This is a genomic window from Pseudomonas tensinigenes (genome assembly GCF_014268445.2).
Lineage (GTDB): Bacteria > Pseudomonadota > Gammaproteobacteria > Pseudomonadales > Pseudomonadaceae > Aquipseudomonas > Aquipseudomonas tensinigenes.
Map to the genome: position 1 here is coordinate 765093 of NZ_CP077089.1, position 57671 is coordinate 822763.

The 57671-nt window shown below is 60.5% G+C and carries 47 protein-coding genes and 1 riboswitch (2 of these 48 cut by a window edge); of the genes, 33 read left to right on the forward strand and 14 right to left on the reverse strand.

What is annotated here, in order from left to right; translation table 11 throughout:
• Both aceF and aceE read right to left on the reverse strand, forming a co-directional pair.
• A protein-coding gene (gene aceF / locus HU718_RS03340; protein ID WP_186612942.1) for a dihydrolipoyllysine-residue acetyltransferase crosses the window boundary here: on the reverse strand, positions 1-543 show its start. The gene continues 1434 nt to the left of window position 1, outside the view; only the first 543 of its 1977 coding nucleotides appear in the window; its start codon is at positions 541-543; its stop codon lies beyond the left edge, outside the window.
• 11 nt (positions 544-554) lie between these two features.
• Entirely contained in the window at positions 555-3200 is a 2646-nt protein-coding gene (aceE, locus tag HU718_RS03345; protein WP_007915682.1) for a pyruvate dehydrogenase (acetyl-transferring), homodimeric type, read from the reverse strand.
• Positions 3201-3584: 384 nt separating this feature from the next.
• On the opposite strand from aceE, the gene glnE reads away from it, so the two are divergent.
• The 12 genes from glnE to HU718_RS03405 all read left to right on the forward strand — a co-directional run bounded on the left by glnE (position 3585) and on the right by HU718_RS03405 (position 18732).
• Complete coding sequence (gene glnE, locus HU718_RS03350) at positions 3585-6524, forward strand: bifunctional [glutamate--ammonia ligase]-adenylyl-L-tyrosine phosphorylase/[glutamate--ammonia-ligase] adenylyltransferase (RefSeq protein WP_186612940.1); 2940 nt, start codon at positions 3585-3587, stop codon at positions 6522-6524.
• 446 nt (positions 6525-6970) lie between these two features.
• Entirely contained in the window at positions 6971-8005 is a 1035-nt protein-coding gene (gene waaF, locus HU718_RS03355; protein ID WP_186612938.1) for a lipopolysaccharide heptosyltransferase II, read from the forward strand.
• Position 8006: 1 nt separating this feature from the next.
• Positions 8007-9068, forward strand: a complete 1062-nt coding sequence (gene waaC, locus HU718_RS03360) for a lipopolysaccharide heptosyltransferase I (RefSeq protein WP_016985658.1) — start codon at positions 8007-8009, stop codon at positions 9066-9068.
• Positions 9068-10189: a glycosyltransferase family 4 protein gene (locus HU718_RS03365; protein ID WP_186612936.1), complete on the forward strand. Its 1122-nt coding sequence runs from the start codon at positions 9068-9070 to the stop codon at positions 10187-10189. The genes waaC and HU718_RS03365 overlap by 1 nt, the downstream gene beginning before the upstream one ends.
• On the forward strand, positions 10189-10995 hold the full coding sequence (rfaP, locus tag HU718_RS03370) for a lipopolysaccharide core heptose(I) kinase RfaP (protein WP_102899477.1): 807 nt from the start codon (positions 10189-10191) through the stop codon (positions 10993-10995). Before HU718_RS03365 ends, rfaP begins: the two co-directional genes overlap by 1 nt.
• A complete protein-coding gene (locus tag HU718_RS03375; RefSeq protein ID WP_102899476.1) occupies positions 10995-11729 on the forward strand; it encodes a lipopolysaccharide kinase InaA family protein in 735 nt (244 codons plus the stop codon). The genes rfaP and HU718_RS03375 overlap by 1 nt, the downstream gene beginning before the upstream one ends.
• The gene (locus HU718_RS03380) at positions 11726-12478 is read left to right on the forward strand and encodes a lipopolysaccharide kinase InaA family protein (RefSeq protein ID WP_186612934.1); all 753 of its coding nucleotides are present in this window, start codon (positions 11726-11728) and stop codon (positions 12476-12478) included. Before HU718_RS03375 ends, HU718_RS03380 begins: the two co-directional genes overlap by 4 nt.
• On the forward strand, positions 12478-13929 hold the full coding sequence (locus HU718_RS03385) for a lipopolysaccharide kinase InaA family protein (RefSeq protein ID WP_150707137.1): 1452 nt from the start codon (positions 12478-12480) through the stop codon (positions 13927-13929). The genes HU718_RS03380 and HU718_RS03385 overlap by 1 nt, the downstream gene beginning before the upstream one ends.
• A gap of 145 nt (positions 13930-14074) precedes the next feature.
• Positions 14075-14389 carry a YceK/YidQ family lipoprotein gene (locus HU718_RS03390; RefSeq protein WP_176470086.1) on the forward strand — a complete coding sequence of 105 codons (315 nt, stop codon included), beginning with the start codon at positions 14075-14077 and terminating at the stop codon, positions 14387-14389.
• 171 nt (positions 14390-14560) lie between these two features.
• The gene (locus HU718_RS03395) at positions 14561-16315 is read left to right on the forward strand and encodes a carbamoyltransferase family protein (protein ID WP_038360245.1); all 1755 of its coding nucleotides are present in this window, start codon (positions 14561-14563) and stop codon (positions 16313-16315) included.
• Complete coding sequence (locus HU718_RS03400; protein ID WP_150707139.1) at positions 16308-17216, forward strand: glycosyltransferase family 2 protein; 909 nt, start codon at positions 16308-16310, stop codon at positions 17214-17216. The genes HU718_RS03395 and HU718_RS03400 overlap by 8 nt, the downstream gene beginning before the upstream one ends.
• A 76-nt stretch (positions 17217-17292) precedes the next feature.
• Positions 17293-18732: a hypothetical protein gene (locus tag HU718_RS03405; RefSeq protein WP_225936839.1), complete on the forward strand. Its 1440-nt coding sequence runs from the start codon at positions 17293-17295 to the stop codon at positions 18730-18732.
• A gap of 3 nt (positions 18733-18735) precedes the next feature.
• Here HU718_RS03405 and HU718_RS03410 read toward each other — a convergent pair whose 3' ends face one another.
• Positions 18736-19389 (reverse strand): lipopolysaccharide kinase InaA family protein, encoded by a 654-nt coding sequence (locus HU718_RS03410; protein WP_016985667.1) that lies wholly within the window; start codon positions 19387-19389, stop codon positions 18736-18738.
• Positions 19390-19514: 125 nt separating this feature from the next.
• On the opposite strand from HU718_RS03410, the gene msbA reads away from it, so the two are divergent.
• From msbA to HU718_RS03445, 7 genes are all read left to right on the forward strand, one after another.
• On the forward strand, positions 19515-21335 hold the full coding sequence (msbA, locus tag HU718_RS03415) for a lipid A export permease/ATP-binding protein MsbA (protein WP_110719549.1): 1821 nt from the start codon (positions 19515-19517) through the stop codon (positions 21333-21335).
• Positions 21329-22225 carry a GNAT family N-acetyltransferase gene (locus tag HU718_RS03420; RefSeq protein ID WP_186612930.1) on the forward strand — a complete coding sequence of 299 codons (897 nt, stop codon included), beginning with the start codon at positions 21329-21331 and terminating at the stop codon, positions 22223-22225. Before msbA ends, HU718_RS03420 begins: the two co-directional genes overlap by 7 nt.
• Positions 22226-22229: 4 nt before the next feature.
• Positions 22230-23630 carry a PIG-L deacetylase family protein gene (locus HU718_RS03425; RefSeq protein WP_150728886.1) on the forward strand — a complete coding sequence of 467 codons (1401 nt, stop codon included), beginning with the start codon at positions 22230-22232 and terminating at the stop codon, positions 23628-23630.
• Between the two features lie 64 nt (positions 23631-23694).
• Positions 23695-25116 (forward strand): bifunctional D-glycero-beta-D-manno-heptose-7-phosphate kinase/D-glycero-beta-D-manno-heptose 1-phosphate adenylyltransferase HldE, encoded by a 1422-nt coding sequence (hldE, locus tag HU718_RS03430; RefSeq protein ID WP_093430139.1) that lies wholly within the window; start codon positions 23695-23697, stop codon positions 25114-25116.
• Positions 25117-25246: 130 nt separating this feature from the next.
• Positions 25247-26221, forward strand: a complete 975-nt coding sequence (locus HU718_RS03435; RefSeq protein WP_150707142.1) for a glycosyltransferase family protein — start codon at positions 25247-25249, stop codon at positions 26219-26221.
• Entirely contained in the window at positions 26222-26908 is a 687-nt protein-coding gene (locus HU718_RS03440) for a hypothetical protein (RefSeq protein WP_150707143.1), read from the forward strand. It begins immediately after the preceding gene.
• A gap of 58 nt (positions 26909-26966) precedes the next feature.
• A complete protein-coding gene (locus HU718_RS03445) occupies positions 26967-27767 on the forward strand; it encodes a hypothetical protein (RefSeq protein ID WP_095120660.1) in 801 nt (266 codons plus the stop codon).
• Between the two features lie 4 nt (positions 27768-27771).
• On the opposite strand, the gene HU718_RS03450 is transcribed toward HU718_RS03445, so the two are convergent.
• From HU718_RS03450 to HU718_RS03465, 4 genes are all read right to left on the reverse strand, one after another.
• Positions 27772-28734 (reverse strand): metal ABC transporter ATPase, encoded by a 963-nt coding sequence (locus tag HU718_RS03450; protein WP_102899467.1) that lies wholly within the window; start codon positions 28732-28734, stop codon positions 27772-27774.
• Between the two features lie 31 nt (positions 28735-28765).
• Positions 28766-29578 (reverse strand): aldo/keto reductase, encoded by an 813-nt coding sequence (locus tag HU718_RS03455; protein ID WP_095120658.1) that lies wholly within the window; start codon positions 29576-29578, stop codon positions 28766-28768.
• The gene (locus tag HU718_RS03460) at positions 29575-30750 is read right to left on the reverse strand and encodes an NAD(P)/FAD-dependent oxidoreductase (protein ID WP_186612928.1); all 1176 of its coding nucleotides are present in this window, start codon (positions 30748-30750) and stop codon (positions 29575-29577) included. Before HU718_RS03460 ends, HU718_RS03455 begins: the two co-directional genes overlap by 4 nt.
• A 202-nt stretch (positions 30751-30952) precedes the next feature.
• Positions 30953-31285 (reverse strand): DMT family transporter, encoded by a 333-nt coding sequence (locus HU718_RS03465; RefSeq protein WP_007915730.1) that lies wholly within the window; start codon positions 31283-31285, stop codon positions 30953-30955.
• A gap of 110 nt (positions 31286-31395) precedes the next feature.
• On the opposite strand from HU718_RS03465, the gene HU718_RS03470 reads away from it, so the two are divergent.
• Both HU718_RS03470 and waaA read left to right on the forward strand, forming a co-directional pair.
• Complete coding sequence (locus tag HU718_RS03470) at positions 31396-32292, forward strand: LysR family transcriptional regulator (RefSeq protein WP_186612926.1); 897 nt, start codon at positions 31396-31398, stop codon at positions 32290-32292.
• Positions 32293-32303: 11 nt separating this feature from the next.
• A complete protein-coding gene (gene waaA, locus HU718_RS03475) occupies positions 32304-33578 on the forward strand; it encodes a lipid IV(A) 3-deoxy-D-manno-octulosonic acid transferase (RefSeq protein WP_186612924.1) in 1275 nt (424 codons plus the stop codon).
• Between the two features lie 89 nt (positions 33579-33667).
• Here waaA and HU718_RS03480 read toward each other — a convergent pair whose 3' ends face one another.
• Complete coding sequence (locus tag HU718_RS03480) at positions 33668-35101, reverse strand: TolC family outer membrane protein (protein WP_016985680.1); 1434 nt, start codon at positions 35099-35101, stop codon at positions 33668-33670.
• A gap of 206 nt (positions 35102-35307) precedes the next feature.
• Positions 35308-35413: riboswitch (TPP riboswitch) on the forward strand.
• Positions 35414-35559: 146 nt separating this feature from the next.
• Here HU718_RS03480 and thiC point away from each other — a divergent pair.
• Both thiC and cytX read left to right on the forward strand, forming a co-directional pair.
• Entirely contained in the window at positions 35560-37449 is a 1890-nt protein-coding gene (gene thiC / locus HU718_RS03485) for a phosphomethylpyrimidine synthase ThiC (RefSeq protein ID WP_186612922.1), read from the forward strand.
• A gap of 104 nt (positions 37450-37553) precedes the next feature.
• Positions 37554-38846 (forward strand): putative hydroxymethylpyrimidine transporter CytX, encoded by a 1293-nt coding sequence (gene cytX, locus HU718_RS03490; protein ID WP_007915751.1) that lies wholly within the window; start codon positions 37554-37556, stop codon positions 38844-38846.
• Here cytX and HU718_RS03495 read toward each other — a convergent pair.
• Entirely contained in the window at positions 38815-39561 is a 747-nt protein-coding gene (locus HU718_RS03495) for an RsiV family protein (RefSeq protein ID WP_186612920.1), read from the reverse strand. The genes cytX and HU718_RS03495 overlap by 32 nt on opposite strands.
• A gap of 228 nt (positions 39562-39789) precedes the next feature.
• Here HU718_RS03495 and HU718_RS03500 point away from each other — a divergent pair, with 228 nt between their 5' ends.
• The 9 genes from HU718_RS03500 to HU718_RS03540 all read left to right on the forward strand — a co-directional run bounded on the left by HU718_RS03500 (position 39790) and on the right by HU718_RS03540 (position 49281).
• Positions 39790-40407 (forward strand): NUDIX domain-containing protein, encoded by a 618-nt coding sequence (locus tag HU718_RS03500; RefSeq protein WP_095120652.1) that lies wholly within the window; start codon positions 39790-39792, stop codon positions 40405-40407.
• Positions 40398-40850 carry a DUF1249 domain-containing protein gene (locus HU718_RS03505; protein ID WP_034151669.1) on the forward strand — a complete coding sequence of 151 codons (453 nt, stop codon included), beginning with the start codon at positions 40398-40400 and terminating at the stop codon, positions 40848-40850. Before HU718_RS03500 ends, HU718_RS03505 begins: the two co-directional genes overlap by 10 nt.
• 99 nt (positions 40851-40949) lie before the next feature.
• Complete coding sequence (cpdA, locus tag HU718_RS03510) at positions 40950-41765, forward strand: 3',5'-cyclic-AMP phosphodiesterase (RefSeq protein ID WP_186612918.1); 816 nt, start codon at positions 40950-40952, stop codon at positions 41763-41765.
• Positions 41766-42053: 288 nt separating this feature from the next.
• Positions 42054-42662, forward strand: coding sequence for a YqiA/YcfP family alpha/beta fold hydrolase (locus HU718_RS03515; protein WP_102899459.1), 609 nt, complete (start codon positions 42054-42056; stop codon positions 42660-42662).
• 41 nt (positions 42663-42703) lie between these two features.
• Positions 42704-44611 carry a DNA topoisomerase IV subunit B gene (gene parE / locus HU718_RS03520; RefSeq protein WP_103304642.1) on the forward strand — a complete coding sequence of 636 codons (1908 nt, stop codon included), beginning with the start codon at positions 42704-42706 and terminating at the stop codon, positions 44609-44611.
• Complete coding sequence (locus HU718_RS03525) at positions 44611-45600, forward strand: esterase-like activity of phytase family protein (protein ID WP_150707151.1); 990 nt, start codon at positions 44611-44613, stop codon at positions 45598-45600. Before parE ends, HU718_RS03525 begins: the two co-directional genes overlap by 1 nt.
• Complete coding sequence (locus HU718_RS03530) at positions 45597-46121, forward strand: retropepsin-like aspartic protease family protein (protein WP_053116749.1); 525 nt, start codon at positions 45597-45599, stop codon at positions 46119-46121. Before HU718_RS03525 ends, HU718_RS03530 begins: the two co-directional genes overlap by 4 nt.
• 7 nt (positions 46122-46128) lie before the next feature.
• Positions 46129-48393 carry a DNA topoisomerase IV subunit A gene (gene parC / locus HU718_RS03535; protein WP_150707152.1) on the forward strand — a complete coding sequence of 755 codons (2265 nt, stop codon included), beginning with the start codon at positions 46129-46131 and terminating at the stop codon, positions 48391-48393.
• Between the two features lie 177 nt (positions 48394-48570).
• Entirely contained in the window at positions 48571-49281 is a 711-nt protein-coding gene (locus tag HU718_RS03540) for a PqiC family protein (RefSeq protein ID WP_007915780.1), read from the forward strand.
• A gap of 536 nt (positions 49282-49817) precedes the next feature.
• Here HU718_RS03540 and HU718_RS03545 read toward each other — a convergent pair.
• Positions 49818-51323, reverse strand: coding sequence for an AhpA/YtjB family protein (locus HU718_RS03545; RefSeq protein ID WP_007915782.1), 1506 nt, complete (start codon positions 51321-51323; stop codon positions 49818-49820).
• Positions 51324-51457: 134 nt separating this feature from the next.
• Here HU718_RS03545 and serB point away from each other — a divergent pair, with 134 nt between their 5' ends.
• On the forward strand, positions 51458-52672 hold the full coding sequence (gene serB, locus HU718_RS03550; RefSeq protein WP_008079219.1) for a phosphoserine phosphatase SerB: 1215 nt from the start codon (positions 51458-51460) through the stop codon (positions 52670-52672).
• Between the two features lie 118 nt (positions 52673-52790).
• On the opposite strand, the gene HU718_RS03555 is transcribed toward serB, so the two are convergent.
• The 4 genes from HU718_RS03555 to HU718_RS03570 all read right to left on the reverse strand — a co-directional run.
• Positions 52791-54545 carry a cyclic-di-GMP receptor FimW-related protein gene (locus HU718_RS03555; RefSeq protein WP_150707153.1) on the reverse strand — a complete coding sequence of 585 codons (1755 nt, stop codon included), beginning with the start codon at positions 54543-54545 and terminating at the stop codon, positions 52791-52793.
• A gap of 67 nt (positions 54546-54612) precedes the next feature.
• On the reverse strand, positions 54613-55473 hold the full coding sequence (gene asd / locus HU718_RS03560; RefSeq protein WP_095113488.1) for an archaetidylserine decarboxylase: 861 nt from the start codon (positions 55471-55473) through the stop codon (positions 54613-54615).
• A gap of 9 nt (positions 55474-55482) precedes the next feature.
• The gene (rhdA, locus tag HU718_RS03565) at positions 55483-56307 is read right to left on the reverse strand and encodes a thiosulfate sulfurtransferase (protein ID WP_095120643.1); all 825 of its coding nucleotides are present in this window, start codon (positions 56305-56307) and stop codon (positions 55483-55485) included.
• A 42-nt stretch (positions 56308-56349) separates the two neighbouring features.
• Positions 56350-57671, reverse strand: the 3' portion of a protein-coding gene (locus HU718_RS03570) for an HDOD domain-containing protein (RefSeq protein ID WP_186612916.1). The gene runs 217 nt beyond the window's last position; only the last 1322 of its 1539 coding nucleotides appear in the window; its start codon lies beyond the right edge, outside the window; its stop codon occupies positions 56350-56352.

The window sequence follows — 57671 nt, forward strand, 5'->3', positions numbered from 1 at the left end:
GCCGACTTCGTCGTTGAGCTTGACGCTGATGGCCTTGACCACGCCAGCGGCAGGCGACGGGATTTCCATGCTCGCCTTGTCGGATTCCAGGGTGATCAGCGATTGATCAGCTTCGACTTTGTCGCCGACCTTGACTTGGATCTCGATGATCTGCGCCTTGCCCGACGAACCGATGTCCGGCACGTGCACTTGCTGAACCGAAGCGGCAGCAGGGGCAGCGGCTGGTGCAGCGGCAGCAGGCGCGGCAGCCGGTTTGGCTTCAGCTTTTGCAGCCGGCGCAGCAGCAGGAGCAGGGGCCGCTTCAGCGGCGCCCTCGACTTCCAGCTCAAGCAGTTCGTCGCCTTCTTTCAGACGGTCGCCCAGCTTTACTTTCAGGCTCTTGATGACACCGGCTTTCGGGGCCGGCACTTCCATGCTGGCCTTGTCCGATTCCAGGGTCAGGATGCTCTGGTCGGCTTCGATACGGTCGCCGACCTTCACAAACAGTTCAATTACTTCACCTTCACCGCTGCCGATGTCAGGTACGCGAATGAGTTCGCTCACAAAATGTCTCCTCAGCAGTCCAGTGGGTTGCGTTTTTCCGGGTCGATGCCGAACTTGACGATGGCTTCTGCCACCACCTTAGGTTCGATATCACCACGGTCAGCCAGTGCTTCCAGGGCTGCCAACACCACGAAATGACGGTCAACTTCGAAGAAATGACGCAGTTTCTTGCGGCTGTCGCTGCGGCCGAAACCGTCGGTGCCGAGGACTTTGAATTCCTTGGACGGTACCCACTGACGGATCTGCTCGGCGAACAGTTTCATGTAGTCGGTAGAGGCGATGACCGGACCTTTACGGCCGTTCAGGCACTCTTCGACGTAGCTCAGCTTAGGCTTCTGGCCAGGCTTCAGACGGTTGCTGCGTTCTACAGCGAGGCCGTCGCGACGCAGTTCGTTGAAGCTGGTAACGCTCCACACGTCAGCGCCAACGTTGAACTCTTCACGCAGGATCTTCGCCGCTTCACGGACTTCACGCAGGATGGTGCCGGAGCCCATCAGCTGTACGTGGTGCGCCGCATCGCGGGTGTCTTCTTCGAGCAGGTACATGCCTTTCTTGATGCCTTCTTCGGCACCGGCCGGCATGGCTGGCTGCTGGTACGACTCGTTCATCACGGTGATGTAGTAGAAGATGTCCTGTTGCTCTTCGGTCATCTTCTTCATGCCGTCCTGAATGATCACCGCCAGCTCGTAGCCGTAGGTCGGATCGTAGGTGCGGCAGTTCGGGATGGTCGCGGCCAGCAGGTGGCTGTGACCGTCTTCGTGTTGCAGACCTTCACCGTTCAGGGTAGTCCGGCCGGCGGTGCCGCCGATCAGGAAGCCACGGGTGCGGCTGTCGCCAGCGGCCCAGGCCAGGTCGCCAATACGCTGGAAACCGAACATCGAGTAGAAGATGTAGAACGGCAGCATCGGCTGGTTGTGGCTGGAGTACGAAGTACCGGCAGCGATGAACGAGCTCATGGCGCCTGCTTCGTTGATGCCTTCTTCAAGGATCTGACCTTTCTGGTCTTCCTTGTAGAACATCACCTGGTCTTTATCGACTGGCTCGTAGAGCTGGCCGACGGACGAGTAGATGCCCAACTGACGGAACATGCCTTCCATACCGAAGGTACGGGCTTCGTCCGGGATGATCGGAACGATGCGCGGGCCGATTTCCTTGTCCTTGACCAGTTGCGCGAGGATCCGCACGAAAGCCATGGTGGTGGAAATCTCACGGTCGCCGGAACCGTCAAGGATCGCCTTGAGGGTGTCCAGGTCCGGAGTCGGCACGCTGAAGCTTTGTGCGCGGCGCTGAGGCACGAAACCGCCCAGTGCAGTGCGACGCTCGCTGAGGTAGCGGGCTTCGGCGCTGTTTGGCTCTGGCTTGAAGAACGGCAGGTTCTCCAGCTCTTCGTCCTTGACCGGGATGTCGAAGCGGTCGCGGAACAACTTCAGGCTGTCGACGTCGACTTTCTTGGTGTTGTGCGCAGTGTTTTTCGCTTCGCCGGCACCGGTGCCATAACCCTTGATGGTCTTGGCCAGGATAACGGTAGGTTGTTCTTTGTGGTTGACCGCTTCGTGGTACGCCGCATAGACCTTGTACGGGTCGTGGCCGCCACGGTTGAGTTTCCAGATCTCGTCGTCGGACAGATCAGCAACCATCGCCTTGAGTTCTGGCGTGTTGAAGAAGTGTTCACGGACGAACGCGCCGTCTTTGGCTTTGTAGTTCTGGTACTCGCCGTCGATGACTTCGTCCATGCGACGTTGCAGGATGCCGTCGACGTCTTTGGCTAGCAGTGGGTCCCAGAAACGGCCCCAGATGACCTTGGTCACGTTCCACTGAGCACCGCGGAACACGCCTTCGAGTTCCTGGATGATCTTGCCGTTGCCGCGAACCGGGCCGTCGAGGCGTTGCAGGTTGCAGTTGATGACGAAGATCAGGTTGTCCAGCTTCTCGCGGCCGGCCAGGGAGATCGCGCCCAGGGATTCCGGCTCGTCGCACTCGCCGTCGCCCAGGAAGCACCAGACTTTCTGTTTGCCCGGCTGGATGAAACCGCGGTGTTCCAGGTACTTCATGAAGCGTGCCTGGTAGATCGCCTGGATCGGACCCAGACCCATGGATACGGTCGGGAACTGCCAGAAGTCAGGCATCAGCCAAGGGTGCGGGTAGGACGACAGGCCCTGACCGTCGACTTCCTGGCGGAAGTTGTTCATCTGGTCTTCGGTGATGCGGCCTTCCATGAACGCACGGGCGTAAACGCCTGGCGAGGTGTGGCCCTGGAAGTAGATCAGGTCGCCGCCGTGTTCGTCGGTCGGGGCCTGGAAGAAGTAGTTGAAGCCGATGTCATACAGGGTCGCACTGGAAGCGAAGCTGGAGATGTGACCACCCAGGTCAGAATCTTTCAGGTTCGTACGCATTACCATGGCCATCGCGTTCCAGCGTACCAGCGAGCGAATGCGGCGTTCCATGAACAGGTCGCCAGGCATGCGTGCTTCGTGGGTTACCGGGATGGTGTTGCGGTAAGGCGTGGTGATGGCGTAAGGGAGCTGCGAGCCGCTGCGGGTCGCGAGTTCGCCCATACGGGTCATCAGATAGTGAGCACGGTCTTCGCCTTCTTTGTCGAGAACCGATTCCAGGGCGTCCAGCCATTCCTGGGTTTCGACGGGATCGAGGTCTTGCATGGCTTGCTCCAGGGCGGAAAGGCTTCCAGAATCGGTTGCCTGAGTTTGCGACTGGCCTTGTGGGCAGACGATTTAAAATTCTTGGATTGCCGATAGGTTGTTCCGGCGGCGTGTAGTTTTACTACAAATCTTCCGGCATTTCAGCCTTTCGAATGTATAGACGAGTAGTAAAACTACAGAAGAATGGCTTGTGGCCTCCGGCTGCGTTGTGAGAATAATCGTTAAGGTTGGTCTTTTGCCATCCGAAAAAGGTGAAACTTTGATGTTCGCTGCCAAAGAGAAAGAAATTTCAGCTATTTCTAACTTTTGTTCGACAGTCCTCCGGGTAGCGGGTTTTCACCAATCACTACAAGCGGCCATTTACACGCCGATCAAGGATAGACCATGACCCTGCCCGTGCTTGCCGAACTGCCCGCCATTCTCCTGCCGTTGGTCACTCGATCCGAGCAGTCGTTCCGTACGGCCGTCGCCGCGCTGGAAGACGATCACGGCCTGGCGAACTGGACGCCAGAGCGCTGGGCGCAGTTCGCCCGCGTCACCGCCGCCAGCGAATTCGTCATTGAACAGAGCGTTCGTGACCCTTTGATGTTGCTCACGCTGGTGCAGTCCGGCGAACTCGACCGGGCCTTCGCGCCGGGTGAATTGTGTGCGCAGATTGCTGCGGCAGTGAACGCCGCGCAAACCGAAGATGAACTCGGCCGCGCCTTGCGCCGCCAGCGCGCTCGCCATCAAGTGCGGATCATCTGGCGCGATCTCACCCGTCAGGCCGATCTGGTGCAGACCTGCCGCGATCTCTCGGACATGGCCGACGCCACCATCGACCAGGCTTATCAATGGTTGTACAGCCGCCATTGCGAACAATTCGGTACGCCGACCGGCCGCCGCAGCGGTGAGCCGCAGCAAATGGTCATTCTCGGCATGGGCAAGCTCGGCGCCGTCGAGCTGAACCTGTCTTCAGATATTGATCTGATCTTCGCCTACCCCGAGGGCGGGGAGACAATTGGCGTAAAGCGCTCGCTGGATAATCAGGAATTCTTTATTCGTCTCGGCCAGCGTCTGATCAAGGCGCTGGACCCAATGACCGTCGACGGTTTCGTCTTCCGCGTCGACATGCGCTTGCGTCCATATGGCTCGTCCGGCGCGCTGGTGCTGAGCTTCAATGCGCTGGAGCAGTATTACCAGGATCAGGGCCGTGACTGGGAACGCTACGCGATGATCAAGGCGCGGGTGGTGGCCGGCGATCAGGTCGCGGGCGCGCAGTTGCTCGACATGCTGCGGCCGTTCGTTTACCGGCGTTACCTGGACTTCTCGGCGATCGAAGCGCTGCGCACCATGAAGCAGCTGATCCAGCAGGAAGTGCGGCGCAAGGGCATGGCCGAGAATATCAAGCTGGGCTCCGGTGGCATCCGTGAGGTTGAGTTCATCGCTCAGGCCTTTCAGTTGATCCACGGTGGCCGCGATCTGAGCCTGCAGCAGCGACCTCTATTAAAGGTGTTGAGCACGCTGGAGGGGCAGGGCTACCTGCCGCCGGCAGTGATCAGCGAGTTGCGCGAGGGCTACGAATTTCTGCGTTACACCGAACACGCGATTCAGGCGATCGCCGACCGCCAGACCCAAATGTTGCCGGATGGTGCGCAGGATCAGGCGCGTATTGCCTTTATGCTCGGTTTCGCCGACTGGGACGCCTTTCACGAGAAGCTGATGTTCTGGCGTGGCCGTGTGGCCTGGCACTTCGCCCAGGTGATTGCCGATCCCGACGAGGATGAAGGCGCCGAAAGTGAAGTGGTGGTCGGCGGTGAATGGCTGCCGCTGTGGGAAGAGGCGCAGGACGAAGAAGCGGCGTGCCGTCAGTTGCAGGAGGGCGGTTTTGCCGATGCGAGCAAAGCCCTGAAAGCGCTGGCCGGATTGCGCAGCAGCCCGCAATTGCGCGCGATGCAGCGGTTGGGGCGTGAGCGTCTCGATGCCTTTATTCCGCGTCTGCTTGCCCAGGCGGTGGAGCACAACAATCCCGATCTGGTGCTCGAGCGGGTACTGCCGCTGGTTGAAGCGGTCGCCCGGCGTTCGGCGTATCTGGTCTTGCTGACGGAAAATCCCGGCGCCCTGCGCCGCTTGCTGACGCTGTGCGCGGCGAGCCCGTGGATTGCCGAACAGATCACGCGCTTCCCGCTGCTGCTCGACGAATTGCTTAACGAAGGTCGCCTGTTCAAGCCGCCGCTGGCGCCGGAACTGGCCGCCGAATTGCGCGAGCGGCTGACGCGGATTCCCGAAGACGATCTCGAACAACAAATGGAAGCCCTGCGCCATTTCAAACTGGCGCACCGCTTGCGTGTCGCCGCCTCGGAAATTGCCGGCAGCCTGCCGCTGATGAAAGTCAGCGATTACCTGACCTGGCTGGCCGAGGCGATTCTCGAGCAAGTGCTGGCCCTGGCCTGGCGCCAGACCGTGGCCAAGTACGGCACGCCGCTGCGCACCGACGGCACCTTGTGCGATCCCGGCTTCATCATTGTCGGTTATGGCAAGGTCGGCGGCCTGGAACTGGGGCATGGTTCGGACCTGGATCTGGTGTTTATCCACGACGGCGATCCGCAGGCGGAAACCGACGGACCGAAGTCGATCGATGGCGCGCAGTTCTTCACGCGGCTCGGGCAACGGATCATTCACCTGCTGACGGCGCAGACCAACTCCGGTCAGCTCTACGAAGTGGACATGCGTCTGCGCCCATCCGGTGCTTCAGGGCTGTTGGTCAGTTCGCTCGGCGCGTTTGCCCGCTATCAGGAAAATGAAGCCTGGACGTGGGAGCATCAGGCTTTGGTGCGGGCGCGAGTGCTGGTTGGCAGTCAAGATGTCGGTCAGGCGTTCGAGAAGGTGCGCGCACAGGTCTTGGGTAAACCGCGCGATCTGGCCAAGCTGCAACAGGAAGTCAGCGAGATGCGCGCAAAGATGCGCGATAACCTCGGCACCAAGAGCACCGCAGCCGGTACAGCGGCAAATGCCTTCGACGCCACGGCGCCGTTCGACCTCAAGCAGGACGCCGGTGGTATCGTCGATATTGAATTTATGGTGCAATACGCGGCTCTGGCGTGGTCGCAAAGCCACCCGCCACTGCTGCGTTGGACCGATAACATCCGCATTCTGGAAGAGCTGGAGCACGAAGGGCTGATGCCTGCCGAAGATGCCAGTCTGCTGCGTGAGGCCTATAAAGCCTACCGCTCCGCCGCCCACCGGCAGGCGTTGCAGAAAGACGCCGGGGTGATATCGGGCGACCAGTTTGCCGAAGAGCGGCGGCAGGTTTTGCGGATATGGCGTGAGTTGGGGCTAAGCTGAAGCACGCCAATGCAGGCAATGAGATTCAAAAGGTGGGAGCGAGCCTGCTCGCGAATGCGCAGTGTCAGTCAACATCGATGTTGAAGGTACTGGCCCCTTCGCGAGCAGGCTCGCTCCCACAGTGATCTGCGGTGAATCGCAGATATGTGGACAGGTGCAAAACCTTGTGGGAGCTGGCTTGCCAGCGATAGCGGAGTAACAGTCGACAGTCATGTTGAAGGTAACAACCCCATCGCGAGCAGGCTCACTTCTACAATGGATCTGCGGTGAGTCGCAGTTATGTGAACAGATGCAAAACCATGTAGGAGCGAGCTTGCTCGCGATAGCGGAGTAACAGTCGACAGAAATGTTGAAGGTAATGACCCATCGCAAGCCGCCGGTGTTCCCACAGTGATTATCGAGGCGGGGAGGCGTAAATGCCTCCCCGGTTCGTTTATGGAAACCACATGAATATTTTGATCGTTGGGCCCAGTTGGGTCGGTGACATGGTGATGGCGCAGACACTGTTTCAGTGTCTCAAGCAGCGCCACCCACAGTGCGAAATCGACGTGCTGGCCCCCGAGTGGAGCCGGCCGATCCTTGAGCGCATGCCTGAAGTGCGCAAGGCCTTGAGCTTCCCGCTCGGCCACGGCGCGTTGGAACTGGCGACGCGTCGGCGCATCGGCAAATCCCTGCGCGGTCAGTACGACCAGGCGATCCTGCTGCCCAACTCGCTGAAGTCGGCGCTGGTGCCGTTTTTCGCTGGCATCCCGAAACGCACCGGCTGGCGTGGCGAGTTCCGCTATGGTCTGCTCAACGACGTGCGTACCCTCGATAAAGAACGCTATCCGCTGATGATCGAGCGCTTCATGGCCCTGGCCTATGAAGCCAAGGCCGAGCTGCCGAAGCCGTATCCGCGCCCGAGCCTGCAAATCGATCCGGTCACCCGCGAAGCGGCGCTGGCCAAGTTCGGCCTGAGCCTTGATCGCCCGGTGTTGGCTCTATGCCCCGGCGCCGAATTCGGCGAGTCCAAACGCTGGCCGTCCGAGCATTACGCCAAAGTCGCCGAAGCACGTATTCGCGAAGGCTGGCAGGTGTGGCTGTTCGGTTCGAAAAACGATCACTCGGTCGGCGAAGACATCCGCGCGCGGTTGATCCCGGGCCTGCGTGAAGAATCGGTCAACCTCAGCGGCGGCACTTCGCTGGCCGAGGCCATCGACTTGATGTCCTGCGCTGACGCGGTGGTCTCCAACGATTCCGGTCTGATGCACGTTGCCGCCGCGCTGAACCGCCCACTGGTCGCCGTCTACGGCTCGACCTCGCCGGGTTTCACTCCGCCGCTGGCCGAGCACGTTGAAGTGGTCCGTCTGGGCCTCGATTGCAGCCCGTGCTTCGACCGTACCTGCCGTTTCGGCCATTACAACTGCCTGCGCCAGCTGATGCCGGACGCCGTCAACGATGCCTTGCAGAAATTGCAGGGCTCTGTGGTCGAGGTTCATTAAGTTGCGGGTATTGCTGATCAAGACTTCATCGCTGGGCGACGTGATTCATGCGTTGCCGGCGCTGACCGACGCCGCCCGTGCCATTCCCGGGATCAAATTCGACTGGGTCGTGGAAGAAGGCTTCGCCGAGATCCCGACCTGGCACCCGGCCGTTGGCAAGGTGATTCCGGTGGCGATCCGCCGCTGGCGCAAAAACATCTGGAAAACCATCACCAGTGGCGAATGGAAACGCTTCAAGCAAAGCGTGCGCGCGAACAAATACGATTTGGTCATCGACGCTCAGGGGCTGCTGAAAAGTGCCTGGCTGACCCGTTATGTCAAAGCGCCGGTGGCCGGACTCGACAAAGGTTCGGCCCGCGAGCCGATGGCTTCGCGTTTCTATGATCGCAAACTGGCTGTGGCCCGTGGTCAGCACGCCGTCGAGCGGGTGCGGCAGTTGTTCGCCATCGCCCTCGGTTACGACTTGCCCAAAGGCCTGGGCGATTACGGTCTGAACGTCGAGCGTCTGGTCGAGTTGCCGCGCAAAAACGCCTTTGTGGTGTTCCTCCACGGCACCACCTGGGACACCAAACACTGGCCGGAAAGTTACTGGCGTGAGCTGACCGAACGCGTCGGTTATCTCGGCGTCGGCGTCAAGCTGCCGTGGGGCAACCCGCAGGAAAAGGCCCGTGCCGAGCGTATCGCTGCCGGCTTCAAACATGCCGAAGTGCTGCCAAAGCTCAATCTGGCCGGCGTCGGCAAAGTCCTCGCCGGTGCGCAAGCCTGCGTCGCGGTGGACACCGGTCTCGGCCACTTGGCCGCGGCGCTGGATGTGCCGACCATTTCGCTGTTCGGCCCGACCAACCCGGGCCTGACCGGCGCTTACGGCAAGTTGCAGATTCACCTGGCCAGCGATTTCCCGTGCGCGCCGTGCCTGCAAAAGAAATGTACCTATCAACCGACCGCGCAGGATGCCCGTCAGTTTGACCTGAAGCGTGAACAGCCTCTGTGCTTCACGCGTCTGAACCCCGAGCGTGTCGCCAGCCGACTGAGCACGTTGTTAATGGCTGAGGAGCTGCGCTGATGCAATTGGCATTCGTCCTGTACAAATATTTCCCGTTTGGTGGTTTGCAGCGCGACTTCATGCGCATCGCCCTCGAATGCCAGAAACGCGGGCACCAGATTCGCGTCTACACACTGATCTGGGAAGGCGACGTGCCGCCCGGTTTCGAAGTGCTGGTGGCGCCGGTCAAGGCGTTCTTCAATCATCGCCGCAACGAAAAGCTCAGCGCCTGGATGGAAGCGGATCTGGCCAAGCGCCCGGTTGATCGCCTGATCGGCTTCAACAAGATGCCGGGTCTGGACGTTTACTACGCTGCCGACGGTTGCTTCGAAGACAAGGCGCAGAACCTGCGCAATTCGCTGTACCGCCGCTGGGGCCGCTATCGCCACTTCGCCGAGTACGAGCGCGCGGTGTTCGCCAAAGACGCGAAGACCGAAGTGTTGATGATTTCGGAAGTGCAGCAGCCGCTGTTCATCAAGCATTACGACACGCCGCTGGAGCGTTTCCACCTGCTGCCACCGGGCATTGCCCAGGATCGTCGGCGTCCCGCGGATGCTGATGAAATCCGCGCCGGTTTCCGCGCTGAATTCAATCTCAAGGATGACGAACTGCTGCTGGTGCAGATCGGCTCCGGCTTCAAGACCAAAGGCGTTGATCGCAGCCTGAAAGCGCTGGCGGCATTGCCCGCTGAGCTGAAGAAACGCACTCGATTGTTTGTAATCGGCCAGGATGACCCCAAATTATTCCAGATGCAGAGCGCCACTTTGGGTCTGGGCGATAACGTCACGTTCCTGAAAGGGCGCAGCGATATCCCGCGTTTCCTGCTCGGCGCCGACCTGTTGATCCATCCGGCGTATAACGAAAACACCGGTACGGTGTTGCTCGAAGCGCTGGTTGCCGGTTTGCCGGTGCTGGTCAGCGCGGTCTGCGGTTATGCCCATTACATTGCCGAGGCCGATGCCGGGCGAGTGCTGGACGAGCCGTTCGATCAGGCGCAGCTGACGCAATACCTGACTGAAATGTTGAATGATGACGCTGCACGCGCGGCCTGGAGCCGCAATGGTCTGGCCTTCGCCGAGACGGCCGACCTCTACAGCATGCCGCAGCACGCGGCCGATGTGATTCTGGCGGAGCACGCTTAATGAAGTTGATGCTGGCTGAACCGTTCAAAAGCCTTTGGGCCGGGCGCGATCCGTTCGCCGAGGTCGAAGGCTTGCAGGGCGAGGTATACCGCGAGCTGGAAGCACGCCGGACACTGCGCACGGAAGTCGACGGTAACGGATTTTTCGTCAAGATCCACCGTGGCATCGGCTGGGGCGAAATCTTCAAAAACCTGCTGACCGCCAAGCTGCCGGTACTCGGCGCAGGCCAGGAGTGGAAGGCTATCCAGCGTCTGCAGGAAGTCGGCGTGCCAACCATGACCGCCGTTGCGTACGGCGAGAAGGGCAGCAATCCGGCGGATCAGCACTCGTTCATTGTCACCGAAGAGCTGGCGCCGACCATCAGCCTGGAAGACTTCAGCATCGACTGGGTCAAGCAGCCGCCGGAGCCAAAACTCAAGCGTGCGCTGATCGCTGAAGTCGCACGCATGACCGGCATGATGCACCGCGCCGGCGTCAATCACCGCGACTGCTACATCTGCCACTTCCTGTTGCACACCGATAAACCGGTGACGCCGGAAGATTTCAAACTCTCGGTGATCGACCTGCACCGTGCCCAGACCCGCGCGAAGATCACTCAGCGCTGGCGCAACAAGGATCTGGCGGCGCTGTATTTCTCCGCGCTGGACATCGGCCTGACCCGCCGCGACAAACTGCGTTTCCTCAAAGGCTATTTCCAGCAACCGCTGCGCCAGATTCTGGCTGAGGAAGCGCCGCTGCTGAACTGGCTGGAAGGCAAGGCCAACAAGCTCTACGCGCGTAAACAGCGTTACGGGGATGCGCTCTGATGGCGGGTTGGACTCTTGAGCCGCAATACAGTGAGCTCGCCGAAGATTTCGGCAGCCTCGAAGCGGTATTTGCGTTGCAGGGCGAGCGCCTGACCCGTGACCCGCTGTCGGAAGTGATTCGCGTGCAGCGCAACGGCGTCAACTATTACGTCAAACGCTATGTCGGCGCCGGTAAAGGCTTGCGCCGCTACCTCGGCAAGCCGCGAGTGAAGATGGAATGGCAGAACCTCAAGCGCTTCGCCAAGTGGGGGATTCCCACGGCTGAGGTGGTGGCCTGGGGCCTGGAGCGACGCGGTGCGGCCTATGATCGTGGTGCCATGATCACGCGCGAATTGCCCAACACCGAAGACCTTTCGGCGCTCGCCGAGCGCAAGGATCCGAAACTCAAGGATCGCGCCTGGGTTGACGACGTCAGCCGGCAACTGGCCGGTTATACCCGGACGATGCATGATCACCGATTTACCCATAACGATCTGAAATGGCGCAACCTGTTGATCGATGATCAGGCGCGGATATTTCTGATCGATTGCCCTAACGGCGAGTTCTGGCGCGGCTTCTGGCTCAAGTATCGGATCACCAAGGATCTGGCCTGTCTCGATAAACTCGCCAAATACCACCTGTCCAATACCCAACGCCTGCGCTTCTATAAGCAATACCGCCAGTGCGATCGGCTTGATAGCGCCGACAAGAAACGGATTCGGCACGTGGTGAGATTTTTCGAGGGACGCGAATGACTGATTTTCTCGCTGCTGAGGACCGTGCGCTGCTTGAGCGTCATGGTCTCGGCACTTTTGACGCGCTTTGGACGAAACAGCTTGAGGCTGTGGACGAACCCAATACCGCCCGTGGCGGTTGGAGCAGTGTCTTCCGTCTGGACCTGGAAGGGCAGGGTTATTACCTCAAGCGCCAGAGCAACTACCTGACGCGGACCTTGCACGCACCTTTCGGCGAGCCAAGCTTTGCCCGTGAGTTTCGCAATATCAGTCGCTATCGCAAGCTCGGTATTCCGGCGCTGCAAGCGGCGTTTTTCGGTGAGCGCAAGGTTGATGGCGAAGTCCGCGCGATCCTGCTGACCCGTGCGCTCGATGGCTGGAGCGATCTGGAATCGCTGCTGCAGCGTTGGGCGCAGCTCAGTGCTGCACAGCATTCAACCATCCTCAAGGCTTGTGGCTTGCTGGCGCGGCATCTGCACGGTGTGCATCAGGTACACGGCTGCTTCTACCCCAAGCATATTTTTCTGCGGGCCACCGGTGACGGGTATCAGGCGCAATTGATCGACCTGGAAAAGACCCGGCCTTTGTTGTTCGGCATGCGTGACCGGATCAAGGATCTGGAGCCGCTGCAACGCCGCGCGCCGGAATGGAACGAGGCGCAACTGCGTGAATTGCTCGCGGCTTATCTCGATCAGCCCGCCGATAGCTCGCTGCTCGACAGCTGGCTCGCCCGGCTGACCGCGCGCCGCAGTCACAAGGAGACCCGCTGATGCAATTGTCCGAGCTGGCCAGTGTCGGGCGAGCCCCGCAACTGCCGCTGACCGTGACTTTGGCCGATGCCGCTGGCAGTGCGGATCTGCAATTGCTGAGCCTGCTGCGAGTCCTGCCGGGGCAGCGTTACGTTGGCGCCGGTGTCTGGCGCGGGCGTCCGGTGCTGGCCAAATTGCTGGTGGGCGGCAAGGCTGCCCGGCATTTTCAGCGCGAGTTGGAAGGCGTGCGCCTGCTGGCGGCGCAAGGTATGACGACGCCGCTGCTGCTGGCCGATGGCTTGCAGAATGGCGAAGGTGGCTGGCTGCTGTTCGACTTCCTTGAGGGTGCCGAAAGCCTTGGCGATGCCTGGGCGAAAGTCGAGTCGCTGCCGGTGCTGGCCGATGAACAATCGGCGGTGTTGGCCGAGGCGCTGGGTGCCATTGGCCAGTTGCACGGCAAAGGGCTCTGGCAGGAAGACCTCCATCTGGACAATCTGCTGCGTCACGGCGGCCAGTTGTACTTGATCGACGGTGCCGGGATCTGCGCAGAAAGCGCCGGCCAGCCGCTATCGCGACAAAAAGTCCTGGAAAATCTCGGGGTGTTTTTCGCCCAATTGCCCAAGGCGCTGGAACCCTTTATCGAAGAACTGCTGGTGTATTACCTGTTGAGCAATAGCGAGCACGCTTTGCCGCTGGAAGCCTTGCAGAAACAGATCGACAAGGTGCGTCGCTGGCGTTTGAAAGACTTCCTGATCAAGGTCGGTCGCGAGTGCACGCTGTTCAGTGTGCAGCGTGGAGCGTTCGCTTTGCGCGCGATCCGTCGCGAAGAAGAATCAGCCATGCTGCCGGTACTGGAGCAAGCCGATGCGTTGCTAGAGCAGGGCCATCTGTACAAGACCGGTGGTGCGGCGAGCGTCGGCAAGGTTCAGGCCGGTGCGCGCACGCTGGTGATCAAGCGCTACAACATCAAGGGCTTTGCGCATTGGCTCAAGCGTTTCTGGCGGCCGAGTCGGGCGTGGCATTCGTGGCGCGAAGGCAATCGCCTGGCGTTCCTCGGGATCGCCACGCCCAAGCCGCTGGCGGTGCTGGAAAAGCGCTTCTTGTGGCTGCGCAGTCGTGCGTATCTGGTGACCGAGTTCCTGTCGGGGCCGGATATCATCGAGCGCTTTGCACCGTATGTTGAAAATGGTCAGGCACCGGAAGCGGAACTGCAGGCGCTGGATCAGTTGTTCGTCAGATTGATTGACGAGCGCATCAGCCACGGCGACTTCAAGGGGCATAATCTGTTCTGGCAGCAGGATCGCTGGGCGCTGATCGATCTTGACTCGATGTGTCAGCATGGATCCGTCGGCAGTTTCGCCCCGGCCTATGCCCGTGACCGTGCGCGATTCATGCGTAACTGGCCGGAAAGCAGTGCACTGTACAAGGTCATAGATCAGCGTTTGCCCAAAGAAATCTCCAGCGCGGCCTGAGTCAAACCACTACAGCAATAGAGGACAAGATTCAGCGACTTGTCCTACAGCTTCTCCAGAAGCCATGAACTGTGCCCTGTTCAGCCCCGATGCTAATTTGCCCAACGACCTTGGAGGGCAAATATTGATCATTAAAAAAGTTGCAATGTTGGGTGCAATTTCCTGGCTTTTAGTTGGCTGTGGCAGTGTTCTGACCGTACTGCAGGACGATGCCGATGTCGCTCGGGACATGCGCAAGCAGAAAACCTACTGCCAATCCATCCCCCATATTTACAGTGGTCTGGCCTTTGACTTCTGCGTATTGAACGCGCCCCCTGATCCCAGCGGATTTCTTGTGCCATTCGTGCTGCTGGACCTGCCATTGTCCGCTGTATTCGATACAGTAGCGCTGCCCTATACGGTTTATCGTCAGGTCACCGACGGTAATCTTGGTATTTACTGGCGCAAGGGCGGTTATTGAGTCGCAGGGCAAGGTTTCTCCAAACCATTCACCCTGGGGCAATCGCGCAGGGTAATTCCCCTCTCGTTTACGCTATAATCCCGCCCTTTAGCTGTCACTCGCCCTGTGCGAGGACGCATCAATTTTCAAGGCGCATCGCGCCTGCACGCAGACTAAAGAGGCTAGACCCCTGTGGCATTGACGATTCTTGGCCTGTCCGGCGCCCTTAGCCATGACCCTTCAGCAGCCTTGTACATCGACGGCAAGCTGGTGGCGGCGGCTGAAGAAGAGCGCTTCGTACGCGATAAGCATGCAAAGAACCGCATGCCCTACGAATCGGCGAAGTTCTGTCTTGAACAGGCCGGCATCAAGCCGTCCGACGTTGACGTGGTTGCGATTCCATTTGCTCCGATCAGCCTGTTCGGCAAGGCGCGCTGGCACTACGCCAAGCGTTACTGGTACGCGCCGGATCGCGCCCTCGATGCGATCCTGATGGGTAACCGTCGCTACAAGCGCTATCGCAACAAGATCGTCTGGTGCCTGGAGCAATTGGGTTTCGATCCGAAAAAGATCAAGATCGAGCCGGTCGAGCACCACTTGGCTCACGCCTCCAGCGCCTACCACTGCTCCGGTTTCAAAGAGAAAACCGCGATCCTCGGCATCGACGGCAAGGGCGAGTACGCCACGACCTTTTTCGGCTATGGCGAAAACGGCAAGATCCACAAGATCAAGGAGTTCTTCGACCCGGACTCCCTCGGCGGCCTGTACGGTGCGATCACCGAGTTCCTCGGTTTCGAGATGCTCGACGGTGAGTTCAAGGTCATGGGCATGGCGCCGTACGGCGACGCCAGCAAGTACGACTTCTCGCGTCTGGCCTCGTTCGAGAACGGTGAGTTGGTGATCAACACCGACTACGCCAACGTGATCGGCCTGCGTCGCTACAAAGAAAAGGGCAAAGGCTTCTACTTCTCGCCGAAGCTGATCGAATGGCTGGGCCCGAAACGCGAAGGCGATATCGCTGACGAACCGTACATCCACTACGCCGCGAGCATGCAAGCGCTGTTCGAGAAACTCGCGTTGCAGATGATCGACCATTACCTGGGCGATGTGCTCAAGGAAACCGGCAAGCTGGCATTCGCCGGTGGCTGTGCGTTGAACGTCAAGCTGAACCAGAAAATCATCGCCCGCGACGACATCAAAGAGCTGTTCGTCCAGCCGGCGTCCGGCGATGCCGGTACTGCGGTCGGCGCCGCTGCCTACGTTTCGCACGCCCGCGGCGTGCCGGTCGAGAAGATGGAACACGTCTACCTCGGCCCGTCGTACAGCAACGAAGACGTGATCGCCGCCTGCGCGCGTCACGAGAGCAAGCCGACCTGGCGCAAGCTCGACAACATGCCTGAAGAGATCGCCAAGATCATGGTCGACGGCAATCCGGTGGCCTGGTTCCAGGGGCGCATGGAGTTCGGTCCGCGTGCCCTGGGTGGTCGTTCGATCATCGGTTGCCCGAGCGTTGCCGGTGTAGCTGACCGGATCAACCACCAGATCAAGTTCCGCGAGCGCTGGAGGCCTTTCTGCCCGTCGATGCTCGACACCGTTGCGCCGCAAATGATCAAGATCGATCACCCGGCACCGTTCATGACCTTCACCTTCGAAGTGGCTGAAGAGTGGAAGACCCGCGTGCCGGAAGTTGTCCACGAAGATGGCACCTCGCGCGCCCAGGTGCTCAAGCGCGAATACAACCCGCGCTACTACGACATGATGAAAGCGCTGGAAAATCTGACCGGTAATGGTGTATCGCTGAACACCTCGCTCAACCGTCGTGGCGAACCGATGATCTGCTCGCCGACCGACGCGCTGAACATGTTTTTCGGCTCGGATCTGGAATACCTGATCATGGAAGATATTCTGGTCGTAAAAGAGGGTGTAAAAGGATACGAACTTGACTGAAACACTGATCAGCGTCGTCATTCCGGTTTACAACTATGCGCGAACCCTGCCCCGTGCAGTGGAGTCGGTGTTGGCGCAGTTGGATGAGGCGACGGCGGATCTGCTGGTCATCGACGATGGGTCGACGGACGAGACGCCTGAGGTGGTGGAGACGCTTCTGCTCAAGCATGGCGGGCGTTTTCGTGCGTTACGTAAAAGCAATGGCGGTTTGTCTACCGTGCGCAATCGGGGGCTGGAGGAGACGAACGGGCGTTTTCTGGTTTTCCTCGATTCCGATGACGAAATGGCGCCCGGCGCGCTGGCTGCGCTTTCACAGCATATTGTCAGCAACCCGCAAAGCCGGATGGTGATTGGCGCCCACTGGTCGGTGTTTGCCGACGGCAGGCGCAGCTTGCAGTCCGTCAAGCCATTGCCGTTGACGGCCCGGCAATGTTTGCAGGGCTACCTGCTGGACAAGACCGTGTCGATATCCAACGGCGCCTGCGCGATGCATCGGGACGTGTTCCAGCCCGGTAATTATCCTGAGCACTTGCGCAACGTCGAGGATCTGCCGGTGTTTGCCCAAGTGCTGGCGCGCTTTCCTTGCAGCGTTCTGGACAAGCCTCTGGCGCTGATCTACAAGCACGCCGACAGCATGCGTCATGATTTGCGCCAGAGCCTTGCTGCGGGTACGGAGCAGGTCGTGAGTGAGGTGTTTTCCAGTCAACGCATGCCTCAAGAGATGCACGACCTGCGTCAGGCATTTCTCGCGCAGCGCTGCCTGTCCCTTTTTCGCGACTGTTACTCCCACGGCGAATACGCTCTGGCCAAGGGCTTTTATTTTCAGGCATTGCGTGCAGACTGGCGCACGTTTTCGCGTTGGTCGTACACTCGCAAAGCTTTGCGGCTACTGTTTCGGTAGATGGTTCGTGATGAACAGGCGCGTAATTTGTAACGCGTGTCGATGAGGTGACTGGGTGAAAGGTACGGGCAGTAAAGTGGCAACTCGAGTCTCCAGAATCATCGATGAATACCCGGTCTGGCTGGCATTTTCTGGCAGTGTCCTGCTCTCGCTGATTGCGGTTCTGGGGACTGCGACAGTCGGGCGAGATGCGGCGCTGTACATTGATATCGCGCAGCAAGTTACCGAGCAAGGGCCCAATGTGGCCTGGGCAGCTTTCGATTGGCCATGGTTCTCCTTTCTGCTGGCCGGTACGCATACCGTGCTGCGGTTACCTCTGGAGTTGAGTGCCTATCTCTGGTGTGGGCTGTTCTTTGCCGGCACCAGCGCGCTGATGGTGGACTGCGTCCGCCAGCGTTCTCCCCACGTCACCCGTTGGGCTTGCCTGGTGGTGCTGGCAATGCCGGCGGTCAATGCTTTTCGCAACGACATCATTCGTGAATGCGGTTTCTGGTTTTTCTGCACGCTGACGCTGTGGCTGGCGCTGCGCTGGCAGGCTCGGGGCGGCTGGCTGCGTGCGGCCTTGATTCATCTGGCAATTGTCGCGGCGGCCTTGTTCCGGCTCGAGGCCTTGTTGCTGGTGCCTGCGTTGGCATTGTGGCAACTGCCCAATCTGTGGTCGTCGGCCAGGCGCGTGCAATTCTTTCAGTACTCACTGTTGCCGATTCTGGGGCTACTGGCCGTCTCGGTGTCGGGTGTGCTCCTGTCCGCCCGCGTAATGCTTTATCTGGACATGATCGCACCTCATGGTGTGCTGTCTTCATTTCAGATGTTGTGCGACCAGTTTGCCAATTCGCTTATCAACAAGTATTCCCAGGACGAGGCCGGGCGGATCATTTTCTTCGGCATTCTGGCGACCATGACCATCAGTTTCGTGAAGTTGATGGGGCCTTTCGCCGTTCCGTTCGTTCTGCGTCGCAACTGGGGCGTGTTGGGCGTTTACTGGCGTGACTATCGCCCCTTCGCCTGGGCGGCGTTGCTGTATCTGGTGGTGCTGGTGCTGTTTTTCATCAAGCAACAGTTCATGAATACGCGCTACCTGAGCTTTTTGAATCTGCTGTTCGTACCGGTGCTGGCGATGGGGCTGGCGGCGTTTGTTCGCGAGTTTCCGCGTTTGGGCAAGTGGCTGGTGATCGTCGGCTTGCTGGTGATGCTGTCTAACGTCATTTCCTCCGGCGCCGGCAAAACCCACTACGTCGAGGCGGGTCGTTGGGTGTCCACCCATGTCGAGCCGGACGCGCCGACTTATTTCGAGGACGGTCGGATCAGCTATTACGCCGGCCGCGGCTACGTGATGCCAGTCCTGACCCAGGAAGAGGCCATGTCGGCGGCTCATGCCGGCGACTACCGCTATTTCGTCATCGAGGCGAAAGGGGAGGAACCGTGGCTGAATGAGTGGCTGGTTGCGCACCAGTTGCGCATCATCGAGCATTTCGCCAACCGTAAAGGCGCCACGGTGGTAGTCATCGGCCGCTAGGGGTCAGCCCAGCAACGGGCGCAGGCGCGAGATCAGGGGGGCCTGCCGGTTGCTCGGCAGCGCTTGCCGGTAACCTTCAATAAACGTATCGCCGGCGTCCTGGCCAAGCAACCATTGCCGGTCTTCCTTGTAGCGCAGCAAGTGGGCGAAGTTACGCAGGCGTTTACTGTCGCTGAGTGCGCGCTTCTGGCAGCGCAGGTCGGCGATATCGATCAGGCCCAGGTGGTTGTCGGGCGTCAGCACGACGTTGCCAAAGTGCAGTGACCGGAAGTACACCCCTTTCTCGTGCAACTGAGCGAAATACGCACCCAGTTGAAATCTCAGTGAATCACTCTCTTCGCTGGTGCCTTGTAACTGGCGCACGGTATTGCCCGCCAGTGGGCTGTAATACACGCCGTCGCGCTCAATGCTCGGGATACGGTACACCGCAATCACTTCGGGGCAGAGGATGCCGCGTTGTTCGAGGGCCCGGGTGTTGTCGGCAAAGCGTTGCGCATACGGGTAGAACAGTGCCGAACTGAGCAAGCGTTTGCGCCGGAACAGCTTGAGCATGCGTCCATCGGCCAATCTGAGCACCTTGTCGCCGGAGCCGTCGGCTTCCAGTACGTGTGCACCGGCGCGCAGTGCCTCGTAAGTGCTGTGATCAATCGATTGCATATCGGGCTCCCCATCATTAGCGGCGTATCTTAACCGACTTGGTCAAGGGCTGGCTTGAAGTCATGTTTATCGGGGAAAAAACGCGTGTGATATCATCCCCGCCTCACTGAATTGTGCGGATCACCATGAGCAGTCCTGAACCGAAAGCCCAGTCAACGCTGGCGATCTATTTCCGCCTTTTGGCTTACGTGCGGCCTTATGCCGGTCTCTTCCTTCTCAGCATCGTCGGGTTTCTGATCTTCGCATCGACTCAACCGATGCTCGCTTACATCCTCAAGTATTTCGTCGATGGCCTGGCCAATCCTGAGGCCAGCCTGTTCCCGGGCAACCCTTATCTGGGCAAATTGCAGCTGCTCGAAACCGTGCCGCTGATGATTGTGCTCATTGCGCTGTTACAGGGCGTGGGTTCGTACCTTGGCAACTTCTTCCTGGCTCGGGTTTCCCTGGGGCTGGTACACGATCTGCGGGTCGTGCTGTTCAACAAGTTGCTGGAGTTGCCTAACCGGTTCTTCGACAAAAACAACTCGGGTCACCTGATTTCGCGGATCACCTTCAACGTGACGATGGTCACCGGCGCGGCGACAGACGCGATCAAGGTTGTCATTCGTGAAGGCATGACCGTGATTTTCCTCTTCTGCACCCTGTTGTGGATGAACTGGAAACTCACACTGGTAATGGTGGCCATCCTTCCGGTGATCGGCATCATGGTGAACAGCACCAGCCGCAAATTCCGCAAGCAAAGCAAAAAGATCCAGGTGTCGATGGGCAATGTCACGCACGTCGCCTCCGAGACCATTCATGGTTACCGCGTCGTACGCAGCTTCGGTGGCGAGCACTATGAAAAGACGCGCTTTCGCGAGGCCAGCCAGAGCAACACTGACAAGCAACTGACGATGACCAAGACCGGTGCGGTCTACACGCCGATGCTGCAACTGGTGACCTACAGTGCCATGGCCGTGGTCATGTTCCTGGTGCTCTACCTTCGCGGCGATGCGTCTCCGGGTGATCTGGTTGCCTACATCACCATGGCCGGTTTGTTGCCAAAACCCATTCGTCAGCTCTCGGAGGTCAGCTCGACCATTCAGAAGGGTGTGGCCGGTGCCGAAAGTATTTTCGAGCAACTGGACGAGCCGGCTGAAGTGGATCAGGGCACGGTCGAGCATGATCGTCTTGAAGGCCGCCTGGAAGTGCGTAACCTCAGCTTTCAGTACCCGGACACCGACAAACAGGTGCTCGACGACATCAGTTTTGTGGTCGAACCCGGACAAATGGTTGCGCTGGTCGGACGCTCGGGCAGCGGCAAGTCGACGCTTGCCGGTCTTATTCCGCGCTTCTATCAGCATGAGCAGGGCGAGATTCTGCTCGATGGCGTCCGTGTGCAGGACTTTACCTTGCACAGCCTGCGTCGCCAGATCGCTCTGGTGACCCAGCAGGTCACGCTGTTCAACGATACGGTGACCAACAACATCGCTTACGGCGATCTGGCCGGCGCGCCGTTCGATGAGGTCAAGCGAGCCGCCAGCGAGGCCTATGCCGACGAGTTCATCGCCAAGATGCCACAAGGCTACGAAACCCTGGTCGGCGAAAACGGCGTATTGCTCTCCGGCGGTCAACGCCAGCGCATTGCTATCGCCCGGGCCCTGCTCAAGGATGCTCCGCTGCTGATTCTCGACGAGGCGACTTCGGCCCTCGATACCGAATCGGAGCGGCACATTCAGGCGGCACTGGATCATGTGGTGCAGAACCGCACGACCCTGGTGATCGCCCACCGCTTGAGCACTATCGAGAAAGCCGACCTGATTCTGGTCATGGATGAAGGCCGGATTGTCGAGCGCGGCACCCACGCGCAGCTGCTGGAGCAGAACGGCTACTACTCCCGCCTGCACGCCAAAGAGTTTGAAGAGGGGGACGAGCCTCTGCCGGCCCACGCGACCAACGTATGCTGACGGTGTTTCGCAGCTTTCGTGAACGTGGCTGGACCGAAATCGACCAGGCTGCCTATGCTCAGGCCTGGCAGCGTTTCGGTGGCAGCTTCGCAACGCATCCTGATGTGGTCGAACGACTGTCGACGTTTGTAGGTATCGAACTGCGTTATCTGGGCTGGGTCGTTGGCGATGAGGTAGTGGCCGCCATTCCTTGCTGGGGCCGTCATGTCGCCTTGTCCAAGGAAGTGCTCAAGCGTGAGGGCAAGCGTGGCTTGCTGGACATGGGCAATGCGGAAATCATCCTGCCGATTGCTGCCGAAGTCGTCGTCCCCGTGCGCCAGCGCATGGCTTATGTATCCCAGCTCAATGCCGAGCAGATCAGCACGTTGTCGCCACAGCCCGAAGGCCTGGCTCTGGCCCGGCTGCCAGAAGAATATTCGAAGAAGTTCCGCTACAACCAGCGTCGCGAGCAGCGTCTGCTGGAAGAGGCGGGCGGATCGCTGGTGCCGATGTCCGACTTCACGCCACAGGAACAGGCCGCCGCGTACGGCGATCTGTTTCAGCGCCGCTGGGGCTTCGAGGTGCCGGGCAAGGCCGGGCTGGTTGAGGTCTTTACCTTGCTGCGCGAGTTCATGACCGGTTCCGTGGCGATGCTCGATTCGGCACCGGTGGCCATTCAGGTGCTGTACCGCGTCGAGGCCCCGCAATGGGTTTCGCTGGAGTACATCAACGGTGGCGTCGACCCGCAGAGCCGCGAGTTCAGTCCCGGCAGTGTGCTGAGTTTCGTCAACACCCAAGAGGCCTGGGCGCACGCGCAAGCGCTGGGCAAGCCTCTGCGCTATTCATTCGGTCGTGCCGACCGTGAGTACAAGGATCGCTGGTGCCACACGGTGCCGGTCTACAAGGTCTGAATTCATGAGTGCTCGCAAGCAACAGCTGCTCAAAGCCCATCGACGCAACAAGCGTCTGTTCCTGATCGCCTTTGTGCTGGCGCTGTTGCTGATTGGCGTGCTGATTGCCTGGTGGCTGGTGCCGCTGTTGCTGGTGCTGGCCTGGGTCGCTCACGAGGCCTGGTTCGCCGACCATTTGTTCTACCGGTCTGGCGACGACTATCAATACAACTTCCCGGCGCAAACCGCGCGGCAGGCCGTGAGCCTTGAGGGCGGCGTAGTGCGCCTGAGCGAGCCGCTGGCGCAGGGCGAGACGCTGGTGCTCGAGCTTGAAGTGAAGTCCACCTGGCTGGGTCGTTGGTTCGATCCCCACGTTGAGGTGGGCGATGATCGCCAGGACCTCGAGCGTGGCGTCAGGGGCCGGCGTTTCATTAATCTGTCCGGGCAGGGCAATGCGTTGATGCAAGGTGCTCTGGCACTGCGTGGTCGATATTGCACGCCGGCGGCGACGGGTGTGTTGTGGGTCATGGCCAACCCTGACTACAGCCGCCAGCGGGTGATGGTCATCGCTCCCCATGCCGACGATGCCGAACTCGCTGCCTTTGGCCTTTACAGCCGATGCGAAGAGGTCAGCATCGTCACCCTGACCCAAGGCGAGATCGAGGCTGAAGACTTGCAGCGTCTGGGCCTTGATCAAGCCGCAGCCGCGCGATTGAAGGGCCGTTTGCGCAGTTGGGACAGTCTGGTGATCCCGTTGTGGGGCGGTGTGCCTGCCGAGCGCTGCGTGCAATTGGGTTATTACTGCCTGCAACTGCCTTCGATGGCCGCAGAACCTTCCCAGGTGTTCGGCTCCCGTGAGTCGCAGGAAAACGACGTGCGCAGTGTGCGCCGGCACAATCCGTTGACCCTGCCCGCCGACATCGATGGGCAGCCGACCTGGCAAAATCTGCTGGGCGACCTGAAGGCCCTGCTTGAGCACTTTCGTCCAGAAGTGGTGGTGACGCCCCATCCTGAGCTCGATCCTCACAGCGATCACGTAGCCTCGACCCAGGCGTTGCTTGAGGCTATCGCGCTGAGTAGCTGGAAACCGACAACCCTGCTGATGTACGCCAATCACCTGCACGACAACGATCGCTGGCCGATGGGCCCTGCCGGTGCCGGTATCGCGCTGCCGCCTGCTATCGAGCCATTGCCGGCCGACCGGTTGTGGAGCCCGCTGTTGTCGGCAGACGTGCAACTGGACAAAGCCATGGCCCTGGCGATGGAGCACGATCTGCAGGGCGAGCAAGTGTTCAAACGGCAATTGCGCCGCTGGATCCAGCAAGGCCTGGCGGGTCGTCGCTGGCCTGCAACAGGCAGTAACGAGTTTTTCCGCAAAGCGGTCCGGCGTCATGAATTGTTCTGGGTACGCGACCTTTCAGATTGAGGCGGACGGCGCTTTACCCTGTGTTAATATCGCGCCCCTGTTCATTTTGTATGTGGGTTGCTCCATGAAGTTGTCCATGCCGCGTTTCGATCAAGCCCCGGTCTTGGTAGTCGGCGATGTCATGCTCGACCGTTACTGGCATGGCGGAACCTCACGGATTTCCCCTGAGGCGCCGGTGCCGGTCGTTAAGGTCGAGCAGATCGAAGATCGTCCGGGCGGTGCCGCGAACGTTGCCTTGAACATTGCCGCGCTGGGTGCGCCGGCGTCGCTGGTCGGTGTGACCGGCGATGACGAAGCCGCCGACAGCCTGAGCAACAGTCTCAAAGGCGCGGGCGTACGCGCCCTGTTCCAGCGCATCGCGCACCAGCCAACCATCGTCAAGCTGCGGGTCATGAGCCGGCACCAGCAACTGCTGCGGATCGACTTTGAAGAACCGTTCGCCACCGACGCTCTGGCCCTCGGCTCGCAGGTCGACGACCTGCTCGAAGGCATCAAGGTGCTGGTGCTTTCCGATTACGGCAAAGGCGCCCTGAAAAACCATCAGGCGTTGATCCAGGCTGCCCGCGCGAAGAACATCCCGGTGCTGGCCGACCCGAAGGGCAAGGATTTCTCGATCTATCGTGGCGCCAGCCTGATCACGCCGAACCTCAGCGAATTCGAAGCCATCGTCGGCGGTTGCGTCGATGAGCATGAGTTAGTGAGCAAGGGCGCCGCCCTGATGCATGACCTCGAGCTTGGTGCACTGCTGGTGACACGCGGCGAACACGGCATGACTTTGCTGCGCCCTGATCAACCCGCGTTGCACCTGCCGGCCCGAGCCCGTGAAGTATTCGATGTCACCGGTGCCGGTGATACGGTGATTTCCACCCTTGCGGCAGCCATTGCTGCAGGTGAGGATCTGCCTCACGCGGTGGCGCTGGCCAACCTGGCAGCAGGCATCGTGGTTGGCAAACTCGGTACAGCCGCCATCAGTGCCCCGGAATTGCGTCGCGCCATCCAGCGTGAAGAAGGATCCGAGCGCGGTGTTCTGGGTCTTGAACAGCTGCTGCTCGCCGTGGCCGATGCTCGGGCGCACAACGAGAAGATTGTCTTCACCAACGGCTGCTTCGACATCCTGCACGCCGGGCATGTGACCTATCTGGAGCAGGCGCGGGCACAGGGCGATCGTCTGATTGTCGCGGTCAACGACGATGCTTCGGTCAGCCGCCTGAAAGGGCCGGGTCGCCCGATCAACAGTGTTGACCGGCGCATGGCGGTTCTCGCCGGCCTTGGCGCGGTGGACTGGGTGATCAGTTTCCCTGAGGGTACCCCGGAAAACCTGCTGCGCGAGGTCAAACCGGACGTGCTGGTCAAGGGCGGCGACTACGGCATCGATCAGGTGGTCGGCGCTGATATCGTTACCGCTTATGGCGGTACGGTTAAGGTCTTGGGACTTGTCGAAAACAGCTCGACAACTGCGATTGTCGAGAAGATTCGCAGTCGTTGATCAGATGAATTTTTACCGTTGTGTACTGCGTGTGAACGGATTTTGCCTTGGGGATCTAACCGTTTCCGTTGATGTTGGCAGGTTTGAATCCGATGCGCTTGCCTGCCTACGTCGCGTGGTCGATTAATCTATGAAAGTCATGCTCCTGGTGATGGACGAGCAGCGGGTCATTCTTGACCGGCTCTACGACATCGTGCAGCAGAACTGTGATGAGTGTTTCATCTATCGGCTGAGCAAGCAGCAACAGATGAACCTGGGGCCGTTTTTGGCCTCGGTCGATTATCAAACCTTCGATCGTGTGGTGATCTTCTCTCGGGTCAAGCGCCTGGCCCCGCAATTGCGCGTGCTCAAGTGCATTCCCGGGCTGGTCTTTCTCGAACACGATGCGTACCAGAACTACATGCCTGCCAGTAAATACCGTGGCGTGTATTCACGTCTGTACAGCCGCCTGCCGAGCTGTCGGGCACTGGTGTCGGGTGCCGTTGTCGCGCGCAAGATGCTCGCGGAAGGCATCGACACAGTGTTCGTCTCCAAAGGTTATGACGAGCAGATGCTGTACAACACCGGCGTTGAGCGGGACATTCCGATCGGCTTTCTTGGCAGCCTGAAAAGCACCGAGTATGCCGAGCGCAAAGCCATGCTCGAGTCGCTCTCCAGGCGTACCGGGATGCTGGTGACCCGCACCAAGTCGGGCGCGGAATATCTGCAGACGCTCAATCGCATCAGGATTTTCGTCAGTGCCGACATCGGCATGAACGAGTTCATGATCAAGAACTACGAGGCCATGGCCTGCGGCTGTGTGCTGCTGGCCTGGAGTCAGGGCGAAGAAGACCGCTTGCTCGGCTTTGAAGACATGCACAACACCGTGTTCTATCGCAGCGAAGAAGAGGCGGTGGAAAAGATCAAGCTGCTGCAAAGCGATCCGGAACTGGCCGAGCGCATTGCCCGCAACGGCCAGGAGTTCGCGCAAAGCCGCTATTCCTTTGCCCGTGTCGGTCAGGCACTGGCCACGGAAATCCAGCGTGAGATGCGCCCGTGGCAGCCGCCCTCGGCGTTCACGCGATTCTGGGTGAAGTTGCGTTACGGGATGAAGGTGCCGGTCTGAATGAAGGACGAACACATGGCGCTGGATGCGCTGCCCGGTGGTGATCAGTCCGTACTGGGTGCTTTACCCACAGAGCTTCTCGACTGTCTGAGCCGTGCGCCTCGGGTCGTGCTGATTGCCAACAACCCAGCCATCACCGCGATGGACTTTCAGGCGTTGAACATTGGCGTCGATGACGTCGTCGTCAGCTTCAATACCTGCATCAAGGCAGCGCTGCTCAACGAGCACAGCGTCAATGTTTTCGTGCATGGCTACAACGCGCCGGACGCGTATTTTTTTGGTCTGCCTTACGCGCAGCCGGTACAGCAGATGTTCGAACAGGCGAGCGAACGTTGTTTCAGCATGCTGGTGGGCTGCGCCGCACCCATGTGTCCGTTGCCACGTGTGACAATGTACTGGGATCGCATTCCATTGCCGCCGCTGTGGAACTACCCGGTCGACCGGCCGGGGGGCAAGCGCTACGTCGGGCCTTCCACCGGTTTCAACACGCTGGTGTTGTTCGACTGGTTGCGCGGCCATGTCGGTTATACCTATCAGCTCATGACTCTGGGGTTTTCCAACGAAGCAGGAAAACTGTGGGGCGGCCATGCCTGGGACTATGAGCGTGACTGGCTGCAAAAGTCGGACATCATTGTGGTGCCGCTGCAACCTCGTCGCTGGTGGCAAAAGCTGTTTCGGCAGAAGTAAGCGACATCGTCTGTCCGGTTGCCAGCAGGTCCGAACTACTTTCAAAAGGTGCTGTTGAGTGTTGAAAATTGCCGTGGCTTTTTTCGGGATACCGAGAAATTCGCCGATCTGTTTCCCCTCTATCGAACAGAACGTTCTGGCGCAGTTGCCTGCAGGCAGCGACATAAAGTGCTTCTACCATCTGTACAAGATTGATGAGGTGCAGAACTCGCGGTCCGGCGAGAAAGGCGAATTGACGGCGGACAACTACCAGCCTTTCGAATCGATGATCGGCACGCTGACCTCGACCGAGGGCGTCCTGGAGCGCTGGGATTTCGAGCAGGTCAAAGCTCAGGGCGACACCTGGGCCGATGACTATGCCTCGTTGCGTAATCTGATCTATCAGCTCAACTCGCTGCACACCGTGACGACCATGATCGAGTCCTTCAATCCGGATTTCGTCGTGTTCGTGCGCCCGGACAATTTCTTTCACAGCGCATTGCCTGGCTATGTCTTCGCTCACCCTGAGGCTCGCAAGCACAACGCTTATATTCCGGACTGGCAGTGGTGGGGCGGCTTGAACGACCGCTTTGCGGTTTGCGGGCGCGATACCTATGTGGCGTACGGCAAACGGGTCGAGCGCATCTTCGATTTCTGCAAGGCGACAGGTCGAAAGCTGCATTCCGAGCGCTTGCTCAAATATGCGCTGCAGCAGGTCGATGCGAAAATCTGCACGCTGCCGACCCAAGCATCGCGGGTGCGCATTACCGGTGCCTTTGCCGAAGAATCGTTCTCGCCCAAGCGCGGCATGGGCAAGCGCGAAAACCGCTATTTCCACTTGTTTGCCGCGTTGCGCACGTGGTGGGATCGCCGGCGCTAAACCGCTATTTGGCGGTTTTTTTGCCCAGGCCGACCAGTCGCAGCGCCTTGATACTCAATTGCTTGAGCCCTTGGCGTGGGGCTTTTGCTGGTTGCAGGCCCTGTTGCACCAGCCAGTCCTTCCAGCGAATCCGCTCCTCGCGCACGACCCAGCCAGTTTGTGTCGCAAAGCTTTCCGCGAGGTACAGACCTCGGGTGCTGGCGGGGACGAGTTTGTCGCGCTTGAGCGTGTACAGCTCGGCCAGTGGTGCGCCGTCCTTGAGTGGCATCAAGTACAGGTCGGGGCGTTTGCGGTCGAGTCGGGCTACCAGTTGATCACCCTCCAGACGCTCGTCGACGTGGAACAGACTCAGGGACTTGGCTTCCTTGGGCACATCCAGGCGCAAATCGTAGATCAATTGCAGGGACGCGGTCGGCAGGTGCACATAGGCCCGTGGTCGTTCGAGCAATTGCAGATTGGCGCAACGGATCGGTCGCGCCGAGCCGGACAACGGGGTCAGGCGGAACGGCAGAGCCTCGCGATAATGCAGCGCCGCCGAGTAGGGCGCCGGCAGCCAGGTGTCGTTGAAGCGTCCGCCGAGCCAGCCTTCTGGCGTCTCGAGCAAACACTCTTCGGCAATTTCCTGAATGGCCGTGTGCAGCGGAATATTCAGCTCATGCGCCGGCACGTAACCGGAAATCAATTTGAGCACGACGTCGCCGCGATCCTGTCGGCGCTGGCGCACCAGTACCCAATAATCGCGATTCTGCCAATGCAGGGTCAGGCGTACCGAAACGCCGAGGTTGGCCAGTTCCAGCGAGAAGCGCTCGGCATCGGCCACGCTCACCGGTTTGCGCCGCTGCAAGGTCTGCGTGAAGTTCAGCGGCATGCCGACGCTCTGATAGGTCAGGCCTTCGGGGGTTGCTTCGACGAACAGCGGCAGGGTCTTGAAGTTGCTCGGGTTCTTTCGGATGAGCGTGCGCGGCATATCGGCTCCTGCTTAAGGCCGCGAGGCGGCGTCAGTGACCACGAAGGACCTGGGCAACGGTCGCTACGTTGTGGGCGAGGTGCAGCGGATTGATCGTGCCGACAATAGCACTGGCCACACCAGGTTGCGCGAATAGCAGTTCGAAGCTGGCGCGCACCGGATCCACTCCCGGACTCAGGCAAACATGACCGCTGGCCAGGGCTTTTTTCACCAGAATGGCTTTGCCGTGGGCAGCAGCATAGTCAATGACAGCCTTCTCGCTTTGTTCGTTCAGATTGTAGGTGACCATCGCGCAGTCGCCTTGCTCCAGTGCTTTGAGGCCTCCTTCGACGGTTTTGCCGGAGAAGCCGAAGCCACGAATCTTGCCTTCGGCCTTGAGTGCGGCGAGTGTCGCGTAAACCTCTTGGTGCTCGAGGATCGCCATGTCGTTGCCGTCGGAATGCACCAGCACCAGGTCGATAAAATCGGTTTCAAGACGTTGCAGGCTGCGCTCCACCGACATCCGCGTGTGCGCCGCGCTGAAGTCGTGGCGCGACAGGCCATCGGCAAACTCTTCGCCGACCTTGCTGACAATCACCCAGTCTTGACGCTGGCCGCGCAGCAGCGGGCCGAGGCGTTCTTCGCTGCGACCGTAGGCGGGGGCGGTGTCGATCAGGTTGATGCCCAATTCCCGCGCCTGCCGCAGCAGCATCCGCGCTTCGTCATCACCGGGAATCTGGAAACCGTTGGGGTATTTCACCCCTTGGTCGCGGCCGAGTTTGACCGTGCCCAGGCCCAGTGGCGAAACCGTCAGGCCGGTGCTGCCCAGCGGACGGTGGAAGTCATGCAGGCTGGCAATCGTCATGGCAGCAGTTGCTCCCAGGCAGGAACGCCCATCGGTGGTTTCGGCAGGGCCGGCAGCGCTTCGGTGGTTTGCGGCTGGATGCCGTCGCGCTCAAGGGAGGCGATCACACGATCAGCGAAGTCCGGCGCCAGCGCCAGTTTGGTCGGCCAGCCGACCAGCAAACGGCCCTGCTCGGCGAGGAAGGCGTTATCGGGGCGCGTCAGCCCGGTTTGCAGCGGCTCGGCACGGTCAACCCGCAGGGTTGACCATTGCGTGGTGCTGAGGTCGATCCACGGCAACAACTGGGCGATTTCTTTCTGCGCGGTGGCGATCTGCTCGGCGGGTTCGCGGTGCACGCCTTCGCTTTCGGCGATGTCGCCGCCCATGTACCAGACCCACTGACCGTCAGCGGCCGGGTGTGTGGTCACGGTGATGCGCGGTTTGGTGCCGCCACCCAGGCAGTGCGCGTACAGCGGTTTCAGGCCCGGGCCTTTGGCAATGATCATATGCAGCGGGCGGCGTTGCATGGCCGGCTGGCTCAAGCCGAGGTCTTCGAGCAGTTGAGCCGTGCCGGCACCGGCACTGAGGACAATGCGTTGCGCGCGAATCTCGCGGCCGTCGACTTTCAAACCGACCAGCACGCCCGCTTCCAGCAGTGGCTCGATGGTTTGCCCGGCGAGCAGGCCATCGCCGGCCAGATCGGCGAGACGCTGGACCAGGCTCGGCACGTCAACAACGAGTTCGGCGAGACGGTAGACCTTGCCCTTGAAGCGCTTGTCTTGCAGGGCCGGCGGCAGTTGCTCGCCCTTGACCTGATCGACCCGGCCACGCACGGCTTTACTGGCGAAAAAACTGGTGAGGTTGCCGGCGAGGGTGCCCGGTGACCACAGGTAATGGGCTTCGGAGAGCAAGCGCACGCCGGACAGATCCAGCTCGCCATTGCCGGCCAGCGCTTCACGCCAGCGGCGCGGCATGTCGGCGATGGCTTCCGAAGCTCCGGTCAGCGCACCGTGCAGCGCGTATTTTGCGCCGCCGTGGATGATGCCCTGGGACTTCACGGTCTGCCCGCCGCCGAGGCTGGCGCTTTCCACCAGCACGGTCGAAAAACCCTGACGGCGCAGACGCGCGTTCAGCCAGAGGCCGGCGACACCAGCGCCGACAATCAGAACGTCGGTGGAAATAACGGATGGCATGCAGCGACCTCAGTGTTCAAGACGAGGGCGCAGTATACAGACTCGGGAAAGGGGCGGATTTGTCGATGATCAACAGGCCGAACATAGGGGCCAATGTGGGAGCGAGCCTGCTCGCGAAGAGGGCATGCCAGTCGACATATTTGTTGACGGATATACCGCATTCGCGAGCAGGCTCGCTCCCACAGGGGATTGGGTCTGGCGGTTAGTGGCCGGCAGTTTTCGAGAACAGCTGGATCACGACGACGCCGAGCACGATCAACGCCATCCCGAGCATCGCCGGGATATCCAGCTTCTGCCCGTAGATAAACAGCGCCGCGACGCTGACCATCACAATGCCCATTCCCGCCCAGACCGCGTAAGCCACGCCGACCGGAACGGTGCGGACCACCAGCGTCAGCATCCAGAACGCAATCGCGTAGCCGACGATGACCAGCACTAGCGGCAGGGGTGTGCTGATGCCTTTGACGGCTTTCATTGACACAGTGGCGATCACTTCGGCGCAGATGGCAATGGCCAGGTAGGCGTAGGCGTTCATGGTTCAAATCCTCAATGTGAAACGTTGCTTGCTGAGGCGGCATTCTAGTGATTCGCCAGATGGGGTAAAGTCATTACCTATCTGTTTTGAAGATGGGTTGGTAAGTCGGTATGCAGTGGAATCTGGATCAACTTCGGGTGTTTGTCGACGTCGCTGAACACCGCTCGTTCTCCGCCGTGGCGCGCCAGCAGCGTAAAGCGCAGTCGGCGATCAGCAACGCCATTGCCATGCTTGAAGATGACCTTGGCGTGAGCCTGTTTGAGCGTAGCAGCGGTCGCCAACCCAGCCTTACTGAGGCCGGGGAAGCACTACTCGAAGAAGCACGGGAGGTGTTGCGCCAATGCGAGCGCCTCAACGGCCGGGCGATGGCGATGATGCGTGGTCAGGAAGCGCAACTGCGCGTGGCCCAGGACGAGGCGATGCCCTATCAGGCGCTGGTGGAAAGTTTCGGTGAACTGGCCGAGCAGTTCCCCAGCCTTGAAGTGCAACTGACCAGCGCCGCGCAAGGCGAGGTCGCGCACAAACTGGTCGAGCGCCGGGCCGATCTCGGCCTGCTGTTTTATCACGACGAAATCCCTGAAGCGCTGGAGCGCCGCGTGCTCGGCAGCGTCGAAATGGTCACGGTTTGCGGGATCAATCATCCGCTGGCGGCGCAGTCTTACGTGACCTGCCAACAACTGGCCCAACACCGACAATTGCTGATGTCGACGCAAACCAGCGTCTATCCCGGCAACGAACCGGCCAGCCCGCACGTGTGGCGCGCGGACAGTTTCTACGTCATGTCCGAATGGCTGGTGCGCGATCTCGGTTGGGCCTGGTTGCCGCGTCATGTGGTGCAGTACTCGGCGTATAAGGGTTTGATGGTTGAACTGGACAGCGAATGGACGCCGCCGGCGCTGGTGGTTGAACTGGTCTGGCGCCGCGACGAACCGCTCGGTCCGGCTGCGCGTTGGCTGGCCGAACGTTTTGCCGTGCACTTGCGCGCGATCGGCGAGAAAAGTCGATAAACTCCGCCGCCATGAATAGAACTCTCTACACCGCGCTGTTTTATCTGGGGCTGCCATTGGTGGCGATTCGGCTGTGGCTGCGGGCGCGCAAGGCGCCGGCGTACGCCAAACGGATTGGCGAACGCTTCTCTTACGGGATGCCGACGCTGCAACCCGGCGGCATCTGGGTGCACGCGGTATCGGTGGGTGAAAGTATCGCCGCCGCACCGATGATTCGCGCCTTGCTGCAGCGTTATCCACAGCTGCCGATCACCGTGACCTGCATGACCCCGACCGGTTCGGAGCGGATTCAGGCGCTGTTCGCCAACGAACCGCGCATCCAGCATTGCTATCTGCCTTACGACTTGCCCTGTGCGGCGGCGCGGTTTCTTGATCGCGTTCAGCCGAAGCTCGCGGTGATCATGGAAACCGAATTGTGGCCCAATCACATTCATCAGTGCGCCAAGCGCGGGATCCCGGTGGCGCTGGCCAACGGGCGGTTGTCCGAGCGTTCGGCACGCGGCTATGGCCGCTTCAGCAAGCTGACTGCGCCGATGCTCGCCGAAATGAGTCTGTTCGCCGTACAGACCGAAGCGGAAGCACAACGCTTCCGTGATCTTGGCGCCCGTCCGGAGACGGTCGAGGTCACCGGGTCGATCAAATTCGACCTGACCATCGACCCGCAACTGCTGCAACGCGCCACCGAACTGCGCGGCCAGTGGCAAGCGCAGGAGCGTCCGGTGTGGATCGCCGCCAGCACCCACGAAGGCGAGGACGAAGTGATCCTCGACGCCCATCGTCGTTTGCTGGCCAATCACCCGGATGCGTTGCTGATTCTGGTGCCGCGTCACCCGGAACGCTTCAATTCAGTGTTCGAACTGTGCCAGCGCGAAGGCTTTACCACGGTGCGGCGTTCGACCGGGGCCAATGTCGATGCGCAGACGAGCGTACTGCTCGGCGACACCATGGGCGAGTTGCTGTTTCTCTACGCCCTGGCGGACAGCGCGTTTGTCGGCGGCAGTCTGGTGCCGAACGGCGGGCACAATCTGCTGGAACCGGCCGCGCTGGCGAAACCGGTGATCTGCGGCCCGCACCTGTTCAACTTCCTCGACATCGCCGCGCAATTGCGTGAAGCCGGGGCGTTGGCCGAGGTCGATGATGCCGAAGGGCTGGCGGTGGAAGTGCAGCGCCTGTTTGAACTGCCGCGCGATGCGCAGCGCATGGCTGACGCCGGGCTGGCAGTGATGCGCCGCAATCAGGGCGCATTGCAGCGGTTGCTGGATGGTTTGGGCCGACTGATCAAGTAAGCAAAAAGATCGCAGCCTTCGGCAGCTCCTACAGGAAACGTATTCCAATGTAGGAGCTGCCGAAGGCTGCGATCTTTTGTTTTTAAGGCTTAAGGCCGGGCCTTGAGCTGCGCCTCGGCAGCCTTGGCCAGATCCGGCGGGAGGAAATCCTTGTCCGGGTTGTAGTCGGCTTTCAGATAGCGCCGCAGATCTTCCAGATCCCCCGGATTCAACGTCCCCGCCGCCTGCTTCAAGCGCAGGTTGTCGAGGATGTAGTCGTAGCGCGTGTTGTTGTAGTTGCGCACCGAGGTGTACAGCTGACGCTGCGCATCGAGCACGTCAACGATGTTGCGCGTACCCACCTGGTAACCGATTTCCGTGGCTTCCACCGCACTCTGGTTGGAGATGATCGACTGCCGACGTGCCTGCACCTGCTCGACGTCGGTGTTCACCGCACGGTGCAGGTTACGAGTGTTTTCGACGATCTGTCGGCGCAGGGATTCGCGCTGTTGTTCGCTTTGATCCAGTTGCGCATACGACTGACGCACTTGCGAACTGGTCAGCCCGCCGCTGTAGATCGGAATGTTCAGTTGCAGGCCGACCGTGCTTTGTTCGACGTTGCCACCGTAGGGCGCACCGAACGAGTTCGGGTTGGCGAAACCGAGGGCGTCGTTGTCGCCTTTCTCGTATTTCGCTACCGCGTCGAGGGTCGGCAAGTGGCCGGCCTTGCGTTGCTTGAGCGTTTGCTCGGCAGAGCTGACCGCGTAGTTGCTGGCGAGCAGATTGAGGTTCTGCCGCGCCGCCGTGTCGACCCAGGATTTCGCATCGTTCGGCGCTGGCGGCAGGATCGGCAGCGTATGGACGATGCCCTGAATCGAGTTGTACTGGCGGTTGGTCAGGGTGATCAGCGCTTCGAAGGCATCATCGACCTGACGCTGGGCGACGATGCGGTTGGCCCGCGCAGTGTCGTAACTGGCTTGCGATTGCAGGACGTCGGTCTTGTCCGAGAGGCCGACATCGAAGCGCTCGTTGGACTGGTCGAGCTGGCGCTTGAACGCGGCTTCTTCAGCCTTGGTCGAGGCCAGGTTGTCCTGGCTGCGCAGCACGTTGAAATAGCTTTCGGCCGATTGCAGGATCAGGTTTTGCTCGGTCGCTGACAGTTGCAGCGCAGCCTGTTCGTTGACGTCCTTGGCGGCCTGGTACTGGAACCAGCGATCCGCGCGGAACAACGGTTGCGCGAGTGTCGCCTGATACGAGTGAGCGCTGCGATTGGCAATGGCCGAGGGCTGATCGATCGAGGTGCGCACGTTGGCGGTTTCGGCGCCGCCGGACAGGTTCGGCAGCAGCCCGGCGCGAGCCTGTGGCACCACTTCTTTCTGCGCACCGTACTGGGCACGGGCGGCGGCGAGATCGGCGTTGTTGTCGACCGCTTCCTGATAGACGCTGACCAGATCGGTTTTGGTCGACAAGGGCGCTTCTGCTGCCCAGGCCATTGCGTTGGACGCACAAGACACGGCCAGAGCCAGTGAGAGTTTGCGCAGCATGAGGCGATCCCTAGCATTAATATTATGGAAGTAATCCGGACGCCAAAGGTAAGGCGCAGGCCCCGCAGCGTCAAGACTTGGCAGGGCACAGCGAGTGTAGTTGCGCAAGCGCATCACAACAATCGGCCAAGCTCCTGTATTTTCGCCATTCATCATGGCGATTGCCACGGTGTTGGCGTTCTTTGCCAGTTGTGTCTAGACTGGCCGGGTTCTTGTCGGGGTGCCTTGCTATGAGGCTGAGATCGAATAATTTCGGATCCCGTTGAACCTGATCAGGTTAGCGCCTGCGTAGGGAACAAGATTTCTCGTCACCCGGCGAGTCCTCTTGTGCTTCGTCCGGGAAATTGTTCGACAATCGAACGCTCGACGACGATGCACAGCACCGGTCCTGGTGCGTCCGTGCCTTTCAGGTTCTGCTCCGACAATCCACTGCCTGGATGCTGTCTGGAGAGCCCGTGATGACTACAAAATCAAAAAACGCGATCAACCTGAGTGACTCGGCCAAGGTCGACGAGCAATCGGTCAAGCCGTTCACCCGTTCGCAAAAAGTCTACGTTCAGGGCTCGCGCCCGGACATCCGCGTGCCGATGCGCGAAATCACCCTCGACGTGACGCCGACCGACTTCGGCGGCGAAATCAACGCGCCGGTCACCGTCTACGACACCTCGGGCCCGTACACCGATCCGAACGTGGTCATCGACGTGCGCAAAGGTCTGGCCGATGTGCGTTCGGCGTGGATCGACGACCGTGGCGACACCGAGCGTCTGGCTGGCCTGAGTTCCAACTTCGGCCGCGAACGCCTCGCCGATCCGGAGCTGACCAAACTGCGCTTTGCCCACGTCAACAACCCGCGCCGCGCCAAGGCTGGCGCCAACGTCACGCAGATGCACTACGCGCGTCAGGGCATCATCACGCCCGAGATGGAATTCGTCGCCATCCGCGAAAACATGAAGCTTGAAGTGGCCCGCGCCGCTGGCCTGCTGGATCAGCAACACCCGGGTCACAGCTTCGGCGCCAGCGTGCCGAAAATCATCACCCCTGAATTTGTCCGTGAAGAGATCGCCCGTGGCCGCGCAATCATTCCGGCCAACATCAACCACACCGAACTGGAACCGATGATCATCGGCCGTAACTTCCTGGTGAAGATCAACGGCAACATCGGCAACAGTGCTCTGGGGTCGTCCATCGAAGAAGAAGTGGCGAAACTGACCTGGGGCATTCGCTGGGGCGCGGACAACATCATGGACTTGTCCACCGGCAAGCACATTCACGAAACCCGCGAGTGGATCATCCGTAACTCGCCAGTGCCGATCGGCACGGTGCCGATCTATCAGGCGCTGGAAAAAGTCGGCGGCGCGGCCGAAGACCTGACCTGGGAGCTGTTCCGCGACACGCTGATCGAGCAGGCCGAGCAGGGCGTCGACTACTTCACTATTCACGCTGGCGTGTTGCTGCGCTACGTGCCGCTGACCGCCAAACGCGTGACCGGTATCGTTTCCCGTGGCGGCTCGATCATGGCCAAGTGGTGCCTGGCGCATCACAAGGAAAACTTCGCCTACACGCATTTCGAAGAAATCTGCGAAATCATGAAAGCCTATGACGTCAGCTTCTCGCTGGGCGATGGCTTGCGTCCGGGGTCGATTGCCGACGCCAACGATGCCGCCCAGTTCGGCGAACTGGAAACCCTCGGCGAACTGACCAAGATCGCCTGGAAGCACGACGTGCAAACCATGATCGAAGGCCCGGGTCACGTGCCGATGCAGTTGATCAAAGAGAACATGGACAAGCAGCTGGAGTGCTGCGACGAGGCGCCGTTCTACACCCTCGGCCCGCTGACCACCGACATCGCGCCGGGCTATGACCACATCACCTCGGGTATCGGGGCGGCGATGATCGGCTGGTTCGGTTGCGCGATGCTCTGCTACGTGACGCCGAAGGAACATTTGGGTCTGCCGAACAAGGATGACGTGAAGACCGGAATCATCACTTACAAGATCGCCGCCCACGCAGCGGACTTGGCCAAAGGACATCCGGGTGCACAGATTCGCGACAACGCCTTGAGCAAGGCGCGTTTCGAATTCCGTTGGGAAGACCAGTTCAACCTTGGTCTGGACCCGGACACCGCCCGTTCGTATCACGATGAAACCCTGCCGAAGGATTCGGCCAAGGTCGCGCACTTCTGTTCGATGTGCGGACCGAAATTCTGCTCGATGAAGATCACTCAGGAAGTCCGCGAGTACGCGGCCAACCAGCGGATCGACGCGGTCGACGTGGATGTCGCCCAAGGCCTGGCGGAACAGGCCGAGCGGTTCAAGAAGGAAGGCAGTCAGCTTTATAAAAAAGTGTAAGCGGCAAGCTGCAAGCTGCAAGATAAAAGCAGATGCGAAACCTGCTTTTTCTTGCAGCTTGTGGCTTGCAACTTGTAGCTATCACTCCTGTGAGATCAGCACCCTTGAGCATTCAACCCAGCACCTATTCTCCCGACCTCGCCGTACCCGCCGACAAGCGTGTATTTGGCGGTCGCGATCTGTTTTCCCTGTGGTTCTCCCTCGGCATCGGCCTGATGGTTTTGCAGACCGGTGCATTGCTCGCACCTGGCCTCGGCCTGTCCGGTTCGCTGCTGGCGATTTTCCTCGGCACGCTGGTCGGCGTACTGCTGCTGGCCGCTGTCGGCGTGATCGGCAGCGACACCGGCCTGTCATCGATGGCCGCGCTGAAACTGAGCCTCGGCAGCAAAGGCGCGAGCCTGCCGGCGCTGCTCAATTTGCTGCAACTGATCGGTTGGGGCTCGTTCGAAATCATCGTCATGCGCGACGCCGCCAGCCTGCTCGGCACCCGCGCGTTCAGTGAAGGTTCGCTGTGGTCGAACCCGGTGTTGTGGACGCTGTTTTTTGGCGCTCTGGCGACGCTGCTCGCGGTCAGCGGGCCGTTGACCTTCGTCCGGCAGATCCTGCGCAAGTGGGGCATCTGGTTGCTGTTGGCGGCGTGCCTGTGGCTGACCTGGAACCTGTTTGCCAAAGCCGATCTGGCCGATCTCTGGTCGCGCGCCGGTGACGGTTCGATGCCGTTTGCCGTGGGCTTCGACATCGCTATTGCGATGCCACTTTCGTGGTTGCCGCTGATCGCCGACTACTCGCGTTTCGGCAAGCGGGCGAAGAATGTTTTCGGCGGTACTGCGGTCGGCTTCTTCATTGGCAACTTCTGGCTGATGAGCCTCGGCGTCGCCTACACCCTGGCCTTCGCGCCAAGCGGTGAAGTCAACGCGCTGCTGCTGGCTTTGGCCGGTGCCGGTCTGGGCATTCCGCTGCTGCTGATTCTGCTCGATGAGTCGGAAAACGCCTTCGCCGATATTCACTCGGCAGCGGTTTCCAGCGGGATTCTGTTGCGCCTGAAAGTCGAGCATCTGGCCTTGGCCATCGGCGTGATCTGCACGCTGATCGCCCTGCTGGCGCCGTTGGCGCAGTACCAGAATTTCCTGCTGCTGATCGGTTCGGTGTTTGCGCCGCTGTTCGGCGTGGTGCTGGTCGATCACTTCATTCTGCGCAAGCGCAGCGCTCAGGTCGCTTCGGCCGCATTGCGCTGGCCGGCGTTGTTGGCGTGGCTGGGTGGCGTGAGCACCTACCACTTGCTGGCGAATCTGTATCCGGATGTCGGCGCAACCCTGCCGGCGCTGGTGCTGGCAGGGCTGTTGCAACTAGTGCTGGGCCGGGCCTTCAGTTACGGCCGGGAAACAGCTCAGGCTTGAGAATGCCGTTCAGACGCGGATAAGGAATCTTCAGTTCGACGTGGCCCAGCGCGTAAGGCGCAATGGTGCTCACGTCGTACTTGAGGATCACGCCGCCATAGGTCAGCGCCACGTTCGGGGTTTTCACGAACGGCCAGTTCGCCACGAACTCTGGCTCCTGATCGAGCTTGGTGCTGATCAACCAGCTGTTGTGCGCCACCTGCGCCGCCTTCCAGAATGCCTCTTCCTGACCCGGCATGAGCATGTCGGACAGGTTCAGCACTTTGTGCTGCTGGCGCGAATAGTTGATGAAGCCGCGACCCGGTGTGCCATGCGCGCCGCCGGTGTCGAGGTAGCTCGACACCTCGATGATCACCAAGCCGTCATGCTGCTCGCGTACTTTCGCTTGCAGGTAGCTGCTGTTGCGCGGGCCGGCACTGGCCAGGAACTGATCGCGATAGGCTGCCAGGGTTGGCGCTACCGGGGCGTTTTTCTCGGTGCGGGTCATTTGCAGCAGACGTTTTTCGATGATGCCGTCCAGCGCAGGTTCGGCCGGGAAGCGCAGGGTGTCGATGTTCACCAGCGGGCAATCAGGGTTGGAACATCCAGGCTTAAGCTGTTCCGACGCATCGCGGGTGGTTTCCAGCGGTGTGCGGTAGTTGGGCTGGAACAGGCTGGCGCACGCGCCCAGAGTCAGGGCAATGGCGGCCACGGAGGCAATTTTGAAAAGCGACATGGGCGTCCTTTCGAAAGCAGGGGAAGGCAAAAAGATATCCGCTTCGACTCTCGCAGAAGCAGTCAGTTCGCCACTAAGCTAATTAGAGTGGGTTTCGCCTCCACCGTCCATCCCGCTGACGGTAAAGGGGCTGCATCAAACCGTTCGGGCGCGTTAGGATGGCGCGAAGTCGAGGTTGCCAGTCACACAAAGCAACCTGGTAATGGATCTGCAGTAAAGAGGATGCTCATGACTGATTTTGCCAACGCCATTCCGACCGCCGTCGATATCGTGCGGCGCGAAAAATGCTACGAGGGCTTTTACAAGCTCGACCGTGTCCACCTGCGCCATGAATTGTTCGCCGGTGGCATGAGCCGCGAAATCAACCGTGAAATCTTTGTCCGCCACGATGCCGTGTGCATGCTGCCGTACGATCCGCAGCGCGATGAAGTGGTGCTGATCGAGCAGTTCCGCATCGGCGCCATGGGCAAGACCGACAATCCGTGGCTGGTCGAACTGGTCGCTGGTCTGATCGACAAGGATGAACAGCCGGAAGAAGTTGCTCACCGCGAGGCGCAGGAGGAAGCTGGGTTGGACATCATGGCCTTGTGGCCGATGACCAAATATTTCCCGTCGCCGGGCGGCAGCAACGAGTTCGTGCATTTGTACTTGGGGCGTTGCAGCACCGACGGCGTTGGCGGCCTGCATGGCCTGGAAGAAGAGGCAGAAGATATCCGCGTCACGGTCTGGGCCTTTGAAGATGCCTTGCAGGCCGTCCGTGACGGACGCATTGCCAACGCGGCGAGCATCATCGCTTTGCAGTGGCTGGCGCTGAACCGCGCCGAAGTGAGGGGGTTATGGTCGTAAACAAGTTGCGCGATCGCTATCGGGTTGACCTCGTGGGGCTGCAAGCCGCCTGCGAGGCCAACTACGCGCGTCTGATGCGACTGGTCCCGGACATGCGCAACGAGCCTGAGGCGCGGCGTATCGCCGTGACCCAGGGCGAGCAGATGCTCGGCGTGCTGGCCCTCGAAGTGTTGCAAACCTGTCCATACACCACCACGTTGCAAGTGCGTCAGGAGCACAGCCTGCCGTGGCTGCCGGTGCCGCAACTGGAAGTGCAGGTCTATCACGACGCGCGCATGGCCGAAGTGGTCAGTGCCGAACATGCACGACGCTTTCGCGGCATCTATCCTTATCCGAACGCGGCGATGCATCAGCCGGATGAAAAGGCCCAGCTCAATCTGTTCCTGGGGGAATGGCTGAGTCATTGTCTGGCGTTGGGGCACGAGTACGAAGTCGTACGCTAGTTGTGAACTGCGTCCGGTTCGGCGGTTTCCTCTTTCACTGATCCCCCAGCATAATTGCGGCACTTGATCGATTCCGTGCTTTTGCCTTGGGAGAACGCCTTGCCGAGCGTATCCACGTTGACCACCGCCGATCCGGCGTTGTTGGTGCAGTTGTCCGACAGCCATTTGTTTGCTGAAGCGAACGGCACGCTGTTGGGCATGAACACCCGCGAGAGCCTGCAAAAGGTCATCGAGCTGGTGCTGGGGCAGCAGCCGCAGATCGACCTGATTCTGGCCACCGGCGATATCTCGCAGGACGGCACGCTGGCGTCGTATCAGCAGTTTCGCCAGATGAGCGCGCAGATCGACGCTCCGGCGCGGTGGATTCCCGGTAATCACGACGAACCGATGATCATGGCAGAGGCGGCGGTGCAGAGCGCGTTGCTGGAATCGGTAGTCGATATCGGTAACTGGCGGGTGACGATGCTGGATTCGGCGGTGCCGGGTTCGGTGCCGGGGTATCTGCAGGACGATCAACTGCAACTGCTGGCCCGTTCGCTGAGCGAAGCGCCGGAGCGCCATCATCTGGTGTGCTTTCATCATCATCCGGTGTCGATCGGTTGTGCGTGGATGGAGCCGATCGGTTTGCGCAATCCCGAGGCGTTTTTCGAGGTGTTGGATCGCTTTCCACAAGCGCGCGCGGTGTTGTGGGGGCATGTGCATCAGGAGATTGATCGCCAGCGCAATGGCGTGCGCTTGATGGCTTCGCCGTCGACGTGCATTCAGTTCGAGCCGGGGAGTGAGGATTTCAAGGTGGGGGAGCAGGCGCCGGGGTATCGCTGGTTGCGGTTGTTGCCGGATGGGCGACTTGAAACCGGGGTTGAGCGTGTGACTGGGTTCGACTTTACGGTCGATTACGGGTCTGACGGTTACTGATCAGATCACAAGCCCCTCACCCCAGCCCTCTCCCAGAGGGAGAGGGGGCCGACCGAGGTGTCTTTCGCTATCCATCGACCTGAAGCAGCGTTGTCGATTATGGATTCACAGCACAGCGTTCAGGTCGATGTAGTTCGCAAATATCCCCCATTTGGTCCCCTCTCCCTCCGGGAGAGGGCTAGGGTGAGGGCAGCTCGTGATGTCACACCAAATTATCGAAACCACCCCCAATCCAATCTTCTCTCCCTGTAAACTCCGCAAACCCAAACCGACACCCAGGGAGCTCAAATGTCCGGTTCGATCCTCTATATCCACGGTTTCAACAGCGCCCCGGCCTCGAAAAAGGCCTGTCAGCTGGTCTCCGTGATGGAGCAGCTGGGTTTGAGCGACAAATTGCGAGTTCCGGCCCTGCATCACCATCCGCGCGAAGCCATCGGTCAGTTGGAGCAAGCGATTGCCGAACTGGACCGGCCGCTGCTGGTGGGAAGCTCACTCGGCGGCTACTATGCGACTCACTTGGCCGAGCGCCATGGCCTGAAAGCCCTGCTGGTGAACCCGGCGGTCAGCCCGCACCGGATGTTCGACGGATATCTGGGCACGCAGAAAAACCTGTATACCGATGAAACCTGGGAATTGACCCACGACCACGTCACCGCTCTGGCCGAACTGGAAGTGCCGGCGCCTCAGGATGCGCAGCGCTATCAGGTCTGGTTGCAGACCGGCGATGAAACACTGGATTATCGCCTCGCCCAGCAGTATTACCGGGCCTGTGCCTTGCGTATTCAGGCCGGCGGCGACCACGGTTTTCAGGGTTTTGCCGGGCAATTGCCGGCGTTGCTGAGTTTTGCCGGCATTGGCGCCGATGTGTATCAGGCAATCGATTTCACCGCACTGTGAAGTCTTGCCCCTATTTCATGAATGACTGACGACGAGACCCTATGGCCACTCCCAGCGCTAGCTCTTATAACGCCGACGCCATCGAAGTCCTCTCGGGCCTCGACCCGGTGCGCAAACGCCCCGGCATGTACACCGACACCAGTCGGCCGAACCACCTCGCCCAGGAAGTCATCGACAACAGTGTCGACGAAGCCCTGGCCGGTCACGCCAAATCGGTGCAGGTCATCCTCCACGCCGACCATTCGCTGGAAGTCAGCGATGACGGCCGTGGCATGCCGGTCGACATCCACCCGGAAGAGGGCGTGTCGGGCGTCGAACTGATCCTCACCAAGCTCCATGCGGGCGGCAAGTTCTCCAACAAGAACTACCAGTTCTCCGGCGGTTTGCACGGCGTGGGTATTTCCGTGGTCAACGCCTTGTCGACCGAAGTGCGCGTACGCGTGAAGCGTGACGGCAACGAATACCAGATGACCTTCAACGACGGCTTCAAAGCCTCGGAACTGGAAATCGTTGGCACCGTCGGCAAGCGCAACACCGGCACCAGCGTGTACTTCGCGCCGGACCCGAAATACTTCGACTCACCAAAATTTTCCATCAGCCGCCTCAAGCACGTGCTCAAGGCCAAGGCCGTTTTGTGCCCGGGGCTGCTGGTCAGCTTTGAAGACAAAGGTACCGGCGAGAAAGTCGAGTGGCATTACGAAGACGGCCTGCGCTCCTATCTGGTCGATGCCGTCAGCGAATTCGAACGCCTGCCGAACGAGCCGTTCTGCGGCGCTTTCGCCGGTAACAAAGAAGCGGTCGACTGGGCGCTGCTGTGGCTGCCGGAAGGTGGCGACGCGGTACAGGAAAGCTACGTCAACCTGATCCCGACGGCGCAGGGCGGTACCCACGTCAACGGTTTGCGTCAGGGTTTGCTCGACGCCATGCGCGAGTTCTGCGAATTCCGCAGTCTGCTGCCGCGCGGCGTGAAGCTGGCGCCGGAAGACGTCTGGGAGCGCATCGCGTTCGTCCTGTCGATGAAAATGCAGGAGCCGCAATTCTCCGGCCAGACCAAAGAGCGACTGTCGTCCCGTGAAGCGGCGGCGTTTGTCTCCGGTGTGGTCAAGGACGCCTTCAGCCTGTGGCTCAACGCCAACCCGGAAACCGGTCTGGCGCTGGCCGAGTTGGCGATCAACAACGCCGGCCGTCGTCTCAAGGCGAGCAAGAAAGTCGAGCGCAAACGCGTTACTCAGGGCCCGGCGTTGCCGGGCAAACTGGCTGACTGCGCCGGGCAGGACCCGATGCGTTCCGAGCTGTTCCTGGTCGAAGGTGATTCCGCTGGTGGTTCCGCCAAACAAGCACGGGACAAGGAATTCCAGGCGATCCTGCCGTTGCGCGGCAAGATCCTCAACACCTGGGAAGTCGACGGCAGCGAAGTGCTCGCCAGTCAGGAAGTGCACAACATCGCCGTGGCCATCGGTGTCGATCCGGGCGCGGCGGACATGAGCCAGCTGCGCTACGGCAAGATCTGCATTCTCGCCGACGCCGACTCCGACGGCCTGCACATCGCGACGCTGCTCTGCGCGTTGTTCGTCCAGCATTTCCGCCCGCTGGTGGATGCCGGTCACGTCTATGTGGCGATGCCGCCGTTGTACCGCATCGATTTGGGCAAAGAGATCTACTACGCTCTCGACGAAGCCGAGCGCGACGGCATTCTCGACCGTCTGGTCGCCGAGAAGAAGCGCGGCAAACCGCAGGTCACCCGATTCAAAGGTCTGGGTGAAATGAACCCGCCGCAGCTGCGTGAAACCACCATGGACCCGAATACTCGGCGTCTGGTGCAACTGACGCTGGGCGAGGACTTCGCCGAAACTTCGGAAATGATGGACATGCTGCTGGCGAAGAAACGCGCCGGTGACCGCAAGACCTGGCTCGAATCCAAAGGCAACCTCGCCGAGGTGCTGGCCTGATGCGGTTTGGCTGGGCCTTGGCGGGTGCGTTGCTGCTGAGTGCAATGAATGTGTCGGCCGAGCCGTTGCAGGAGTTGCGCGTGCTCTCCGGGCACCCGGTCGAAGGCATGCGCGGCGGTAACCTGTCGGGGCTGGCCATGTGTGGCGGCGAGTTGTGGACGGTGTCGGACCGCGATGACGATCAGATCTATCGGCTCAATACTGCCGATCAGGTCTGGCAGGCCGAAGCCTTGCACATCGACGTCCCCCTGGTGCCTGAGACCGGTTTGCCGTGGGGGTTGCGCTCGCGCAATTGGGCCGCGTCGTTCGTGCGCGGTGGCGATCTGGATTTCGAAGGCATCAGCTGCGACAGCGCCGGCAATCGCTACATTGTCAGCGAGGGCCACGCGGCGGTCTTGCAGGTGCCCGTCAGCGGCCCGGTCAACTGGCTGAAGATCTCGCCGATGATGGTTCGCGAAGCGCGGGCCAGCGGCATGCTCCTGCATTTCAATGCGATCTTCGAAGGCCTGGCGATCAGCCCGGCGGGTGATCAGATGTGGCTGGCCGCCGAGCGGCAAAGCCGTGGCTTGCTGCTGATCAAGCGCCAGCAGACGGTGTGGGATTGCGACGGTCGTTGCGTGCTGCTCAGCGAGGGCGGCAAGGAAATGCAGCCGCCGCAGTTCCCCAAGGCCAGAGCGGTCAACCGGGATTTTTCCGACCTTTCGTTGTTTAACGGCAAATTGTTTACCCTTGAGCGCAACGCCTTCCAGATCTGTCGGCGCGATGCGCAGACCGCCAAGGTCGAGCGTTGCTGGTCGTACGCTGCTGAACTGTTGCAGGCCAACCGCCGTTACTCGCAGAACTTCGGGTTGGAAGAGGCGCTGATCGTTGACGCTGATGGTGCATGGGTCGGCGTCGACAATAATTTCGGCCCGCGGGCCGACGGTGAGGTTCGGCCGATCGTCTGGCGCTTCGCCGCACCTGACGGTGGCTGGAGCGCCAAGCCATGAGCCAGCAACCGCCGGGCAAGCGCGCCGGTCGGGTGCTGATGATTCTGGCATGGTGCGCGGCACTGTTTCTGGCGACGCGGTTCTTTGGCCAGTGGGAGCAACGCCAGCAGAATCCGAACGTGGTAGTCAGTTCGGAGCAGGGTGAAGGGTTTATCGAGGTGAAACTGGCCGGCAATGCCCAAGGGCATTTTGTCGCCAGTGGTCAGATCAACGGTGAGCCGGTGGAGTTCATGCTCGACACCGGCGCGACCGATGTGGCGATCCCGGCGGATCTGGCCAAGCGTTTGAAACTGGAAGAAGGTTTCGGAGTGACCCTGAGCACGGCTAACGGCCTGAGCCAGGGCTATCGGACCAAAATTGCCCGCCTGCAACTGGGCGACATTGTGCTGCGGGATGTTCGCGCACTGGTGGCGCCGGGGCTGCATGGCGATCAGGTGCTGCTCGGCATGAGCGCCCTGAACAAACTTGAATTTACTCAGCGCGGTGGCACCATGCTGCTGCGCCAGACAACGAACCGATGAGGCCTGCATGAGCAACCCCCTTGATCTCAGCCTGGACGGTGTAGAACGCCGCTCGTTGGCCGACTTCACCGAAAGTGCCTACCTCAACTACTCCATGTACGTGATCATGGACCGTGCCTTGCCGCATATCGGCGACGGCCTGAAACCAGTGCAGCGGCGTATCGTCTACGCCATGAGCGAGTTGGGCCTGGACGCCGATTCCAAGCACAAGAAATCGGCGCGTACCGTCGGTGACGTGCTCGGCAAGTTCCACCCGCACGGCGACTCGGCGTGCTACGAAGCGATGGTGCTGATGGCCCAGCCATTCAGCTATCGCTACACGCTGGTCGACGGCCAGGGTAACTGGGGTGCGCCGGATGATCCGAAGTCCTTCGCCGCCATGCGTTACACCGAAGCACGCTTGTCGCGTTATTCCGAAGTGCTGCTCAGCGAACTGGGCCAAGGCACTGCCGACTGGGGCCCGAACTTCGACGGCACCCTGCAGGAGCCGCTGGTGCTGCCGGCGCGCCTGCCGAACATTCTGCTCAACGGCACCACCGGTATCGCCGTGGGCATGGCCACCGATGTGCCGCCGCACAACCTGCGCGAAGTCGCCACCGCTTGCGTGCGCTTGCTCGATGAGCCGAAAGCCACGGTCGAACAGCTCTGCGAACACATTCAGGGCCCGGACTATCCGACCGAAGCGGAAATCATCACGCCGCGCGCCGACCTGCTGAAAATGTACGAAACCGGCAAGGGCTCGGTGCGCATGCGCGCCGTGTACCACGTCGAAGACGGCGACATCATCGTCACCGCGCTGCCGCACCAGGTCTCTGGTGCCAAGGTGCTGGAACAGATCGCCGCGCTGATGCAGGCGAAACCGTCAAAAGCCCCGCAGATCGCTGACCTGCGCGACGAATCCGACCACGAAAACCCGTGCCGCATCGTGATCATTCCGGTCAACAGCCGCGTCGATCACGAAGCGCTGATGCAGCACCTGTTCGCCAGCACCGAGCTGGAGTCGACCTACCGGGTCAACGTCAACATCATCGGTCTGGACGGCAAGCCGCAGCTGAAAAACCTCCGCGCCTTGCTGGTCGAATGGCTGGAATTCCGCGTACTGACCGTGCGTCGCCGCCTGCAATTCCGCCTCGACAAGGTCGAGCGTCGCCTGCACCTGTTGGACGGTTTGTTGATCGCTTACCTCAATCTGGATGAAGTGATCCACATCATCCGTACCGAGGAACACCCGAAAGCCAAGCTGATCGAGCGTTTCGCCCTCAGCGAGATTCAGGCCGACTACATCCTCGACACCCGTCTGCGTCAGTTGGCGCGACTGGAAGAGATGAAGCTGCGCGACGAGCAGGACGAACTGCTCAAGGAACAAGCCAAGCTGCAAGCGCTGCTGGGCAGCGAAGCCAAGTTGAAAAAACTGGTGCGCACCGAGCTGATCAAGGACGCCGAAACCTATGGCGACGATCGTCGTTCGCCAATCGTTGAGCGTACCGAAGCCAAAGCGTTGACCGAACACGATCTGCTGCCGAACGAGAAAGTCACCGTCGTGCTGTCAGAAAAAGGCTGGATCCGTTCCGCCAAAGGGCATGACATCGACGCTACCGGCCTGTCGTACAAGGCCGGCGATGGCTTCAAAACCTCGGCGGCGGGGCGCTCCAACCAGTCTGCCGTGGTGATCGACTCCACCGGCCGCAGCTATTCTGTTGCCGCGCATACGCTGCCGTCGGCGCGTGGCCAGGGCGAGCCGTTGACCGGTCGTCTGACGCCGCCACCGGGCGCTTCGTTTGAATGCGTGCTGATGCCGGAAGACGACGCGTTGTACGTGATCGCTTCCGACGCCGGTTACGGCTTCGTGGTCAAAGGCGAAGACCTGCAAGCCAAGAACAAGGCCGGTAAAGCCCTGTTGAGCCTGCCGAACAACGCCAAAGTGATCGCGCCGCGCCCGGTTGCCGATCGTGAGCAGAACTGGCTGGCCTCGGTCACGACCGAAGGTCGCCTGCTGATCTTCAAAATCAGCGATCTGCCACAATTAGGGAAGGGCAAAGGCAACAAGATCATCGGTATTTCCGGTGAGCGTGTGGCCAGTCGCGAAGAATATGTCACGGACATCGCCGTACTTCCGGAAGGTGCCACTTTGGTGCTGCAGGCCGGAAAACGGACCCTGTCGCTGAAGGCCGACGACCTCGAACACTACAAGGGTGAACGTGGGCGTCGCGGGAATAAGCTCCCGAGGGGCTTCCAGCGGGTCGATGCGCTGCTCGTCGAAAACCTCAATTAGGCGTCCTAGAGAGCTCGATCTACGATTTAACGCGTAGATCGACGCTTTGGCGCTGGAGTCGGAACGCATATTCACGGATGATATGGCCTTTCCAAGCGCCGGCGTGGCCGAGCGTTCTTCATATTTATTGAGTATTTTCACTGTGGTCAGCCTTGTGGCGGCCACCTGGACGGGATGATGACTGCTCTGCGCCCCCTTATTTTCCTGCTCGCCGGCGTTTTGGGCCTGGCGGGTTGCAGCGTTCACCAGCCGGTGTCGCTGTATCAACTGGACAGCGGAAGTCCGGTTCAGCCTGCGCAAAGCGCAGGCATGGCGGTTTTGTTGGGTCCGGTAGTCGTAGCTGATTACCTGCAACGTGAGACCTTGCTGCAACGTCAACCGGACGGCAGTCTGCAAGCGGCGACCGACGGTCGTTGGGCTGGCAGCCTTTCGTCGGATATCGATCAGTTGCTGATGCGTCAGGTTGCTGGCCATCTGGACAGCCAGCGAGTGGTGCTGGCACCGGCCACTACGGGGTTCACTCCGGATGTGCAGGTGTTGCTGACCATCACGCGTCTGGACTCCGGTCAGAAACAACCGGCGATCCTCGATGCGCAATGGCGTCTGATCGACCGTCGTGGTCAAGTGCGCGATAACCGCATCGTGCATCTGCAAGAGCTGCATGCTGGTAGTACGGCTTCGCAGGTGCAGGCGCAGGGCATTTTGCTGCAGCGTCTGGCCGAGCAATTGTCGGTGGCGCTGAAACCGTTGGCCAATCAGCCACCGGTGGCCGAAGCGCCGCGTAAATCGGCACCGAAACCGGCCGCGCCGGCGGCGGAGGCCGAGAAGCAGCCGAAGATTCCGATGGCCTCGCCGATTCGGACTGACATGGAAGTGTTCCGCTTCTAAGCTGGATCGAGTCAGAACAGAGCCCGCCTTGTGCGGGCTTTGTTGTGTTTGGGGTTCTGCGTGAACGATCAAAAGCCCCTCACCCTAACCCTCTCCCGGAGGGAGAGGGGACTGACCGAGGTGTCTGGCGCTATACATCGACCTGAAAGAGCCTGGCGATTATGGATTCGGTAGAGCAGGAGCGACCGAGGTGTCTGCGTCATGCTTCGACCTGAAAGAGCTTGGCGATTATGGATCGGTAGAGCAGGGGCCGACCGAGGGGGCTGGCGCTATACATCGACCTGAAAGATCCTGGCGATTGTGGATTCGGCGGAGCAGGGGCGGACCGAGGTGTCTGGCGTCATACGTCGACTCTGAAAGAGTTTGGCGATTCTGGATTCACAGCAGGGCGCTCAAGTCGGTGTAGCTCTCCAATATCCCCCAATCAGTCCCCTCTCCCTCGGGGAGAGGGCTAGGGTGAGGGGCTCTTCAGTCACCCACAAAAAAGCCCGCAGACAATCGCTTGTCTGCGGGCTTCTTCACATCAGGCCTAAGGCTTAAGCCCGACGCTCATGCATCCGCGCCAGTTGCCGCTCGAGCATCGATGGATAAGGCTCCATCAACCGCTCCACGCAGCAAGCCCCCTCAGGGCTGGCGATCGGGCGGATCCGCGCACGCTGGCGGATCAGCGCGTCATCACTGATCTTGCGCTCAACCAGCAGCAGGTTGCGGCTGTGTTGCGACAAGGCCAGCGCGTCCTGGGCCGAATCGGTCAGCAGCAAATCAATCTGGCTCAACCCGAACAGCTCGTCACCCAAGGTCAGGCCCAATTGCAGTTGCAGGGTGATGCCGCTGTCCGCGACTTCAATCTGCAACTGATGACCCAGCGCCCGCAGCAGTTCGCCGCAGCAGATCGCATTGGTCAGGTAATCGTCGCCGCTGTCTTCGGTGTGGAACAGCATCAGCGTGCTGCCGTCGTTCAGGGTTTCGATTTCACCCTGATACAGCGAAGCAGCCTGATCGAGGCAGTCACGATAACGCTCCTGCAACTCCTCCAGACGTGCACGTGGCAAGCGGCGCAGTTGCTCCTGTGAACCCAGTTGCACGGCCAGCACGGCGGTGTGCTGCGGCACGCTTGGCGACGGCTGACGAACGACGGGTTGCGGCGCGCCATTGAGCGACTCGTCGCGCAGGTCGGCGAACGCGTCATCGTCATCATCGTCTTCGACGGTGCTGACCAGATGTCGCGGCGCCGGCTTCTGCGCGGCCATCGGACGGGTTTCGTCGAAACTCGGATCACGCAAGTTGCGCACCTCGAACTCCGGCTCGTCTTCTTCGTCCTCGAATTCAGGCTCCGGTTCAGGTGCAGGCTCCGGCGCGTAATTGGCGTGCAACTGACGCGCCAGATCGCCGATTTCATCCTGACGATCGATGCCCGGCGTGTGTTCGTCGATGCGGCGCAACCAGACGCGCAATTGCAGCAGCGGCGTCGACAGATAACGCCCCATGCGCAGGCTCAGGGCCAGCGACAGCGCCAACAGGATTCCGCTGAGAATGCCCATGCTTTGCAGGCTGATGGTCATCGGCTGCTGGAACTGATCCATGTCCAGGCTGATGCGCAATTGCCCGGCGGTCACGTCCTGGAAGGTGATCTTGCTCTCGTACATGCCTTCGGCTTCGCCCAGCAGGCTGTGCTTGGGACGCTGACCGGACTCGGCGAGGATGCGGTTATCCACGCTGTAGATCGCCGCGTGGGCCACCAGTTTGTTCTTGGTCAGGTTGTTGAGCAGCACATTGAGGCTGAGGATGTCATTGGACACCAACAGCTCGGTGGCAGAGGTCGCGGTCTGCGTGGTCAGGCTTTCGCCCAGCGCATCGGCCTGCTGGTGCATGGCCTGCTTGAATTGCAAACCCATCACGCCGGCATAGATCACCAGGGCCAGAGCGACCAGGATCACGTTATGGCTGGCAATGCGCAATGCAATCGGTACACGGCGGTGGCGCAGTGCACGGAAGATCAGCAGGAAGAAGTTATCGGTTTTAACTGGCGTGGGCCGGTTCACTGAGCTCGGCTCTTTTGTCCGTGAAGTTGACGCGCAGTATAGCGACAGGCCCTAGACCGGCAAAGCGCTCGCGGTGCCCGATGGTCACTGAAAGTGGGTAGAATGCGGTTTTTTTCCAGTTGCGGGGGTGCGCGTTGCGCGAAATCGTCCTGATTAACATCACGGGAGTCGACCGTCCGGGTCTGACGGCAGCCATTACCGGTGTTCTGGCACAGGGTGGTGTGAACATTCTCGACATCGGTCAGGCGGTGATCCACGACACCCTGTCGTTCGGCATCCTGGTTGAAATTCCCGATTCGGAGCAGGGTAAATCCGTGCTCAAGGACATTCTGTTCAAGGGCTACGAGCTCGACCAGCAGGTGCGCTTCACCCCGGTGTCCGAAGAGGATTACCAGCAATGGGTGGGCAATCAGGGTAAAAAACGCCACATCGTTACCCTGCTGACCCGCAAAGTAACCGCCGGTCAATTGCAGGCGGTCAGTTCGATCACGGCTAAATACGGTTTGAATATCGATCACATCGACCGTCTGTCGGGTCGTATGCCGCTGGACACGCCGGCCGACAAAGGTAAGGGCTGTATCGAGTTTTCCGTGCGTGGCGAAGCGGCTGATCCGCAGGCGCTGCGTGCCGAATTCCTCAGCGTCGCTCAGGAACTGAACGTCGACATCGCCTTCCAGGAAGATTCGCTGTTCCGGCGCAACCGTCGTCTGGCGGTGTTCGACATGGACTCGACACTGATTGAAGCTGAAGTCATCGACGAACTGGCCAAGGCTGCCGGCGTGGGCGAGCAGGTGTCCGAAATCACTGAGCGGGCGATGGCCGGCGAACTGGATTTCCGCGCCAGCTTCAAAGAGCGTCTGGCCTTGCTCAAAGGCCTCGACGTCAGCGTTCTGGATTCGATCGGCGCTTCGCTGCGTCTGACCGAGGGCGCGGAAACGCTGTTCGCCGAACTCAAGCGTCTGGGCTACAAGACCGCGATCCTGTCCGGCGGCTTCACCTATTTCGCCAAGCAGTTGCAGGCCAAACTCGGCATCGACTATGTGTTCGCCAACGAACTGGAAGTGGTCGACGGCAAGTGCACCGGCGTGGCGATCGAGCCGATTGTCGATGCGCAGCGCAAGGCTGATCTGTTGAAAGAGCTGGCGCACAAAGAAGGTTTGCGTCTGGAGCAGACCATCGCGGTCGGCGACGGCGCGAATGACCTGCCAATGCTGGCGATTGCCGGTTTGGGCGTGGCGTTCCGCGCCAAGCCGTTGGTGAAACAGTCGGCGAAGCAGGCGATTTCCACCCTAGGGCTGGATGGTGTGTTGTATCTGCTGGGCTTCCGCGATCGTGATGGGCAGCTCTGAGATCTCTATCGCCTGACTTGGCCTCTTCGCGAGCAGGCTCGCTCCCACAGTTGAAATGCATCCAATGTGGGAGCGAGCCTGCTCGCGAAGATAGCGCCGCCGATCCATCGGCGGGCACTTAAAGCGATTTCCACAACGAATCGAAATCCTCCTCACTCCCGCCATTTTTCGCGGCCTCCAGCGAGCGATAGGCAAACTGATTGAAACTGTGCGTACTTGCCACCCGCCGATCCAGCCCGGCGCGGTGTTCTTCGCCTTGGGTATTGATCATCACCTTGCTGCCTTCCTGAAACGGCAAACGCGGTGCCAGCAAGGTCGCGGGCAGATCGATCGCGCTGATCTCCGGTAACAATAATCCGCGCAAATACTGACTGTGATCGTCCCGCGAGCGCACCAGTTGCAGTCCACAAGGCTGTGCATGCGGGGCCACCAGTTCAATGCCCATTTGCGTGCCGCCACCGCGCACCTGACGGATCCAGCGGATCACTGCAATGCTCCAGCCCAGACTGACACTGTCGTGTATTCCGAGCATTTCTCCGGCCTGCAGTTCGGCGGGCACTTCCTCTGGCCATGCCAGGCAATAACCGCCGGGGCTGTGGTTGATCACCGGCAGGGCATGGGTCGGGTAATGGGGTGTGCTGTCGGTGCCGCTTTCGTCCTCGACCAAATGGTCGTACTGGATTTCCTCGTAGGGCAAAAACTGCTCGGCATTACTTTGCGGTGCTGCGTCGAAGGCCTGACTCCAACTGTCCTTTTCACTTTTGGCGACGGTACTGCTGAAATTCGCCGAGCGCCCCCCGGGAAGCTTGAGCAGTTCGCTGAAACTGCGCTCGCCGCCGAGGTAGAAGTGCAGGGCGCTCATGCCCACGCACACGGTCAGATGGCCTTGGCCAACGGTGCGCTGAAAACTGCGTTCAGCCGCTTGCCCCCAGCTGGCGTGCAGGTGTTGCAAGGTATCGAAGCTCAGCCCGGCCGGGACGGGCAGCGGCGTCGAAGTGTCCTGATGCAGCAAATGCGCTTCGATGGCATTCACCAGCGGCTGCGGATCGAAACCGAGCAATCCGCGTTGTTGCTCGCTGCGAAACATGCTGCGGTAGCGTGGGCCGGCATCCAGTTCTGCACTGATCGCCAGCAGGCCGGCGTCCGGGCTTGCGGGATGCAGCTTGAGCCGCGCGCTCCACGGCTCTAACACGTCGGCCAGCCGCGCGATCTGGTTTTGTCGCAACTGATTGCAACGAGCGCTGCCCAGTAAGAGAGCGGCGATGTAGGTCTGCTCCAGGCTCAGCTCTGTCGTGAGGCTGGCCAAGTCGTCATGCACGGCGCGGTGTTGCAGTTGCAGTTCAGCGGCGCTGCGATACAGCTGATGCAGTTCGAACCAGACATGTTCCGGCGGCGAGCTATACAGCTGCGTGGCACGCAGCAGTTGGCCTTTGAGTGCATGGGCTGCTCGCTGCAGAGCCATACTGACCAATGCTGCGCGGTCCTTGCGGTACTTTGGCGCAATTCGCAGCACGATCTGTTTGTAGCCGATGGCCAGATGGCTTTGCAGGGCCTGACAGAGATTGCTGATCTTGCGCGACCGCTCGTCGAGCATGATTGCCTGATGCAGGAAATGCCGCTCCAGATGCAGGCAGACGAAATACACCTCGGGCCGCAGCAGCTCCAGCAGATTGAGGCGATTGTCGCTGGGTGTGAGCAATTGGTTGAGTTCACCCAAGGCTTGATACAACTGGCGGGCGGTTTCGCCGATGTTGGCTTTGGGCAGGTCGGCGATCCAGCGCTTGAGGTCGCGCGGAGTCGCTTCGCAAAACGACAGGCGCGTTTGCGACGGGGTTGGCGCGTGAAGGGGCGGCAGGGCGTTGGTCTGGCTCATGCCAAAAACCATAGCAGCAAATAACGCAATCTGCGGGAGCGCCTGAGGCGACTCCCGCAACGGTCAATCAGGCTTTTGGCAGCGCCAGGCCTTGGCCCATCTGCACTGGCGAACCCGCCGCCAGCTCTTCAGCCCATTTCACCTGATCCGGGCCGAACAGCACGATCGCCGTCGAACCCAGCTTGAAGCGACCCAGTTCGGCACCTTTTTCCAGATGGATCGGCGCGCGGGCGGCTTCATCGTAGCGGAAGGTTTTCAGTTCGCGCTTCGGCGGGGTGACCAGACCGGCCCACACGGTTTCGATCGAAGCGACGATCATTGCGCCAACCAGCACCACGGCCATCGGCCCGCGCTCGGTGTCGAAGATGCACGCTACACGCTCGTTACGAGCGAACAGTTCGGGGACGTTTTCGGCGGTGGTCTGATTCACCGAGAAGATCCGGCCCGGAATGTAGACCATTTCGCGCAGGGTGCCGGCCAGCGGCATGTGCACGCGGTGGTAGTCCTTGGGCGACAGGTAAATGGTGGCAAAGTCGCCGCCCATGAACGGCGCCGCATTGGCCGCATCACCGCCGAGCAGTTCCAGCACGCTGAAGCTGTGGCCCTTGGCCTGGAACACGCGACCGTGCTCGATCGGGCCGAGCTGGCTGACCGCACCGTCGGCCGGGCTGAGGATCGCGCCCGGGGTTTCGTCCAGTGGACGCGCGCCGTCTTTCAGGGCACGGGTGAAGAAGGCGTTGAAATGCTCGTAAGCGGTCAGGTCTTCGACCAGCGCTTGCGACATGTCCACCTGGTAGCGCTTGGCGAACCATTGGGTGAAGGCATTCTTGAACCAGCGCACGCGGCACTCGGCAATGCAGCCGGCCAGGCGCGACAGCAGGTGATGAGGCAGCAGGTACTGGCTGAGGATAAACAGACGCTCTTTCATTAGTTGTCCTTAAAAACCTTGAATCTCGACAGGCGTGTCAGGGTGGTTGCCCCATTCGCCCCAGGAACCGGCGTAGCCCTTGACCCGCGGATAACCGAGGGACTTGGCCACCAGATAAGTGAAGCCCGACCGGTGATGGGTCTGGCAGTGGGTAATGATTTCTTTGTCCTTGGTGATCCCGAGATCTTCTAGGATCTGCGGCATGTCTGTGCGAATACGCAGCTGACGGGCCTTGTCCATGCCGGCGGTCCATTCGAAATTGACCGCGCCGGGGATGTGCCCGGCCTTGGCGGCCAGGACTTTCTCGCCGGAATACTCCAGCGGCCCGCGCGCATCCCAGATCGCCAGATCGGCAGCACCGAGACGGCTTTGCAAGTATTCGCGCGTGGCAGTCGGCTCGTCGTGCAAAGTCAGCGCAATCGGGCCGCCAACCGCTGGTGGTACCTGGATCGACATCGGCATGCCATCTGCCAGCCACGCCGGCAGACCACCGTCTATATAGTGGTACTTGTCGTGACCGATGACGTCGAGCAGCCAGATGAAGCGCCCGGCCCAGCCGCCACCTTCATCGTCATACACCACGTAGACCGCGTCCTGGCGATGCCCGAGTTCACCGAACAATGCTTCCAGATCGGCTTTGGCCGGCAGCAGGCCCGGCGCCGGCGGCTGGCCGAGCTGGGTGCGCTTCGGGTCGACAAAACGTGCGCCGGGAAGATGACCTTCGGTGTAGCGGGCAGCGCTGGTCAGATCCACCAGAATCAGTTCAGGGGAATCGAGACGCGGGAGCAGGTCGCTCGGCTCGATGACGAGCGGCAAGCCAGAGAAGTCAGACATGTGAGGTCTCCAGAGCACAAAGGGGAGGATTGTAGCGCAGCCTCATCGGCCACGGCTGCTAAAGCTGTGCAGGGCTTTTTCTATGCACTGCGCGGTTTTGCCAAAGGCTTGCACGGTGATGTCGGCGAAGGGTCCGCCGCCCTGATCGGCCACCACAATCATGATGACCCGGCCGTTATTGACCAGAGAGCGCAGGAACAGATGCTCGCCACGAAACAGCGTGCGCAGGCTCGGCGGCAGCAGGGCGGAGAACTGTGCATTGTTGTCCGGGTTGATGCGCACCTGCGCTTGTTGCGCGAGTAAACGTTGCAGCACGCTACTTTGGCTGACGGCAAAAGTCAGTGCAGCGGCTTCTTTCGGCAAACCATAGGTTTGCTGCACACGCAGACTGGATTGGCTGCGGTCTGCCATCAGGATCATCACCCGGCGCATGCCGCTGGCGGCCAAGGCATCGCGCGCCGCGACGGTCAGGCTCATCGCATTGGTGAAGCGGCTCGGTTCTGCCAGCAATTCGGCGCATTGCTTGCGCCATTGGCCCAAGTCCTCAGCTGTCGGCGCGGCGGCGGGCAACAGGCCGGCGGGTAAACGACGGGTGCCCCACGGCCACAACAGCGAAACGGCCGGGTGCCACAGATCGGGCATCGCGTGATAACGCGCGCTGTTGGCGGCTTGTTGGTGCAACTGTTGCTGCACTTCGTCCATCGAGATTTGCAGATAAAGGCTGGTCAGGTACTGCCAGCGTTCGCTGTGCGGACTTTCCCAGGCCTGTTGCGCCGACAGCGCCAGACCGTTGGCCAGCAGTACGCTATTAGCCGGTTGATTAAGCCAGCGGCGCAGCGTCGGGTCATCGTCGAGGCGATTCTGCTGGCGTAGCGGATGCTCGCTGTCGCGGGCGATGCGCAGCACTTTCACCAGTTCGCGCTGTTCACTGAGCAGCAGTTTGTAGCCCTGCTGCACCCAGATCGGCAGATGCCAGGCCTGCACCAGTGCCTCGGCAATTTTCAGCAGGCGCACGCCGAACAATTGCTTTTCGACGGTGCGGGCCGACTCGCCCTTGTGGATAACCCGCAGCTCCCATTCCTCAAGCAGTTGCGGATAAGTCAGCGCCAATGGCCACAGCGGCGACAGAAACAGCAGGCTGCCCCAATGAATGTCCTGCCACAGCCGCGCCAGGCGACTGGCGAAAAAACCGTTGGCCTGTTGCGTTGCGTGCTGGCTGATCATCTGCAACTGGCGCAGGGCCTTGGGGATTTGCATCTGCGGTTCGGCGGGCAGGCGCGCGAGCAATTCTTCGGTGCGGGCAAGGCCCAGACGGTTGATTGCCACCTCGAGATTTTCCGCCGGCGCGGCCATGGTGCCGTGGG

What these genes read in the sequence shown, in the direction of transcription:
- HU718_RS03460 (WP_186612928.1), bottom strand. Translation starts at nt 30,750, where the DNA reads ATGCCATCCGTTATTTCCACCGACGTTCTGATTGTCGGCGCTGGTGTC.
- HU718_RS03495 (WP_186612920.1), bottom strand. Translation starts at nt 39,561, where the DNA reads ATGTCGCTTTTCAAAATTGCCTCCGTGGCCGCCATTGCCCTGACTCTG.
- HU718_RS03390 (WP_176470086.1), top strand. Translation starts at nt 14,075, where the DNA reads ATGTTGGGTGCAATTTCCTGGCTTTTAGTTGGCTGTGGCAGTGTTCTG.
- HU718_RS03425 (WP_150728886.1), top strand. Translation starts at nt 22,230, where the DNA reads ATGAGTGCTCGCAAGCAACAGCTGCTCAAAGCCCATCGACGCAACAAG.
- HU718_RS03375 (WP_102899476.1), top strand. Translation starts at nt 10,995, where the DNA reads ATGGCGGGTTGGACTCTTGAGCCGCAATACAGTGAGCTCGCCGAAGAT.
- HU718_RS03480 (WP_016985680.1), bottom strand. Translation starts at nt 35,101, where the DNA reads ATGCTGCGCAAACTCTCACTGGCTCTGGCCGTGTCTTGTGCGTCCAAC.
- HU718_RS03380 (WP_186612934.1), top strand. Translation starts at nt 11,726, where the DNA reads ATGACTGATTTTCTCGCTGCTGAGGACCGTGCGCTGCTTGAGCGTCAT.
- thiC (WP_186612922.1), top strand. Translation starts at nt 35,560, where the DNA reads ATGACTACAAAATCAAAAAACGCGATCAACCTGAGTGACTCGGCCAAG.
- hldE (WP_093430139.1), top strand. Translation starts at nt 23,695, where the DNA reads ATGAAGTTGTCCATGCCGCGTTTCGATCAAGCCCCGGTCTTGGTAGTC.
- HU718_RS03420 (WP_186612930.1), top strand. Translation starts at nt 21,329, where the DNA reads ATGCTGACGGTGTTTCGCAGCTTTCGTGAACGTGGCTGGACCGAAATC.
- rhdA (WP_095120643.1), bottom strand. Translation starts at nt 56,307, where the DNA reads ATGTCTGACTTCTCTGGCTTGCCGCTCGTCATCGAGCCGAGCGACCTG.
- HU718_RS03555 (WP_150707153.1), bottom strand. Translation starts at nt 54,545, where the DNA reads ATGAGCCAGACCAACGCCCTGCCGCCCCTTCACGCGCCAACCCCGTCG.
- HU718_RS03410 (WP_016985667.1), bottom strand. Translation starts at nt 19,389, where the DNA reads ATGCAATCGATTGATCACAGCACTTACGAGGCACTGCGCGCCGGTGCA.
- HU718_RS03455 (WP_095120658.1), bottom strand. Translation starts at nt 29,578, where the DNA reads ATGACGATTGCCAGCCTGCATGACTTCCACCGTCCGCTGGGCAGCACC.
- HU718_RS03385 (WP_150707137.1), top strand. Translation starts at nt 12,478, where the DNA reads ATGCAATTGTCCGAGCTGGCCAGTGTCGGGCGAGCCCCGCAACTGCCG.
- rfaP (WP_102899477.1), top strand. Translation starts at nt 10,189, where the DNA reads ATGAAGTTGATGCTGGCTGAACCGTTCAAAAGCCTTTGGGCCGGGCGC.
- HU718_RS03470 (WP_186612926.1), top strand. Translation starts at nt 31,396, where the DNA reads ATGCAGTGGAATCTGGATCAACTTCGGGTGTTTGTCGACGTCGCTGAA.
- HU718_RS03450 (WP_102899467.1), bottom strand. Translation starts at nt 28,734, where the DNA reads ATGCCGCGCACGCTCATCCGAAAGAACCCGAGCAACTTCAAGACCCTG.
- waaF (WP_186612938.1), top strand. Translation starts at nt 6,971, where the DNA reads ATGAATATTTTGATCGTTGGGCCCAGTTGGGTCGGTGACATGGTGATG.
- parE (WP_103304642.1), top strand. Translation starts at nt 42,704, where the DNA reads ATGGCCACTCCCAGCGCTAGCTCTTATAACGCCGACGCCATCGAAGTC.
- glnE (WP_186612940.1), top strand. Translation starts at nt 3,585, where the DNA reads ATGACCCTGCCCGTGCTTGCCGAACTGCCCGCCATTCTCCTGCCGTTG.
- aceE (WP_007915682.1), bottom strand. Translation starts at nt 3,200, where the DNA reads ATGCAAGACCTCGATCCCGTCGAAACCCAGGAATGGCTGGACGCCCTG.
- parC (WP_150707152.1), top strand. Translation starts at nt 46,129, where the DNA reads ATGAGCAACCCCCTTGATCTCAGCCTGGACGGTGTAGAACGCCGCTCG.
- HU718_RS03505 (WP_034151669.1), top strand. Translation starts at nt 40,398, where the DNA reads ATGGTCGTAAACAAGTTGCGCGATCGCTATCGGGTTGACCTCGTGGGG.
- HU718_RS03440 (WP_150707143.1), top strand. Translation starts at nt 26,222, where the DNA reads ATGAAGGACGAACACATGGCGCTGGATGCGCTGCCCGGTGGTGATCAG.
- HU718_RS03540 (WP_007915780.1), top strand. Translation starts at nt 48,571, where the DNA reads ATGACTGCTCTGCGCCCCCTTATTTTCCTGCTCGCCGGCGTTTTGGGC.
- waaA (WP_186612924.1), top strand. Translation starts at nt 32,304, where the DNA reads ATGAATAGAACTCTCTACACCGCGCTGTTTTATCTGGGGCTGCCATTG.
- HU718_RS03525 (WP_150707151.1), top strand. Translation starts at nt 44,611, where the DNA reads ATGCGGTTTGGCTGGGCCTTGGCGGGTGCGTTGCTGCTGAGTGCAATG.
- HU718_RS03500 (WP_095120652.1), top strand. Translation starts at nt 39,790, where the DNA reads ATGACTGATTTTGCCAACGCCATTCCGACCGCCGTCGATATCGTGCGG.
- HU718_RS03515 (WP_102899459.1), top strand. Translation starts at nt 42,054, where the DNA reads ATGTCCGGTTCGATCCTCTATATCCACGGTTTCAACAGCGCCCCGGCC.
- HU718_RS03435 (WP_150707142.1), top strand. Translation starts at nt 25,247, where the DNA reads ATGAAAGTCATGCTCCTGGTGATGGACGAGCAGCGGGTCATTCTTGAC.
- HU718_RS03465 (WP_007915730.1), bottom strand. Translation starts at nt 31,285, where the DNA reads ATGAACGCCTACGCCTACCTGGCCATTGCCATCTGCGCCGAAGTGATC.
- HU718_RS03365 (WP_186612936.1), top strand. Translation starts at nt 9,068, where the DNA reads ATGCAATTGGCATTCGTCCTGTACAAATATTTCCCGTTTGGTGGTTTG.
- asd (WP_095113488.1), bottom strand. Translation starts at nt 55,473, where the DNA reads ATGAAAGAGCGTCTGTTTATCCTCAGCCAGTACCTGCTGCCTCATCAC.
- HU718_RS03530 (WP_053116749.1), top strand. Translation starts at nt 45,597, where the DNA reads ATGAGCCAGCAACCGCCGGGCAAGCGCGCCGGTCGGGTGCTGATGATT.
- msbA (WP_110719549.1), top strand. Translation starts at nt 19,515, where the DNA reads ATGAGCAGTCCTGAACCGAAAGCCCAGTCAACGCTGGCGATCTATTTC.